Here is a 56,629-nt window from a genome sequence, read left to right as displayed (position 1 = left end):
GCTGGCGTCCGCTGCGTGGCTGCAGGTGACCGTGGATCCCGAGCGGGCAGGCTCGTCGTTGTTCAACGTTGCCGTCGAAGACATCGAGGTGTTCGTCGATGCCGCTCGTTCCCGCGGAATCGACTTCGGCAATATCGTCGATGCGAACAAAGGGGTCAGACTGTCCACGGCCTCCGATCCGGACGGCAACTCCATCACTGCGATCGGCGGCTTTCGCGAGCACTACTGATCGAGCGGTTGCCGTTCTCGCACGGGATGTAACGACGAACCCCGTCGATGCGACATGGTGAACGGAAATGCGACCGACCGGTTCGAATAGAACGAGACGGTTGCTTCCGGTCTCGCGGGTGACATCTCGGCCGCGACATCGACACCTCTCGTGACCCGAACGGACCCTCGACATGACCAGCGCCTACCCGCCACCCTTCCAGCGACCGGCACTCGAGCCAGAGACGCCTCGCCGACCCCTGTTCGGAAAGGTATTCGCCTGGGCCGCAATCGTTTTCGGCGCATTTTTTCTGATCGGGGCAGTGTTCTCGTTCGAGTTCGGAGCGCTACTCGTCGGAGCGTTGCTGGTCGGCAGCGGAGTCCTGTACCTGCGCTCGTCACCCGCGCGGGGCCGCAAGGTCTGGGCCGTACCTGCCATCGCCATCCTCCCCGCACTGTTCGTGATGGGGCTGACCACCACGACCGAGCCCGAGACCACGACCGCCATCGCACCGGTCGCGGCCGTGCCTGCGTTGCCGACCGTCACGACGACCACCGCGCCGCCGTCGACAACCACACCGGCCCCGACCACCACCACCGCAGCCCCGACGACCGAAACAGTGGCGGCCATCGTCGAGATACCGACGACGACGGAATACGTCCCGCTGCCCGAGCCCGCGTACATCCCGGAGCCCGTCTACACGCCGGAGCCGGTGTACACACCCGAGCCCGTCTACTCCGCCCCCGCGCCGTTGGCCGCAGTGCCGTCCGCTGTCTCGTACGCCAATTGCGATGCGGTCCGTGCGGCGGGTGCAGCCCCGATCTACGCCGGGGATCCGGGTTACAGCACCAAGCTGGACCGGGACAAGGATGGCGTCGGCTGCGAGAACTGACCAGTCACCCCACCAACCGCCGCGTCAGGTTCGCGGCTTCGCGGGAGTAGGCGACCAGCATGACGAGGTCGACCGACGGCCGGGCAGCTTCGACTGCCACGACCTGCTGGGTGACTGCATCGTGCATCGGCCATCCGTAGGAGCCACCGGAAATCAGGGGAAACGCGATGGATTTCAGGTTCATCGACGCTGCCAGCGCCAGACTTCGGGCATAGCAGAGTCGCAGCAGCTCCGATCTGTCCTCGTGCGGGGAGTAGCGCGGGCCGACGGTGTGGATGACATGGCCTGCTCGAAGTCGGCCCGCGGTCGTGGCGACGGCTGCACCGATGTCGAGGCCGTGGGGCAGGGTGGTGGCCCGCAGAGCCTTGCATTCTGCGAGGATCTCCGGCCCACCGGCTCGGTGGATGGCACCGTCCACTCCCCCGCCGCCGAGCAATCGCGTATTGGCGGCATTGACGATCGCATCTGCGGCCACGTCCGTGATGTCGCCCTGCACGACGTCGATGATCGTCATGAAAGCCCTTTCTTTGCAATGATGTTCGAGGTGATTCGGTCGAGATCGTCGGCGCGCAACTCTGGGTAGCCGTGGACGATGTCGCGCCATTCGCTCGGCACCGCCGATGCGCCCCAACGCGCTCCGAGAAGTCCTCCGGCTATGGCCGCCGTGGTGTCGGTATCACCGCCGGCGCGGACACACAGTTCGAGAGCGGCAGGCAGGGGCCGCTCCGCGTCGTCAGATCGATGGATTGCCCACCACGCCGTCTGCAGAGCGTGGACCACCCAGCCGTTGTTAGGGAAATCGGACGGCTGCCCCTCCTGCGCCTGACGAAGCAGGGGCTGCCAGAACTCGCGGACGTCGGCCTCGGCCTCGTCCAGAAATTCGCACACCCCGCCGTACGTACCGTGACGAACCGCGAATCGAATTGCGTGACTCCACATTCGGCACGCTTGACCGGCGCGGGGGTCGGAGTGGGTGAGGGCACTGATCCGCTCCGCTGCATCTCGGCATCCAGCCGGGTCGTCGAGGTAGGCCAAGGCAATCGGTGCCGTTCGCATCAATGATCCGTTGCCGCCGGTTCTCCCTGCCAACGACGCCGCCACCGCAGTCATGTCGGCACCACTGCGCGACCGCTGCGAGAGCACGAGCCGGGTCTGATTTCCCACATCCGGAGGGTCCTGGTCGAACCAGTCGCGAAACTGCTCGGCGACCTCGTCCACGTCACCGCCCTGCTCGAGTGCACGCGCGACGCAGAGCGCCATCGAGGTGTCGTCGGTCCATTCCCCCGGGGCCCAGTCGAATGCACCGCCGCCGATCATGGCGATGGCCGTTTCGTTCGAGGGATATCCGAATTCGTATCCTGCGCCCAACGCGTCGCCCACGGCAGTTCCGAGCAGAACGCCTCGCGCCCGATCCTGCTCGATGGCTGTCAGTTCCATGACTCCCCCTTAGATCGATGTTGCGCTAATCATAGATCAGATTCGCGCTAAGATACAAGACATGACGTGGCGAGACCGAGACGGCAACACTCTGACCGACTATCCACGCCCCTCCGTAGCAGTCGATGTCGCAGTACTGACCGTCCGCGAGCATCGACTGCAGGTAGTCGTCGTTCCGTCGGAGCGCGGCCCTGCGCTACCGGGCACGTTCCTTCGACCGTCGGAGACTCTCGCCGACGCGGCAGACCGCGCGTTGAGGACGAAGGCAGACCTGACCGATCTCACTTTCCATCAGTTGAGGATGTTCGACGGCCCCGACCGCGACGACCGCGGATGGGTACTGTCCATGGCGCACAGCGCTGCGATAGCGGCTCGATCGCTTTCTCCCACAACCATTTCGATGCCGATCGAGGACTCCAGGCCGGTGTCACCGATGGCCTTCGACCACGGCGACATGGTGTCCGAAGCAGTTCGCGACCTCCGTGATCGTTACGCGCACGAGGTCGATCCCGCACTGTTGACGGACGCGGAATTCACCCTCCTCGAACTTCGCGAGCTGTACGAGATCGTGTTCGACCGCCCTCTACCGAAAGACACGTTCCGACGCCACGTACTGGGGTCACTACAGGGGACAGGCACCACCTCGACCGCAGGCGGCGGCCGCCCCGCAGAGCTGTATCGCCGTGCATCGAATCCAGCCCTTCCTGCGTCTGCGGGCTCGTTCCTTCTTCGCTGAGGGCACGGATCGACGAAACCGGACATGCCAACAGATAAGCTGGGCGTCATGGGATCGAAGCGGCCTGCCAACCGCGGACAGAAACGTGCAGAAAAGACCAAGGCCCGGCAACGGCGTCACCAGCAATCCCGACCGGCCCCGACCGGTGCCGTCACCGAACGCATCGCCGATCTGATCGACGGTTTCGTCGAATGGCTCGACGAGAGCGAGATGTCGGAACAATCGGAAGCGATCTCCCGGCTCGTGTCGTCGACACTGACCCAACTTGCCGGTGCTCGTCAGGGCTTCTCCCCCAGCGCCTGGCTTCCCGCCGATGCACATCTGCTGGTCGATGCGGCCGAACGCATCCTGCAGGAGGAATCCGACACTGCGGAGGACACCGCGGTCAACCTCGTTCTCACCTCGCTGCAGTACCTGACATTCCTCGATGAAACCGACCTCTGGGACGGCAGCCCCGAGGACTACGCGCACTGCATGGAGGATCTCTCGGACTTCCTCGAGGGCGACGAGCCCGACATGCTCGACGCCGATGACATCGACCTGCCCGATGTTTCCCTGGCCCAGGAACTCGCCGCGATCTCGGCGCTGCCGCTGCTGCCTGCCCTCGACGACATCGTCGCGCGCGTCGCCGATGGATTGGCGGTGGGCGACAACGCGGATCTGCAGCGCGCCGTCGGCTCGGCCCCGCTCGATCCCGCCCGGCTCGATGCGGGTGCCGCGGCCGACTACTGGTCGACAGCCATCGCCACCGAATTGATTCGCATCGACGGAGACACCGCCAGGCCGGGAGACAATGCGCATTCGCTGGCCGGCCGTGGCGCCGAGACCGTGCACGAGCTGGTGGCCGAGCACGTGCGCGTGCAGCTGTCGGGAGATGCCGACGACCCCGATGTGTCACGGTCGCTGGCCAACACCTTCGCCGTGCAGACGCTCTTGGCCGCGATGACCGACGAGCTGCCGATCAACAACGAGGGTGAGGACTACGCCGAGCTCGAAGGTGAGGATCTGCGTACGGCGCAGCTGATCGACCACCGCGTTCGATCCCTCATCGAGCAGGGCATCCTCGTCAGGATCGAGGAGGTACTCGCCGTTCCGCACGCGTTGCGCCCGGCGGTGCTGGACGGTGTGGCCGAGGCGCAGCCGTTCGGTGTGATCGACGAGGAATCGCAGGACGACCCGCTCTACGGCTCGGTCGGGGATCCGGCGTCGTCGTGACAGCCCCCGCGAGCGCCGAGACCGTGTCGGTGGTCGCCGCTAGCGTCACCGACTGTGCGTTACGTCAACGCGATCTGGGTAAGGAGCCGACATGAGCGATTCACTCGAGTTCGACTTCGACGTCGACGCTGCCTGGATGCAGTTTCAGCGCAAGCTCGGCGACTACGTCAGCGCGATGCGCGACGGTGATGCGCTGGTGATCGAGTCGCGATACGACACCACCGACGGCGTGCCGGACACCGCCGCCTGCGTGCAGTTCTACGCCTGGGATCTCGACATGGTCCGCTGCGAAATTCCGGCGAACGAGCACCTGCACAGTAGCCGCGAGATCACCGATGAGCAGCGAGAAGCGCTGAGCCAGTTTGGATTTCGCACGGCAGTCGATTCCGAACCCACGGCACCGCACGTGGACCGCAATCGCTCGTGGTCCGATGATCTGGCGAAGAAGACCGTGGCGGTGTTCCGCGACATCTGGGGTCTGCCCCACCCGTCCTTCCTTGGCTCACGCGCCACCGGTCGGTACGACGTCCCGAGTTTCGACGCCTCCGCGCCCGAGGCCGATACGACCGTCGTCCCATTGTGTGTGCAACCGAAGGGCAAGGAACACCTACAGCAACTCGTCGATCGCGCCCTCGAACCATGGTTCGGTTTTCCGCCGGACCACGATCCGGACGGTGACATCCCCCTACGGTTCGTGAACGGCACCGCGTACGTGTCGGTCAAACCCACCGAACCTGTGGTCGAAATCAATTCGACGCTGGTGCACGCCGTGTCGGGGCGAACCCGCGCAGCCGAGTTGCTGGTCGATCTCAATCTGCAGCTCCCCGACGTGATGCTGCACCTGATTCAGGACTGCATCGTCGCGCAGGTGCGAGTGAGCGGGTCACCCTTCGTCGCGGATCACCTGCTGTGGGCAGTGCGAATGCTCAGTCACGTTTGGGAGCAGGTCGACGAGAAATTCGCCGAGGATTTCGGCGGCGCACTCGGGGAACCGACGCCGCCGCCGATCGACACGGACGACTTTCCGGACGGTCTGCTCGAATTGGTCGAGCTCGTCGATCGGTCCGAGGAATCCCTGGACCTCGACACCGTCCTCGGATGTTGCTCCTCCGATCGCGATGTCGTCGTCTCCTACCTGCGCATCAGCGCGGAGCAGGAGGCGTCGTGGCGCGGTATGGCGGTCGCTGCAGATCTCGGCGACGAGCACTGCGACGTCGACGAGGCAGATCGAGAGGCCGGCAAGTGGGGCCGCGCCGTGGCTGCTCTGCGAGAGGTACTGCGCAGCACACCCGACCAGGTCACGCCGGTGGTCGATCCGTCGGCGATCCAGTTGCAGCTGTTCGAGACCGACGAGGTGGCAGAGGTATCCGACGAGCGTTCGGACGAACAGTAGACGTCAGCCGAACAGGATTTTTCCCTCACGCTTCCCTTTCGTGTTAACTGGGGTTACATTAACTCTATGTTCGCACCTCGTTTGGAGAAGCCATGACACTGACGACAGGCACGACGTCCGTTTCGGTCGACACCGACGCCACGGACGAACAGCAGTACATCGAGACACTCACCCTGCTGTCCGAGGGTTCTGTGCACAAGCACTTCGATCCGTACGTCGACATCGACTGGGAGTCCGAGAAGTTCGCGGTGCCCGCGAACGATCCCCGCTGGGTACTCCCCGCCAAGACGGACCCGATCGGTGGCCACGCCTGGTACCGAGCACTTCCGCTCGACAAGCAGATCGAGATCGGCATGTGGCGTCAGGCCAATGTCGCCAAGGTCGGCCTTCAGTTCGAGAACATCCTGATCCGCGGCATGATGCAGTACGTGTTCTCGCTGCCCAATGGCTCCGCCGAGGCACGCTACTGCACCCACGAATCCATCGAAGAGTGCAACCACACCCTGATGTTCCAGGAGATGGTCAACCGCGTCGATTCCGATGCCCCAGGCATGAGCCGGCCCATGAAGATGCTTTCGCCGTTCATCCCCCTGTTTGCCACGCTCCTACCCGAGTTGTTCTTCGTCGGCGTTCTCGCAGGCGAGGAGCCGATCGATCACATTCAGAAGTCCGTCCTGCGGTCCGGTGAAGAAATCCACCCGATCATGCAGAGCGTCATGGCGATTCACGTAGCCGAGGAAGCGCGGCACATCTCCTTCGCGCATCAGTTGCTGCGTCGTCGCGTTCCCAAGATGTCCAAGGCCGGGCGCTTCCTGCTCTCGCTGGCCTTCCCGGTCACGATGCGCATCCTGTGCGACGTCATCGTCATTCCGCCGAAGAAGTTCTGGACGAAGTTCGACATCCCGAAGCAGGTGAAGAAGGACCTGTTCTGGGGCACCGAGGAATCCCAGCACGCGTTGCAGGATTACTTCGGAGATGTGCGCATGCTGGCCACCGACACCGGGATGATGAATCGCGCCGCTCGCCTGATGTGGAAGCTGTGCGGAATCGACGGCAAGGCCTCACGTTTCCGTAGCGAGCCCGACCGCAGCTCCAGCCAGTTCGCCGCATAGCTCTCTCGCCGCTCAGCCATTCTTGCCACTGCCGTCAGGAACCCCTCATGCCCCACGTCGTCACCCAATCATGTTGCAGCGACGCATCGTGCGTCTTCGCGTGTCCCGTCAACTGCATTCATCCCACTCCCGACGAGCCGGACTTCCTGACGGCGGAGATGTTGCACATCGACCCGCAATCGTGTGTCGACTGCGGCGCGTGCGTGTCGGCCTGCCCCGTCGATGCCATTGTGCCGCAGGCGAAACTGACCGAGGCGCAACTGCCGTTCCTGACGATCAATGCGGATTTCTACAAGCAGGAGCGCCCACCCCGGCCCATCTTGGCCCCGGTCACCCCGGCAGCCTCGGTGTCGAGGGATCGCCAGCCGCTCCGAGTCGCTATCGTCGGATCCGGCCCGTCGGCCATGTATGCGGCGGATGAACTGCTCACTCAGCCGGGCGTGAACGTTGATGTCTACGACCGGCTTCCGCAACCACATGGTCTCGCTCGACTCGGCGTCGCACCCGATCATCAGAAGACCCGTCAGGTATCCCGACTGTTCGAAACGATCTCCGCGCAAGAGGGATTCACCTACCACCTCGGCGTGGAGGTCGGCAAGGACGTCACCCACGACGAGTTGTTGGACACCCACCACGCCGTGATCTACGCAGTCGGTGCATCATCGGATCGCGAGCTCCGCATTCCGGGAGCCGAATTGCCTGGGCGCAGTTCGGCAACCGACTTCGTCGCCTGGTACAACGGCCACCCCGATCACGCGCACCGCACGTTCGACCTCTCGCACGAACGCGCCGTCATCGTCGGTAACGGCAACGTCGCCCTCGACGTCGCCCATATTCTGACGATGAATCCGGATGCGCTCGCCCAGACAGACATCGCGCCGTACGCGTTGGACGCCCTGCGCCACAGCGCAGTTCGCGAAGTGGTCATCGTCGGCCGACGCGGTGTGGCACAGTCCGCGTTCACCGTGCCCGAGTTCGCCGGATTGCTGACCGTCCCCGATATCGACCTGGCCATCGACCGCAGCGAACTCGCGCTCGATCCGGTCACCGTCCGACTCGCAGCGACCGACGACCTACCCCACGCCGTGGCTCAGAAACTGCAATTGCTTCGCCACGTCGACGAATCACCCGACCACAGCGACGGCCGCAAGAGAATCACTCTGCGCTACCTTCTCTCCCCCACCAGGATCCTCGGCACCGATCGCGTGACGGGTATCGAGTTCGACCGAATGGGCCTGTCCGCGGACGGCGACGACGTGGTCCGCAGCACCCCGACCGGTGACGTCGACAGCATCGAGGCCGGACTCGTCCTCACGTCCATCGGCTACCGCGGTGTCGCGCTCCCCGGAGTTCCGTTCGACGACCTGGCCGGCATCATTCCCAACACCGGCGGCCGCGTGTTGCAGGAATCCGGTGGGCAGACGTCGATCGGCAGCTACGTCACCGGTTGGATCAAGCGCGGCCCCTCGGGATTCATCGGCACGAACAAGTCCTGCGCCCAGGAAACCGTCGGCCATCTGGTCGACGACTTCAACGCCGGCCGCCTGACGGATCCGATCGAGCTGCCCAGCACCTGGCCGACCGGGGCGAACCGAGGCACGCTGCGACGCTCCAGGGAAATGCTTTCCGCGCTCCGCCGCTCCTGACCGATGGCTCACCCCCTGTTGGGATCACTACGCCTTTCGGTCGCCCTGAGTGCAATAACACTGCACTCGTCCGGAGGGTGTCAAGGTTGAAGCGTCTACTATCGGGGTAGCTACAGTCATCGGCCACCGATTCGCGGCGGGCCAACACCTCGAGGAGCACGAGATGCCGGCCCTGCGACGCATCTTCACCAGGACTGCTGTCCCAATTGTCGGTATCGCTGTGGCGTTGGTGTGCGCGGCACCTGCTCAGGCTCTGCCGACACCCGGCGACCTCTCCGATGTTCCGGCCCGAACCTCGTTGTCGTACGAACACATCCCGACGGGGACCTACGTGGGCAGCGCCGACGACAACTCCGCGCGCCCGGGATTGTCGACGGTCAAGCTCTACATGGCCGATTACGTCGTACGCTTCGGCGACGGTTCGCCCAGAGACCTCGACATGGCCGCCAGGATGGTCCAGGTCAGCGACGACGGTGCCGCGTCCACGCTCGACAACAAATACCCACAGGCCATCTCGGCGACCGCCGCAGAATATGGGCTCACCTCGACCTCGCGGGGCGGTTTCTGGGGCAACTCGTCCACGAGCACAGCCGACACCGTGCGATTCCTGGCGGCGAAGAAGCGCACCGATCCCGCCAGCCCCGTCCTCGCCTGGATGAACACCGCGGCTCCTGTGGCACGCGATGGAATGGTTCAGGACTGGGGCACCGAGCAGTTGCCCGGCGTGACCGGGACCAAGTGGGGATGGGCCGACGACCGATCGAGTGTGGTCGCGTCCGCGTCGATCGGCGATGACTTCGTCATTGCATCCAATACATACGGACCGACCCGATCCAACACCGACGACGTCATGGCGGGGCTCGGCGGCATCGAGCTGACGGCACCGCCCACCGCCATTGCTGTTCCGAATCTTCCCGTGATTCCCGGTCTGCCGTCGGTCGAAGAACTGCTGCAGATGCTCGCTCCTCGCTGACACGTTCGAATATCTGTCGGGCCCCTCCCCTACTCTGCGATTCACCGAACAGTTCGGTGACCACACCGGGGGACGTGGAGGGGGACGACGATGAGTCGTATCGATTTGGACAGTATTTTCAAGTACTCGCACGCGACACATGTGCGGCAGGATGCCGACCCGAGCGAATTGCTCGACAGCGGAATCGGTTTCGCCCAACTCGGATCAGTCGGGAAAGACAGGGTCCGGCTGGTTGCGGAACGCTTGGCCGCTGTCGACGAGCAACAGAGTCGGCCGGTTCACAATCGCGCAGCGCGAACACTCGACGAGGCTCTCGACACTGCTTTCGAGAATGGTTGGCAGCCGGCCGAACTGGTTCATGTCACACTTCAGTGTGCCGGAGGCGACGGCGCGGCGATCATGGGCGAGGCCATCGGCTCACACGCGGCGCGAAGTTCGGCGGAGCGCCTCGCTCCGGATTCCTGGCGAGATCAGTTGTCCGAGCTGCACGTCGAGTACGCAGGGGGCACGACCGCCGATCGCCTCGAGCGGTGGCGTTCGTACAACCGACGATCGTCGGCGCAGTCCTGGTACACCCTGCTGCTCGTACTCGGTTGTTCGACGTGGCTGTTGCCCCTAGAGAAGCTCCTGCCCCCTCCGGCTCGATGGACCTCACAGTCGGCAGCGACCGGCCCCGGACAAGCCACGGACTCGAAGATGCTCGGCAGAATACGAGGGCTGCTGGCCAAAGCCGAGTCGACGCAATTCCCCGCTGAGGCCGAGGCATTATCGGCCAAGGCCCAGGATCTGATGACCCGCTACGCGATCGACAGTGCGCTTCTCGACGCAGGGAACCCTCGCAGCCTGATCGACGATGTCGTCACCCGTCGCATCATGGTGAGCAATCCGTACTCCAAAGCCAAACTGCTTCTGCTGCACTGCGTATGTCATGCAAATGGTGCCAGGACACTGTGGAAGAAGAAGTACTTGCTCGCCAGCGTCATCGGCATGCCCGTCGATCTCGATCTGTGTGAACTTCTGTATACCTCGCTACTCGTGCAATCGGCGCGCGCGCTCGACGAGGTGGCCGATTCGCCAACGGCGAGGACCCGCAGTTTCCGCAACGCATTCTTGATTGCCTACGCTCACCGTATCGGCGAGCGATTGACCGAGGCACGCGACCGCGCCACTGCGTCCGCGACTCGACAACACGGTTCTGCACTGGTGCCCATCTTGGCGGAACGAACCGACGCCGTGGACCGGGCGTTCGCTGCCCGGCATCCGGCGACGAGAACGATCAGGTTCAGCAGCAACAATGCGGCGGGATCGTATGCCGGCCGTGCCGCCGCCGAACGCGCCGACCTTACCGGTGGGCGCGAACGTATCGACAAATCCGATCTGGCCTCCTAGTGCGCGCTACATTGGCTGACATGACAGGTCTGGATACTCCGCTGACGCCCCTTCGCTTTCTCGAACGCGCAGCGGAGGTCCACCCTCACAAGACCGCCGTGGTGGACGGGCCGAGGACTTTCACCTACGAGCAGTTCGCCCACGACGTCACCCGGCTCGCGCACGCGCTGCGCGCGTCGGGTGTCGGCCACGGAGATCGAGTGGCCTACATCGCGTCCAACACTGCTGAGCTGTTGTTCGCGCACTACGCGGTTCCACTGGCCGGTGCCGTTCTGGTCGCAATCAACACCAGACTGTCGCCCGCCGAGGTTCGCTACATCTGCGATCACTCCGGTTCGGTTCTGCTGGTGGGTGATTCGGACCTGCTGACCGGACTCGGAACAGATCCGATCGCTGATTCGGTCCGTGAGATCGTCGAGACACCCGCCGTCGACGGCAGTTACGCAAAGCTGCCGCACACCACTCGATACGACGCCTTCCTCGAGCGAGGCTCCGACGATTCGCTCGAGTGGGAGGTCGACGACGAGACCTCGACCATCACGATCAACTACACCTCGGGCACCACCGGTCGACCCAAGGGCGTGATGTACACCCACCGCGGCGCCTACCTCAATTCGCTCGGAGAACTGCACCACCAGGGATTCGGCATCGATACTCGCTATCTGTGGACGCTGCCGATGTTCCACTGCAACGGATGGTGCACCACCTGGGCGGTCACGGCCGCGTCGGGCACGCATGTCTGTCTTCGCGGCGTCCGCGGCGATGCGATCTGGTCGGCCATCGACGATGGCGTCGACCACCTCGCCGGTGCACCGACGGTGCTGACCACTCTTGCCACTGCAGCGCAGGCACATTCGCTGGATCGACCCCTGACCATCGTCACGGCCGGAGCTCCCCCGAGCCCGACGATCATCGGCAAGATTCGCGCACTGGGGGCAACGCTCGTGCACGTGTACGGACTCACCGAGACCTACGGCCCGTACTCGGTGTGCGAGGCGAAGCAGGAATGGCTCGAACTGGACGGCGACGAGCAGGCCCGACGCCTGGCTCGGCAGGGAGTCGGCATGCTCACGGCCGATCGCTTGCGCGTGGTACGCGAGAAGTCCGGCCCGGGTGGAGCACTGATCGACGTCGAACCCGACGGCGTCGAAATGGGTGAGATCGTCATGCGCGGCAACAACGTCATGAAGGGGTACTACGACGACGCCGCCGGTACGACACAGGCCTTCGCGGGCGGCTGGTTCCATTCCGGAGACCTCGGGGTCATGCATCCCGACGGCTATGTCCAACTACTGGATCGCGCCAAGGATGTCGTCATTTCCGGCGGCGAGAACATCTCGACGATCGAGGTCGAACAGGCACTTGCCAGCCATCCAGCAGTCGCCGATGTGGCGGTGATCGGGGTGCCGGACGACAAGTGGGGCGAGCGACCGAAGGCATTCGTGGTGCTGGTGCCGGGCGCGGAAGCGTCGGAGGCAGACCTCGTAGCGCACGTGAAATCTGCCATCGCCTCCTACAAGGCCCCGCGTGCCGTCGAGTTCATCGTCGAGTTGCCGAAGACATCCACCGGCAAGATCAGGAAGAAGGAGCTGCGCGACGCCGAGTGGGGCACATCCACGTCGAAGATCAACGGGTAGCCCACGGCGTCAGGCCATCTGGACGCCGGCGATTTCGGTGACCCCGCCCTTGCCGTCGAACGACAGCTGCCGAAAGGCCACCTTCTCCACGAAGAACCTGTCGTGGCTCACCAGAATCACCGCACCGGGAAACGCCATCAGGGCACGCTCGAGAACCTGGGTGCTCTGCAGGTCGAGGTGGTTGGTGGGCTCGTCGAGCACGATCACGCCTGCGCCGAACAGCAGACACTGCGCCAGAGCAACTCGTGCCTTCTGTCCTCCTGACAGAACGCCGATCTTCGATTTGAGATCCATCTCGGAGAACTGCAGCAGTGTCAGGAACCGATGGACTTCCTTCTTGGTCGCCGTCAGTGCGAGGCTGCCCGGCATCGCGTTGACCGAATGCGACACGGTGTCATCGAGATCGAGATCGGCCAGCACCTGGTTGTAGTAGATGAACGACGGTGCCTTGGTCTTCCACTTGATCTTGCCGCTGTCCGGTTGCTCGGCACCGACCAGGATGTCGACGAGGGTTGTCTTGCCGCATCCGTTCGGTCCGGTGATGGCGATGCGGTCACCGCGATGCACGGTGAACGAGATGTTCTCGAAGAGTCGTTGCTCGCCATAGCTTTTGGAGATTCCGGTGATCTCGGCCAGGTTGTCGTGCACGTGCAGTCCGCCGTAGATCGCGGTGACCACCGTGTCGACCGGACGCGGACTCTTGCTCTTCTTGATGTTCGCGAGCCGACGCTTGAGCACCCCGCTGGGATTCTTCACTGCTTCCTTGCGATCGCTGATCGCTTCTTGCTCGTAGGCCAGCAGCTGTTGTTCGTTGCTGAACTCACGTTCGAGGTTCTTGAGTCGAAACTGCTTCTGCTGAACGTATTCCGAGTAGCTACCGTCGTACGTCTGCAGGTGATGGTTCTCGATTTCGACGATGCTGGTGACGACCTGCTCGAGGAATGCGCGGTCGTGCGAGACAACGAGAAGCGCACCGCGGAAATCTCGTAGCCAACGTTCGAGCCACGCGATTCCGGCAACATCGAGGAAGTTCGTCGGCTCGTCGAGGAGCAGGACGTCCGGGGCCTCGATGAGGATTTTGGCCAACGCTGCGCGGTTGCGCCAACCACCGGACAGTCGATCGACGGGGAGCTCACGTCGTTCGGCGTTGAACCCGAGCATCGACAGCACAGTGTCGATCTGTTGGTGATAGGTCCAGCCGCCACTGTTCTCCATGGCGTCGAGTAGCTCGGCTTGGCGATCGACGAGCTTGTACATCTGCTTCTCGTCCAGGTCGCCCCCGAGTGCGGCTTCGACCTCGGCCAATTCGACCTCGACCGCGTGGACAGCGACGAAGAGAGATTCGAGCTCCGCTTGGATGCTGCGATCGCCGTCGAGTTCCGAGAACTGCGAGAAGTACCCGATTCGTGCGCCCTCGGTGACATCGACCGTTCCCGTATCGGGAGTCTCACGTCCGAGAAGAAGCTGAAGCAGGGTGGTCTTGCCCGTGCCGTTGCGTCCGATCAGACCGATGCGATCACCGTCGGCGAGACGAAAGAACACCTCGCGCAACATCACCTTCTGGTCGTAGCCCTTGGCAACGTCGTTCAAGCGGATCCAGCTCAAGTGTTCACTTCTCCTGAAAACACGGGTCCGCAGAGTCGTCGAACCGGGCCAGCTCACTGTAGCCGGGCTGGGGCGGCGACTCCGAGCCACAGATCAGGTCGACTCCCACAACCACAGGTAGTAGTCCAGACGCTCACGGTCGAGGTCGATGCCGTGCGCGTCCAAGAATGCCTCGCAATAGTCGCGGCCGTAGTTGTATTCGGTGCTCCAGATCGCTGGTGCCAGGTCTGCCCACCGATCGGCGACGCCCATCGTGCCCATATCGACGTGAGCTGCCCAGGATCCCTCATCGGCGATCAGGGTGTTCGGCATGCAGGCGTCGCCATGGCACACGACGAGCCTGTCGATCGACGGCGATTCGACTGGCAACTCGCGATCGCCGACCCGTGAGACCACCGACCAATCGAACGGGCACTGCCCGACGGGGACGGAATCGTGGAATGCCCGAAGGCCGGTTGCCGCCGCTCGAACTGCGACAGCCGGATCGGCCATCCAGCGATCCGCCACCGCGTTCTCCCAGGGCAGAGCAGCGGTCACCAACCACGAACCCGAATCGTCCGAACCGACCGCGAGGACCTTCGGCACCGGGCTGTACCGAATCGCCCACTTCAGACGTCGTGCCTCCTCCTCCAGATCTATCGAGGTTTCGGCCGGCGTCCATTTGACGTACCGCGCCTCGCCGAGACGAAACGTCAACCCGCCCAATTCATTCGACCACACCGGCTCGACGTCTTCGGGTCCCGCCAACTCTCGCACCACGGTCGGGATCAGGACGTCACCATCGGGCACACTCATCGGTTCGTGATGTTCGCGAGAGAATCGACGGGCGGCGACACCACCACGGGATCGCGACCCGACCACAGATCCAGCACCGCCTTGGGTCGCGCCAGCAACTCTCGCGCGTAGTTGCGCACTACCGCAAGGGTATTGCAGTCGACGCACTCCGCCGTGACTCCGTCGACGTCGAGGTCCATGTCCTCACACAACGCAACTGCTCGCGACACATGGAGGGGTTGGCTGATGATCAGTCCTCGTTCGACCCCGAAGGTCTCCTTCGCCCGCGCGCAGGTGTCGTAGGTATCGATGCCGTGATCGTCTCCGATGATCACGGCAGGATCGATTCCGTGCTCGATCAGGTAATCGGTCATCGCTTGAATCTCGTTGCCGGAGTTGCCGTCTGCGTCACCGGACACCAGAATCGCCTTGATCTTTCCCGCCGCCATCAACGCGATCGCAGTGTCGAGACGTCCGGAGAGAAACCGCATGGGCTTGCCGTCGCGCACCTGTGCACCGAGAACGATGGCCACGGGCGCGTCCGGTGCATCGTCGACGTCGTACACCTTCCCCGCCGTCGCGTATGCCACCCAACCGGCCGAGCCCAGAACGACGGCAACCAGGGCGGCGACCACCGCACAGACGGCACGAACGAGTCGTCCGGCCATTGCTCGGGGCTTCGATTCGGTACTCATGATCTCGTTTCGTCGACGACAAGAACCTCAAACTAACCCACGAAGGTGGAGTCGGATCGACGCCGCAGCGGACCCATACCGATTCCACAGTGAACCCTCATAGCCGCCCTGCTCTGCTGCACGGTTCCACGGCGGAGTAGCGTTCGGTCAGTGAATCCGCTGCTGACCTCTCGACGGTATGTCGACTTGCGTCTGCAAGCCAGCGCTACCTGTTGACGGTTCTTTAGACCGCATCCCCTCCGCTCGGCCGATCGGCCGGCGAGTATTTCTGTCGTCCATCCCTGGCGACACCTCTCCATTTCGAAAGGCATATCCATGTCTGCGCCCAGCGCTACCCGAACGCGCCGTGTCCCTACCTGGGCAACCGCTTTCGGTCCACAAATCGTTGCCGGACTCGTCCTCGGAGTCGTATTCGGACTCATCGCGCGATCCATGCCCGACGCCGCCGACGGCAACGACAACTGGTTGGTCGGCACCCTGTCGACCATCGGTTCGAGCTACGTCAAACTTCTCACCGTCGCGGTGATCCCGCTGGTGTTCACGGCGATCGTCAGTTCCATCGCCAACCTGCGCGAGGTCACGAATGCTGCCCGTCTGGCGATCCAGACCCTGTGGTGGTTCGCCATCACGGCATTCATCGCCGTCATCATCGGCATCGTGATCGGGTTGGTGGCTCAGCCCGGCTCCCGTACCAGCGCAGGTGCCGATTCGGCGGGCGATCCGTCGAGCGTCGGGTCGTGGTGGTCGTTCCTCACCGGACTGGTACCGAACAACTTCTTGGCACTCGGCGCGAAAACCACGGTCGCCGAGAGCGGTACCGCAACCACCTCACTGAGCTTCAACATCTTGCAGTTGCTGGTCATTGCCGCTGCCATCGGCATCGCTGCGCTCAAGGTCGGCAAGAAGGCCGAACCGTTCCTCGCGTTCAACGCGTCGCTGTTGGCCATCGTTCAGAAGGTGTTGTGGTGGATCATTCGCCTGGCACCGATCGGCACCGCCGCACTCATCGGCAACGCGGTGGCGACCTACGGCTGGGACGCGATCGGCTCGCTCGGCGTGTTCACGGTGTCGATCTATGTCGGTCTGGCCGTGGTGTTCTTCGTGGTGTACCCGGTGATCGTTCGCGCCCATGGACTTTCGGTGCGCAACTTCTATTCGGGAGTGTGGCCTGCCACCCAGCTGGGCTTCGTCTCGCGTTCGTCGATCGGAACCCTGCCCCTCACCGAGCGCGTCACCGAACGCAACCTCGGAGTCCCTCGCGAGTACGCGTCGTTCGCGGTACCCCTCGGGGCGACGACCAAGATGGATGGTTGCGCGGCAATCTATCCCGCGATCGCGGCACTCTTCGTGGCTCAGTTCTACGGCATCGATCTCACCATCACCGACTACCTGCTGATCATCGTGGTGTCCGTGATCGGTTCTGCCGCAACGGCAGGAACAACGGGTGCGACGGTGATGCTGACCCTCACGCTGTCCACCCTCGGATTGCCGTTGGCCGGCGTCGGTCTGCTGCTTGCGGTGGAGCCCATCGTCGACATGGGTCGCACCGCAGTCAATGTCACCGGTCAGGCATTGGTGCCGACCATCGTCGCCAAGCGCGAAGGAATCCTCGACCTCGAGCGCTACAACGCTCCGCGGAACGGCGACCCCTTCGTCGACGAGGAAGCGGAAGTGGAACTGGCTCGCTAGCAGCGTGTTTCGAACGATCGATCCCGACGACCGAGCAACTGGGTCGTCGGGATCTGTCGTCTATTTCGGCGGGGACAGCTCCTCTACGGTGACCGCAGTCGCGGTATCCGTCGCCTCGACACTGGCGAAATAGTGTCGAAAGAACTCCCGCATCGTCTTGATGATCTCGATCTGCTGCTTGATCGCAAAGCTCGCGGAGCCTTCTTCACCGATAGCGAGACGGTGGAATTTCGCGCCCAGCATCTGAGCTGAGGGCAGCTCACCGAACCCTTCGGGCGACGACAGTCCGACAGTCATCTCGAACATTTTGTCCAGTTCTTCGAGATAGTCTGAGAACGCTCTATCGCAGGCCACCGCCACATCTGCTTCGACGTGAAGTTCGCCAGCGTTGGCCTGATCGCGCAACGATCGCCAATACGTGAGGTTGTCGGCTAGACCTGAAGTCGTGTCTGTCACTGCAGAGTGCCTTTCATTTCGGCAAGTACGACTGAAGGTCCTCGGCATGCTTGGCGACTTCGATGCAGGGGTCGCCCAGCAAGTCCTTCGAGCCAATTTTGTGGAGGATGAGAATGATCAGATTGCCGCCTGCGTCGAACGCGATGCTGCAACCCTCCGGTGGCACACCGTCCCCAGGGATGTTGTGCTGCACGGCCGCGCGAGGGCCTATTTGGACTGGAACCTGCCCTACGTTCTGCGGACTGCTCAAGTACTGATCGAGCGAATTGATCGATGACTGGACGAGGAAGAAGTACCACGGGTTATCGGACGGCCCATCCCATGCACAGTTCTTCCAGCCGGGATACGTCGTGATTCCCGCGAAGTCCGGTCGCTCGGTGCTGACGTCCAACCCACTTGCAGTCACTGCAGATTTGGGGATGGTACAGGGGTCGAATGGCTCCGGGCCGGCTGTCACCGTCGTCGATTCCAGCGAGGAGGCTTCTCCGGCGGCGGGTGTTCCCTGCGTCGAGTTCGCACAACCCGTCAGCACCAGCGCCGAAGCACAGACCGCCGCGAAGCGACGCCCAACCACTACCCGCATTCGTTCGCCCTCTCGACTCGACGTCACTGAGAGGTTGGACGCGACGCGAGCGCGATCGGTTCCCTATACGGGCTGCGAGGCCTTGATCTCCTGAGACTCGAGCGAGGCGACACTCCTACGTTCTGCTGCCCACACCCACAGAGCGAGTGAAATCAGCGCGACCACTTCGGCGACGACGAGCACCCGCTCCACGTACCCGAGTGTGACGACGCGATACCAAGGACGCGAGCCGGTTACTCCCACAGCCAACGCGTACACGATGGGCATCAGCGTCACGACCGACAGCATGCTCAGGCCCAGCGTGATTCGTGCGCGAACCGCCCACACGCCGTCGCGAATCCACGGGCGAGAGAACGCAAAGACGGCTATCGGGATGCTGACGAACGCCACCGCTGCCCCGAGCCGGTGAATTGTTCCTCCGAGGCTCAGCGACGCGTCGTTCGACCAATCCTGCTTCGGCACAGCAACGACGGCGACCAGTCCGACGGTCCAGAGCATCAGGCAGATCGAGGCGACAGAAGCAGGCCGGGTCAGGCGATGCCGAATCGCAGACGCAAGCGTGAGCGCCGAACCGAATGCGAGCAGAAGCACGCCGATGGTGAACACCCACTGCTGCGCGCCGAGTCCGTACTCGCTGATCGTTCGTCGCAGATGGGAGGGCGTCTGCCATGCGGTGTGCAGATCGAGAACCAGCACCACGAGTGCGCCCACAACGATCGACAGCGCGCCGATCATGGCCGATCGAATCTGCACCCTGGCACTCCTCTCGGACGACGTCGTTCGCCTTCCGCACTCCATATTGCCTGAAAGACCGATTTGTCCCTTGACGGAAGACCGAGCGACCAATAACGTACAACCAAATGGTTGTAGATGAGATGAGTGACGCCGAGGTCGATCGCCTGTTCCAGGCCTTCGCCGACAAGACGCGGCGCGACATCGTCGCGAAGGTCACTGTCGGTGAACAGTCGGTATCGGAGTTGGCGGCTCACTACGCCATGAGTTTCGCCGCTGTGCAGAAGCACGTCGCCGTTCTCGAACGCGCTGACGTGATCACCAAACACAAGCGTGGCAGGGAGCAGATCGTGCGAGTTCGGCTGGAGACCATCGCACACGCTCGCGCCCTGCTCGATACCTACGAGGAGATCTGGCGACAACGCGTCGACCGGATCGACGACCTTCTGTCCGAGGACCGGAAAGGCTGAATCATGCCGTTCATCAGCTCACACAAGGATGCAGAGAACCTGACCATGACCGTGGTCGCGGAGTTCGACGCGAACGTCGAACGGGTGTGGCAGATCTGGGAGAACCCGCGCCAACTCGAACAGTGGTGGGGTCCGCCCACATGGCCTGCGACGTTCGTGTCCCACGACTTCGTTGCCGGCGGCAGAGCGTCGTACTACATGTCGGGGCCGGACGGCGAAAAGGCCGCCGGATGGTGGCTTTTCACCGAGATTTCCGCACCGACCACGCTGTCCTTCGACGACGGGTTCGCCGACGACTCGGGCAATCCGTCGTCGACGATGCCCGTCACCCACGCCACCGTGACTCTCGAAGACGTCGGCGGCGCAACGCGAATGACCATCCGTTCGCGTTTCGACAGCCTCAGCCAGCTCGAAGAACTCGTGGCGATGGGCATGGACGAGGGCATGGCGTCGGCAATCGGCCAGATCGACGCCATCGTTGCCGACTGATCGTCGTGCATGGAACTTCGACCACTGCTACGAACTTCCGCGCACACGCGGCGCAGCCGCTCTACTCCGGAACAGAGCTGACAGTGAACGGCTCGACGGGTTCTCCCCCGCGCTTGTCGAACTGACTGTTCACCACGAGCAATCGATCATCTACTGCTGCAACGGTTGTGGGGTAGGCGAACGATGCGTCGGTGATCTCACCCGTGACCGATCCGCTGCGGCCGTCGTCATTCAGGTCGACCTTGGAGATCAACCCGTCACGATTACGGACGACGTACAACGTGTCGTCGTCCATCTCCATCCCGTCGCCGTTCGTGAGCGTTGCTCCGCCGAGGTCGACCTGCGTGACCTCCTTGGAAGTCTTGTCGATGCGATACAGGTTGCCGGTACTGGACTGCACGACGATCAAGGCAGATTCGTCGTCGTTCTCGACGATGCCGTTGGCGTTGAATCCCTCTCCGTACGCGAACGGTGTGCCGTCGAAGCTCACGAATGTCTCCAACGGAGCGTCCTGCGTCCCGGCCGTCATCTGCTCGACGGGAATGCGGAACAACGCCGGGCTACGCGAGTCCGTGACGTAGGCATCGCCGTTGTCGGCAATCGCGACGTCGTTGAGGAAGGTCGCGTCGGCACCGAGCCCGTTGGTGAACGTAGCAACCAGATCACCGGAGTCGGCGTCGTACACCCACACCTTGCCGGTGGCCCCACCGGCGATCACCAGATAGTCGGGGCGATCGTCGTCGTCGGTCACGTCGATTCCGGCGGCACCGGTGCGTCCGTCGGCACCGCCGGGCAAGAACACAGAGACATCCGGGGATCCGACGGTTCCGCGGAACACCGCGCCGTCGGATGTCGACGTCACATAGAAGGTGTCGTCCGCGGCGGTGATGCCCTCGGGGAACACTCCGGTTCCGGGTAGGTCGTAGACCGTTGCAGAGCTCGAACTCGCTGATGTCGAGGCCGGCGCGGACGAATTGCTCGTGGTGGTGGGTGCTGGATCGGCCGAGTCCGAGGACCCGCAGGCACTGAGCAGCAGTGTGGTGGCGGCAACAGCAGGGACTATCCGGGAGACTCGGTTCACACTCCCGAGTGTTCCATATGTCTCAATTTCCGGGCATTTCGCCTGGTGAGCAGATTTTCGGCCCATCGGTTTCGTACAGTCGTTGTCATGAGCGACCTCTCCTCCCTTGCCGCAGCCGACAGCGACCTCGGAGGGATCGCCGGATGGGCAGTGAGTCTGATGGAAGCCATCGGCGGCCCAGGTGCAGGAATCGCCGTCGCAGCGGAGAACTTCTTCCCGCCCCTTCCCAGCGAGATCATTCTGCCTCTCGCCGGGTTCACCGCCTCCCAAGGCGGCATGACATTGCTGAGTGCGTTGTTCTGGACGACGGCAGGTTCGGTGATCGGCGCACTCGTCCTGTACTGGCTCGGCGTCAAGCTCGGCCGCGATCGGATGTATGCCATCGTCGAGAAGATGCCGTTCGTCGGGACGGAGGATCTGACGAAGGCCGAGGACTGGTTTACTCGCCACGGCCGGTCTGCCGTGTTCTTCGGCCGCATGATTCCGATGGTCCGATCGGGCATCTCGATCCCGGCCGGTGTATCCCGGATGCCGGTTCTGCAATTCACCCTGTACACCACCCTCGGCAGCCTGATCTGGAACTCCATCTTCGTGCTCGCCGGCTACTTCCTCGGGGAGAACTGGCACTACGTGGAGAACTACGCCTCGGTGTTCCAATATGTCGTTATCGGCATCGTCGTCGCGCTGATCAGCTGGTTCGTGGTCAGGAAGGTGCGGTCCAGTCGCGTCGAGGTGCGGTAGCTAATCACAGATCGTCGATGTCGATGAACCCGTCCTGCAGTGCACGCACCAGCAACGTCGCTTTGGTCGGTGCCGTTCGTCCCACTGCCGTGTACTTCGCTCTGATGCGAGTCAGGTGTGTGTTGACGGTTCCCATCGAGAGATAGAGCGAGCGCGATGCCTCCGCTTTGGAATCAGAGATGAGCCACGCGGTGAGTACCTCGATTTCACGAGCGCTGAGTCGTGGGTCGGGTGCGTCTCCGACGCGGATATCGAGCACTGTCATGGAGATCCTTGATTTCGGGCACCGCCGCTGTCCCGGTGGCGCGAACACGGCCAATGACACCCCACTCACTCCGCTGCGTCACTCCGAGGAATGACCGAGGTTGCTCTCACCCGAGAGTGAATGCTGTCACCTGCACCCTCACGGTCGGCCCCACCTCGGTAAAGTCCGCTCCTATGACCGAGCTCGACGCGACCACTGCCCTCTTCGTCGAGGCGGGTGTCGCATTGTTGATCGCGCATCCACAGAGGATTCTCGAACGCGGATTACGTATCGAGGACGTCGTCCACGAGGCCGACTCGTCGACAGCGACGTTCTTCCGCAAGTTCGACACCAAGTCCGACTTCCTCGCCACGGTCGTCGAGCATCTGTCACGAACTCCTCTACCCACCGACGTTCACGGCACCGTTCGCAACCAGATGACGAACAGTGGCGCATCGATTCGAACGGCGGTGTCGGCGCTCGTCGCGCACTACTTCCCGGCAATCGTCGACCGGAAGAGCACCACCGCCACTCTTCTCGATCATGTTTTCCGCGGACCTACTTCCGCAGCACTCGCCGGGAGCTACCGCGTTCGAGACGACGCCGTACTGGACGCATTCGAGGCACTGTTCGATCCCGACGGTGGAGCCTTTCGCCGTCCCTTCACCGCTCGATCGTTCGCTGTGACGATCAATGCCGTCGTCGACGGATTTCGCATCCGCAGTCAGGTGGACGCCGCTTCCGTATCGGCCGATGTGATGTCCGACGCGGTCCTCGCCTTCATCGGGGCCGTCGTCGACACGTCGGGACATCATCAGCACCTCGATGATGTCGTGGGAGAAATCGGCGCAGCGGTGGAAGAACGGCCACTTCCTCGCGATCCGCGTGCTGCGATCGTCACCGCTGCGCGCGACGAGTTCGGAAAGCGTGGCTACTTCATGACGCGGATGGACGACGTCGCCGATATCGCCGGAGTGCCGAGAACCGCGTGCAAGACACTGTTTCCTACCAAGCCGTCCGTCATCGTTGCAGCACTGCAGAGCCGAGTCGATCGCCTTCGTGAGTCGGTGGCCGACGACCACCTGCTCGGCCTCGACGAGCTCACGATTCTGCAGAATCACATGTTGCGGTGCGCGCAACTCGCCGCGGACGAACTCGAATTCATGGACGCTCTACTCGTCGCTGTCGCACACGACACCTACGGCGAGCCGGAGGGACTGATCTCCATCAAGGAGAAGCTCAACCTGCCGTCGATCATCGCACCGGTCATCGCACGAGGGCAGGACACCGGCATCTTCCGAAAGAGCTCCAGTCCAGTCGATCTCGCGGCAGGGATCACCAACACGCTGCTGATGCGCTGTTTCACCCGTCGACAGAACAGCCCGCAGGACAACGCGACTTTCGTCGGTGAACTTCTCCTCGACGGACTCACTGCGCACTGAGCATCGACCAACTGCGTGAGGCAGAAATGCCGCTGACGAATGGAGCGAGGGCCACACCGGCGATGCTGCAACCACTCCCCTGAATCAGTCGTTCGGAATGCGGTACCGGCCACCTTTGACGACGAACACCACGTATCCCAGAATCGCCAGCACGTAGAGCGCCGTCGGGACGGCGAGAACCCAGACGCTGACCGAGTCGCCCACCGTAGTACCGGCCACCCCGACGATCCACGCGAGCAGCAGGGCGGTTGCCGCACCCATCCAGTCGAGATCCTCTGCCATCTTGCGATCGAGCGTGGGCCTGTTCTCGGGCAAAGTCCAGTAGTCGTGCATTCGCCGAGTCGGTAAGTTCACGAGCTGGGCCGGAAGTCTGGGGAGCCACCACCCGACACTCGCGAAGAAGCCGATCAGTACGAACCCGATGCCACCCGTGGTGAGCAGAAACGATGACTTGGGCTCCACGCGGTCGACCCTTCCGGAGCCGGTGAAGTGCGCAGGTAACACGTCACCTGCAGTCACGGCGACCCACATGAGGGCACCGACGAATACGAGAGCTGTGAACGACAGTGCAACGCGCGAAAGCCTCATCCCAGTTCACTTTAGTGCCTTCGGCAGTGGTGTGGTGCTGACCTTCTGGTCGCTCCGCAGGCTACGCTCCTATGCCACCGAAGGAACCTGTCCGCACCACTGCCGGAGGCATCGATGCCCAACAACGAGTTCGGGGACTTTCAGACCCCGATCGAGTTGGCACGTGCGTTGGTCGACACCCTGCCCCGACGACAGTGGACTCGCGTCCTCGAACCCACGTGCGGTGTCGGGAACTTCCTGTCGGTCGTCGGTGAGAGCCACCCCGATGCAGAACGCGTCGGAATCGAAGTGCAGCCCGAGTACGCCGCAGCCGCATCGACATTCGGCAGAATCGTCACCGCCTCGATTTTCGATTTCGACCTGGTACGCGACATCGCATGGACGTCCGATCCGGGCCCGACTCTCGTCGTCGGCAACCCACCGTGGGTGACCAACTCTCAGCTCTCGGTTCTGGGTTCCAGCAACAGACCGACTCGTGTGAACACCGGGAACGCGCGCGGAATCGATGCGATCACCGGAAGCTCCAATTTCGACATCGCGGAATTCATTTGGATCAAGTTGCTCACCGAGTTCGCAGATCGCCCGGTCACCGTTGCAATGATCTGCAAGACCCAGGTAGCGCGAAACATCCTGTTGCACTGCGCTCGGCACGGCCTTCCGATCACCGGTTCGAGTCTGCGCCCCATCGACGCCAAGAAGTGGTTCGACGCCGGAGTGGATGCCTGTTGGTTCGTGGTCGAACTCGGAACCGGCGCAACCGACCACACCGCGCAGGTGTATCCGAGCATGGATGCACTGCACCCCGGCACCAGAATCGGAGTGGTCGACGGACAGCTCGTCGCGGATGTCGACGCCTACGAGCGAAGCAATCAGTTCGATGGCATCAGTCCGCTGATGTGGCGTCAGGGCATCAAGCACGACGCGTCTGCCGTCATGGAACTGGCCGAGAACGACGGCCCGCGAACAAAACTCGGAGCCTCGGTCGACGTCGAGAAGGACTTCCTGTTTCCCCTGTTCAAATGTACCGATGTCTATCGCGACAAGCTGAGGGTGGTGTCGCGGTGGATGATCGTGCCGCAGTCGCATACCGGTGACGACACCGCGCAGTTGGCGGACAGCGCGCCGAAGCTGTGGAAGTACCTGACCGACAACGCGACCGCTCTCGACGGCCGAAAGTCGTCGATCTACCGAAGTCGCGCCCGGTTCTGCATCTTCGGTGTGGGGCCGTACACGTTTGCGCCGTACAAGATCGCGATCTCCGGATTCCACAAGGTTCCGCAGTTCAGGATGGTCGGCCCCTACGACGGCAGACCTGCGGTGTTCGACGACGCCACCTATCTCCTGCCGTTCGAGGACCCAGCGGCATGCGCCGTCGCCCAGGCACTGTTGACCGGCCAGGAGGCCACCGATCTCATTGCTGCACTGGCATTCTGGGACAGCAAACGACCGGTGACGAAGAAGCTGTTGCAGCGCATCGACCTGAGCGCAATCGCACGTGCAACCGACCGGCGCGCCCTGCGGGACCGAGCACGAGCGGTGCACCAGGACAGCAGCTCGATCGATCAGGCCATCGACAACTTCACAATTCGGTCCTGATCGTCTCTGCCAATCGGTCGAGGAATTCGTCGTTGCGTTTGTAGTGAACCCAGGGCCCGATTTTTGTACTCGTCACCAGGTGGGCACGTTGAAGTACCGCCATGTACTGCGAGGCCGTGGATTGGGAGACACCCGCCCTCGACTGAATGTGCTTGAGGCACACCCCCACCTGTTCGGCCGGTTCGAGCTGCGGCGGAAAGTCGCTCGGGTCCTTGAGCCACCGCATGATCGCCAATCTCGCGGGGTTGCCCAGCGCACCGAACACTGCTGCCAGCTCTGCGGGGTCCAGTTCGTCAGCCACCCTCCAAGCCTACTCCGATATCGCGATATCCCGATATGTGGTCTACTGGAGGCATCGCAATATCGCGATATCCAGATAGGAGTAGTTCATGACACGCGTAGCAGTAGTAGTGGGAGCCAACGGAGTGATCGGCGGCAACTTGGTCGATCACCTGCAACGAAGCGGTGATTGGGAGATCGTCGGGCTCTCACGCCGCGGCGGTACCGACGCTGGACGCGTCCGGCACATCGCGGTGGATCTGCTCGACGGCGACGAGACCCACCGTCGACTGGTGGAGCTGACCGACGTCACACACATCTTCTACGCCGCCTACCAGGAGAGACCGAGCTGGGCCGAACTCGTCGCCCCCAATCTCGCGATGCTCGTCAACGTGGTCACGGCCATCGAGGAGAACTCACCGGACCTGGAGCACGTGAGCCTGATGCAGGGATACAAGGTGTACGGCGCGCACTTGGGTCCCTTCAAAACCCCGGCGCGAGAATCCGATCCGCCCCACATGCCGCCCGAGTTCAACGTCGATCAGCAGCAGTTTCTCGAGGCGCGGCAATTCGGCAAGCGGTGGACCTGGTCGGCCATCCGGCCATCGGTGGTGTGCGGTGTCGCTCTGGGGAACCCGATGAACCTGGCCACCGTCATCGCCGTGTACGCCACCATGTGCGCGAAACTGGGCGTCCCCATGCGGTTTCCGGGAAAGCCCGGTGCCTTCGGCGCGCTGCTCGAGATGACGGATGCATCGTTGCTCGCAGAGGCGACGGTATGGGCGGCCACCACGCCGACCTGCGCCAATCAGGCGTTCAACATCACCAACGGCGACCTATTTCGCTGGAGCGAGATGTGGCCGCGCATCGCGGGTCTGTTCGACCTCGACACCGCAACTCCGTTACCGATGTCCCTGGCGGACGTCATGGCAGACAAGGAGCCGCTGTGGGATTCCATCGTCGCCGAGCACGGACTGCAGTCGACTCCGTATTCCGACGTCTCTTCCTGGGCATTCGGTGACTTCGTGTTCTCCTGGGATTACGACGTCATCGCCGACGGTTCCAAGGCCCGTCGCATGGGATTTCACCGCTTCGTCGACACCGAGGCCATGTTCGCCGGGATCTTCGCCGAGCTACGCAGCCGGCGAATCATTCCGCGAGGAGCCACCCTGCGTGGCGTGTAGGTGAGCCGGATAGTTTGAATCGGCACCAAAGCCGATCGAGACCTACGGGAGAACAATGCATCCGTTCGACACAGCAGTGGCACTCGAGACCGTCGCCGACGGCACTTACCGCGGTAGGACGTCGGCACCGTACAACAACATGGTCGGCCCGTTCGGTGGTCTCACCGCCGCAACGTTCGTCCATGCCATCGAGCTGCATCCCGATTGTCTGGGTTCACCGGTCTCGCTGACGGTCAACTTTGCCGGCCCGGTGGCCGAGGGCGAATTCGAGATCTCGGCGCGCGCCGTGCGCACCAACCGCAGCAATCAGCACTGGTACCTCGAACTCGTACAGGACGGTGCCGTCGCCACCACAGCTACAGCAGTGTTCGGAACCAGGCGTGAGACGTGGGACAACACCGAGGCCGTGGCACCGGCCGTCACCTCCCCCGCCGACACGCCCCGAGGCAACTTTCCCGACGCGATCGCCTGGGCGCAGAACTACGAGATGCGTTTCGTTGCAGGCGCTCTGAACGACCAGGAGTCACCGGACTCGACCGAGACCCTCTGGATCCGCGACACGCCTGCGCGCCCGCTGGACTTCGCTGCGCTGACCTCGCTCAGCGATGTGTTCTACCCCAGAATCTTTCAGCGCCTCGGTCGCTATGTGCCGGCCGGCACCATCTCGCTGACGACCCACTACTTCGCGACGCCCGACGATCTCGAGCAACACTCCGACGGGTACATCCTCGGCACAGCACGAGCCCGCCGCTTCCATCAGGGCTACTTCGATCAGACGGCCGAACTGTGGACCGAAGCCGGGACGTTGCTGGCCACGAGCCACCAGGTGGTGTACTACAAGGGCTGACCCACTCCGACCGACTGTTCCAGCACGCGCCGTACTGCTCCGCGGGCACCGCTGTCCTGAAGCGAGCGCTTGGCCCGTTGGTACGCCCCGCGTAGCCGCGGACTTGTCGACAGATCGCCGAAGACAGCAGGATTCGCCAGGAATGCGCCGGGATTGTCGTGGTCCTCCCACGACAATCGTTGCAGATTTTCGGCATTCCCGTCGACCATCGGAATGTCCCCGCGCTCGTGCACTCCGCACCACGCGGCGAGCACCAGCGCTCCGTGGTCGACCGATCGGTCCTGTGCGAGCCGGTCGCGGATCACCGGCAGCACGAACTTCGGAATGCGCGCGGACGCGTCGACGATCTGACGTTCGAGCGTGTCTCGCACGGCGAGGCTCGAAAAACGGTGCAGCAGTTGCTCGATATAGGTGTCGATGTCGATTCCGTCGACCGGGGCGAGCGTCGGGGCGGCCTCGGCTCGCATGTACGACGCGACGAACTCGTACAGGTCGGGGCTGGCCATCACCTCGTGCACGTGGGTGTATCCGGCGAGGATACCGAGATAGCTCAGTGCTTGGTGAGATCCGTTGAGCAGCCGCAGTTTCATGTGTTCGTACGGCGCGACGTCGGCGACGAGTTGCACTCCGACCTCGCCGAAGGGAGGTCGCCCGAACGAGAAGGTGTCTTCGACCACCCACTGCGAGAACGATTCCGACCGCACCGGCCAGCCATCGTCGATTCCGAAGTCGCTGCGCACGTCCTCGATGACGGCGGCCGTCGTAGCAGGGGTGATGCGGTCGACCATCGAGTTGGGAAACGCCACCGTTGCGTCGATCCAGTCCGCCAGGTCGGCGTCGTGCCGACGTGCGAAGGAGGTCAACGCCGTTCGGGTCACCGACCCGTTGTGGACGATGTTGTCGCACGACATCACGGTGAACGGCGGAATTCCGTGATACCGGCGGGTGGCGAGCGCAACGGTCAGGAAGCCGAAGACACTCGACGGTACCGAGAGGTCACCGAGGTCGTCGAGCACCGCGGGATCGGTGGGCTCGAATGCACCGGTGACGTCGTCGATGCCGTAGCCCGCCTCGGTGATCGTCAGTGACACGATCATCGTGGCGGGTGAGCTGAGCACATCGATCACGCCCTGCGGATCGTCCGGCGCGAAGACGAAATCCGCGACCGATCCGATCACCCGAGCGTCGCGTCGACCGTCCGGATCCACCGTGACCAGGGTGTAGAGATGATCCTGTGAGTCGAGGACGTCGCCGATCTTCCTGTCTCCCGGCAACACTCCCACTCCGCACAGTGCCCAGTCGAGATGTCCCGCCGCGAGCAGCCGATCGAAGTACACCGCCTGATGTGCGCGATGAAAAGCGCCGACTCCGAAATGCACCACACCGCAGTGCAGTTCGTCCAAGTCGTAGTCCGGCTTCGCGACGGTCGCGGGCAGGTGTTCCAACGTCGCGCGGCGAAGCTCGGTCATGACAGGTCCTCGGGGTCGGACGAACGTGGTGAGCGGTGGCGCTCCCGGGCATGTTCTGCCACCAGGAGCACCACCGCAGCTGAAGGGGTTACACGTCAGGAATCAGCAGGACGACTTGTAGACGTACTGCGCGCCCTCGCCGTCGATGTTGTCGGCGGTGATGACATGGAAGCCGGTCGAGATCTCGGCGGTGACCGGCTGGTCGTTGATGGCGGCCATGGCCTGCGCGACGCCGTCGGTGCCGATGGTGTCGGGCTGCTGCGCGATCAGAGCCTGCACTGTTCCCTCACGAAGCTGCTTCACCTGTGCCGGGCCTGCGTCGAATCCGATGATCTTGACCTGATCCTGCTTGCCCGCCTGCCGAACTCCGGTCGCGGTGCCCTCGGCTGCGAACGTGTTCGCGGCGAAGATGCCGGTGATGTCGGGGTCTTTGGCGAGGGCGGCCGAGACCAGACGAGCAGCTTCGGCCGGGTCGTTGTGGCTGTACTGCACGCCGAGGTAGTCGAAGGCAGGGTTGGCATCGACGGCTTCCTCGAAGCCCTCCACTCGGGCGTCGGCAGTGGAGATCCCGGGATCGGTGGAGATGACGAGCACCTTGCCGCCGGCCGGGTTGAGCCGCTCGATCGCGTTGAACGCTTCTGCCCCGCCGCCCTTGTTGTCGGACGAGATCGAGGAGACCGCGATGGACGGGTCTTCCAGGGTGGTGTCGACGAGGACGACCTTGATACCTGCTCTGGAGGCTGCCTCGAGGGGTGCCTGCATGGCGGCCACGTCGGTGGGCGCGATGAGGATCGCCGACGGCCGCGATGCGACAACCGAATCCACGATCGGCTTCTGCAGGGTGGGATCGAACTTGACCGGGCCCTGGGTGTCGACGGTGACGCCTGCATCCTTCGCCGCAGCTTCGATTCCGCACTGCATGCTGATGTAGAACTCGTCGCCACTGACGCCCTGGATGAAGGCGATGTTGCCACTGCCGCCACCGCTTCCGGAGTCGGACGAACAACCCGCCAGGAACATGGCGGAGACCGAAGCGACACTCAGTGCAACGACGGCGGTGCGTGATGTGATCATGGTCGACTTTCTTGTAAGGGGTGTGCGATAGAGGGAGTTTCGAGACCGGCCGAGGTTAGGGACTTCGGGACCAGAGTTTCTTGAGGGAGCTGGGCGATTGACCTCGGCTCGCTGCGTCGCGTCGACGCTGATCGAAGTAGACCGCTGCGATGAGGACAGCACCGACGGCGACCTGTTGCCAGAACGGCTGGACTCCGACGATGACGAAGCCGTTCTGCAGCACGGCAGGGATGAACAGTCCGACAACGGTGCCGAACATGGTTCCGATGCCGCCGAAGAGGCTCGTTCCACCGATGACCACTGCCGCAATGACATTGAGGTTGGTCTGCGACTGGCCGGCGATGGCGGTGGTGCCGTACTGCGACAGAGACAGGATGCCCGCCAGTCCGGCGAGGGTGCCGGAGAGTGCGTAGACCTTGACCAGGTGCATGTCCACCTTGATGCCGACGCGTCGAGCAGACTGCTCCTTGGAGCCGACGGCAAAGGTGTAGAGGCCGAACTTTGTGCGATGCAGCACGATTCCGAAGATCACCACGAGCACCAACGCGATGCTCGAAATCAGGGGAATGGTGGTGGCCGGGAAGTTTCCGTAGCCGATGGTATCGACCAGGACCGGTGGGACGTCGCGGATGTCGACACCCCCGGTGATGACCTGCGAGAGCCCGAGAGCTCCGCCCAGGGTCCCGAGAGTCACGATCAGCGGAGGCACGTTGGCCTTACCGATCAGGAAACCGTTGAGCAATCCCCAGCAGAGTCCACACCCCAGTGCCACCACGATTCCGATCGCGGCAACTCCCCATCCGTCGCCGCCGATCGCGGCCATGGTCTTGGCCGAGACGACTCCGGAGAAAACGAGAACGGAGCCGACCGAGAGATCGATGCCACTGGTGACGATGACGAACGTCATGCCGATCCCGAGAACGGCCAGGATGGATACGTTCTGGATGATCTGGCGGATGTTGCCCCACTCGGGGAAGCTGCCGGGAGCCATGATCGAGAACACGAGGCAGATCGCAGCCAAGACCAGCACGATCTGGAACACCTGAACCCGGGCCAACTTACCGAGCGCTTCGACGAGATCGAAGGAGTGCCGAGACGGCTTGTCGCCGGGCGGCATCGGCTCGAGGGAGGGGCTGATGGTCTGGTTGGTCATCGTGTGGCTCCGGTGGTTGCGCCGGTCATCGCGCCGACGAGTTCTTCCATGGTCGTGTTCTTGGCGTCGAGAGTGGCGACGCGCTTGCCCATCCGCAGTACCTGAACGCGGTCGGCGACCTCGATCACGTGCGGCATCGAGTGACTGATGAACACCACTGCCACTCCCCTGTCCGCCACGCGGCGAATGGTGTCGAGAACGTTTCGGGTCTGCACCACACCGAGCGCCGCGGTCGGTTCGTCCAGGAACACAACCCCTTTGGCCCAAGCGACCGCGCGAGCGATCGCAATGGCCTGCTGCTGGCCACCCGACATGGCTCCGACAGGAACGGTGAGGCTACGCACGGTGGCTCCGAGTTCGTTCAACGCGTCCTGCGACTGCTTGCGCATCGTGGAGACGTCGAGAAAACCGAGACGGCCGAGCAGCCCTTTCGCGGGAAGTTCCCGACCCAGGAACATGTTCTGCTGCGCGTTCAGGTGCGGCGCGAGAGCGAGATCCTGGAACACCGTCTCGATGCCCAGTTCGGCTGCCACGGTGGGACTGTCGAGATCGACCGCGGTACCGTCGAACAGGATTTCGCCGGTGTCGACCGCGAGACTGCCCGAGAGCGCCTTGACCAACGTCGACTTGCCTGCACCGTTGTCGCCGATGAGGGCGACGACCTCGCCGGGGTAGATGTCGAAATCGGCGTCGTCGAGGGCGCGCACGTTTCCGAAGCTCCTCGACAATCCCCTCGCCTCGAGGATCGGTGTCGCAACAGGTGCAACGCTGGCCATGGATACTCCTTGGTCGAATCGAAAACCGTCGGATGCGGGATGGATACCCCCACCGGTGCCTGTGCAGCACGGTCGGTGATCGTGGTCTGCGAGGCAGGTCGAGCTCCCTGCGGGGCTCGTTGTGTAAACGAGTGTGACCCACGCAACCCGCATTGTCACGTGTTTCGTGAAAATTCATGTCACCGGTGACATGACACAACGCCTGCACACGGACGGAGCCGCACCGTCGCCCCGCTATCGGACCGAGCGGTACCGTCTCTGAACTGGGAATATTCGCGATCTGCTCAATTTTCGACCCGATGGAACGGCGCTGAGGTACCGTCCATGACACCGATGACATCCAGGACGCACCTACGGCAAATGACATCGATGACATGACCGATTCGGAAACAGTGAAGGTTGACGCACATGGCGAAGTTCGACGGCCGGAAGATCTTGGTGACCGGTGCCAGCGGCGGTATCGGCTCGGCCACGGTGAGAAGGCTGGTGGCCGACGGTGCCGACGTCGTCGCAGCCGGTCAGTCGGTGGACGCACTGGACAAGCTCGCCGACGAGACCGGCGCGCAGCCTCTGGCGTTCGACCTGACCTCCGAGGACAGCGTGCGCGAGGCCGTCGAGGGGCTCGAGCTCTACGGAGTGGTGAACTGCGCCGGCTTCGGCGGCGAGATCGCCACGCCACAGGACACCGACATCTCCATCTTCGACAAGGTCATCGCCATCAACGCGCGCGGCGCTCTCCTCGTCATCAAGTACACCGTCCCCGCGATGATCGCCGCCGGTGCGGGGGCAATCGTGAACGTGTCGAGCCAGGCCAGTCTCGTCGCCCTGACGGGTCACATCTCGTACGGCTCCTCGAAAGCTGCCCTGGACAACATCACTCGGGTTTCGGCCCTCGAACTCGGTCGCCACGGAATCCGGATCAACGGAGTCAATCCGACCGTCGTGATGACGGAGATGTCCGCGTTCTACTGGGGCCGTCCGGAGATCGAGCAGCCGTTCCTGGCACAGATGCCGCTGGGTCGCTGGGCCACCGAGGACGAGATTGCCGCGCCGATTGCCTTCCTGTTGAGCGATGATGCTTCCATGGTGACCGGGGTGTCGCTGCCGGTGGACGGCGGCTACACGAGTCGATGACGAGCAGACGACGAGCAGACGGGGGTAGGTCATGACCACCATGCAGGATGTCGCGGCACTGGCCGGAGTCAGCGCCAAGACCGTCTCACGGGTGTACAACAACGATCCGCACGTCGACCCCGACACGCGCGCTCGCGTCACCGATGCCCTCGAGTCACTGAACTACGTTCCGAACACGATGGCGACGTCGTTTCGCAACGGTCAAGCGGCGGCAATCGGTGTGGCCGTACCCGATATCGACGATCCGTTCTTCTCCTCCATCGCCCGAGCCATCGAGGAACGCGCCCGCGAGGACGACATGGCCGTGCTGGTCACGAGCCTGGGGCACGACGGTGGCCAGGAGCAGGCTCTGGTCGAGTCGTTGCTGCGTAGACAGTTGAGCGGCTTGATCATTGCGCCGACGGGTTCCGATCACGGCTATCTGGAGCGTTGGATCGACAAGACGCCGACGGTCTTCGTCGATCGGGGACCCGACGGCCTCAAGGCCGACAGCTTCGTCGACGACGATCACGGCGGGGCGGTGTTGGCCACCGATCATCTGCTTCGACTGGGACACACTCGGATCGCGGTCATCGGCGACAGTGCTAATATTCCCACCAGCCGGAATCGACTCGAGGGGTATCGAGAGTCGTTGCAGGCCCGAGGAATCGAGTTCGACGCTTCTCTCGTTGCGCTCGGCGTCATGGGCCGCGACGATGCCCGCAGCGCCCTGACCGCGCTGACCGCGCTCGACGATCCACCGACTGCGCTGTTTCTGTCCAATGCCCGCGTGGCCATGGCATGTGTGCCGGTTCTGCAGCAGATGGAATTGCTGCATCTGGCGTTCGTCGGATTCGGCGACTTCCCGCTGGCCGATGCAGTGATGCCCCCGGTGACGGTGATCGATCAGAATCCCGCTCGGCTCGGCCGTTTGGCCATCGAGCGACTACTGGGGCGGATCGAGAATCCGAGCAAGCGCTACAAGCGCCGCAACATCCTCGGGGTCGAGCTGATCGAACGGCAATCCTGCACGCCTGGAAGCAATCACCGCTGCGACTGATCCTGGAGCGCATGCGCAACCAGATCGACCTGCAGTGGTGTCGACAATTCGGCATCGATCCGCAGATGCGGAACACGCGGCTTCTCCACCGGGGAATCCGTCGGCCGATGGGCGTCGCGCTCTGCCCCGCGGGCCGCCCGTCGACGCGCCAGCAACTCCGGCGAGCCGTCGACGTGGACGACCATCGTTGCTGCGGGAGCCACCTGCGAGACCAGTCGTTCCCATTCCGTGCCCGCGGTCAATTCGCGGGTGAAAGGCGCGACCAGAACGGGGCGCTGACCGATCTTCACGAGATCCCTCGCCGCAGCGAGCAGTACTGCATACCGGCCGGCACGAACGCGTTCTGCATGCGGCCCCGCACTGTTCCAGTGTGGGCCACCCAACAGCGAATCCAGTTCGTCGAGTAGTGGATTGGTGAGTGTGTCGAGGTCGAGCAATGCCGTGCCGAAGCGGCGCGCCAGCTCGCGTCCGAGGGTGGTCTTTCCACTTCCTGCAGCACCCGCGACGACGAGAACCGGCAGTTGATCCCGATCGATCCCTGAAACGTCTTGACAGACATGAGGCATGACGTGAATCATACAAGACAACGTTGTCTCGCACCGTTGCTACAGCGAACACAATTCCTCCGATCGAGAGTTCACGTGACCGAGCGCGCAAGCATCAAAGACGTAGCCGCATTGGCAGGCGTCAGCTTCAAGACCGTCTCCCGTGTCGTCAACGGCGTGGACACGGTCTTGCCCGAGCTGCGCGAACGCGTCGAGGCCGCGGTGCAGACGCTCAACTACGTCCCCAATTCCGCTGCACGCTCGCTGAAATCGGGATCCGGCAACACCATCGGGATCATCGTCGATTCCATCGACGACGTGTTCTTCGCATCCTTGGTCAGTGCCGTCGAGGATCGCGCTCTCGAACACGGACTGGCTGTCATCGTCGGCAGCACCGGGTTCGACGCCCAGCGCGAACGTGATCAGCTGGCGTTGCTGGCCGGTCAACACGTCCGCGGCATCATCCTGGCGCCGGTCGGCGACCACAGCGATTTCCTCGTGCCGCGTCGCCGAACACTTCCCACGGTGACCATCGACCGCTCGATCGCGGGATTCGATTCGGTCATCATCGACGATTACGGTGCTGCCAAACAGGCCGTCGAGAAACTGGTCGAGGGCGGCCACACCCGAATTGCGTTGCTCGGCTTCGACGATCGACTGCAGACCGCACAGTTGCGCCGTGAGGCGTACTTCGATGTTCTCGCGAACCTCGGCCAGAAGCCCGAGGCCGCTCTCGCTCCCCCGGTGTCCCATGCCGCGGACTCGGTACGGCCGGTGGTGAAGAAGCTTCTGGCTCTGCGTAATCCGCCGACCGCCTTCTTCGTCGCCAACGCGCGGCATGCGACGGCCGTGGTATCGGTGCTGCACGAGATCGATCGCACCGACGTTGCCATGGTCTCGTTCGGCAACTTCTCGCTCGCCGATGCCGTCAGCCCATCGGTGACCTGCATCGACCAGGATCCATACCGGATCGGCACCCTCGCGTTCGATCGCCTGGTGCAGCGCTTCGACGATCCCTATCTCGAAGTCGAGCAACAGATTGCGCCGACCACCCTGGTCGAACGACTCTCACATGCACTCCCGTTACCTGCACAGAAATGAGAACATCCCCGTGAATCCCAGACTCGTTGCGGGACTCGACCTCGGTAGCACCGGCATCAAGGTGCTCGTGATCGACGAGGCCGGAACCGAACTGCTCATCGAGCAGAGTCCGACGCCGTGGCATCACGGCCCGGGCGGAACCACCGACCTCGAGGCGGAGGACCTGCTCGCCACCATCGCGAGTCTGCTCGACGCCGTCGCGCGTCGTCTACCGGAGGTGACCGGCGATCCCGCGTCGCGCATCGATGCGATCGCCGTGTCCGGAATGGGTGAGACGGGCTTTCTTCTCGATGAAGACAACGTTGTCCGAGCCCCGGCGTTCGCGTGGTTCGATCCCCGAGGGCAGCAGCAGGTCGACTCACTACCCCAGGATCTCCGTGACCGGTTCGCCGGCACGACCGGGCTCCCCGTCGGCGTGCAGGTCTCGGTCGTCAAGATCGCGCACCTTCGCGACAACGGACTGAACCTGGCCGGACTGCGATGGTTCAATCTGCCCGAGTTCGTCGTACTGTCCCTCGGTGGCCGTGCGGTGGCCGACTACTCGTTGAGTTCCAGGACGGGACTGCTCGATCAGGACTCCGGCGAGCCGTGGACGGAGATGTTGACGCACTTGGGCGTCGGGGCCGAGTTCCTCCCGCCTCTCGTCGACGCCGGTACCGATCTCGGGGCCGCAACCGGACCCGCCCTTCCCGACGCCATCGTGGGGGCACGGTTGACCGTGGCCGGTCACGACCACCTCGTCTCCGCCGTATCGGGTGGGGCAATCCCCAACGACAGATATCACGTGTCGATGGGCACCGCCGAGGTTCTGCTGCGAGTGCTCGACGCTCCCCTGACTCCCGCGGCTCGAAGCCGTCTGGCCGATCATCTGATCAATTCGGTGCGGCATGTGGTTCCGGGCCAACACGTACTCGTCGCCGGGGTCAAGACCGGACTGTTGATGCGACGGGCGTTGCAGTTGTGCGACATCACCGACCGCGCCGGGCGTGACCTGCTCGATCAGCGAGTGTGCGCATTGCCTGCAGGCGGACCGTCCACCGACGGTGGGATAGAGATCGCCGGGGCCCGCAACGACGACGGCGTGCTGTCCATCACCGTCCGTACGGACGGGGTGAACGCGGCGGAGCTGTTCCGTTCGATCCTGTTGCACGGCAACGACGAGATCGCCCGCCTCATCGCTGCCCTCGACGCCGAGGTTGCCCCCGCTCGGACCACGCTGCTCACGGGCGGCTGGGCGGGTATGACCAGCGTTCGGGATGCCCGCGCGCAGGTGCTACCCGACGTCTCGGTCTCGACTCGCGCCCAGGACACCGCCTACGGCGCAGCACTGTTCGCTGCGCGACTACTGACGCTCATAGAAATCTGAGCCCACATTTCTGCAGTGAGACAACGTTGTCTCACTTGCTCACAGCCCCAATCACCACCACCACCAGGAGAAAACAATGAACGAACTCACCACCCTCGAACGTCGCGGAATGGCTGCCATCTCCACCGCCGACGGCAACATGCTCATCGTCGCCGGAGATCAGCGCAACGGCATGAAGGCGGTCATGACGGACGCTCCCGACGGACCCGGCTCTGTCACGTTCGAGCAGCTCGCCGACGCCAAGGCCGATCTGGTTCGCTACCTCGGCAATCACGCGCCGGCGATCCTGCTGGACCCGGAGGTCGCACTGCCGAAGATCGTCGACGAGGGCGTGCTCTCGCGCAACACCGCGTTGGTGGTCGGCATGGATGCCTCGGGCTTCGAGGAGACCGACGGCTTGCGCTACACCCGCTTCGTCGACGGCGTCACCCCGCGCGTCGTCCGCGATCTGGGCGGCGATGTCGCCAAGATGCTGTTCTACATGCGCCCCGAACGGCAGGGCGTCGATTCCCGTGTCGCCGAGGAGATCCGTGACCTCGTGAAGGCATGCTCCGCCGAGGGACTGCTGCTCATCGTCGAAATCCTGACCTACAAGCTCGAAGGCGAATCGGATGAGGACTACAAGGCCGGCTTCGGCAAGATCATCGCCGACTCCACCCGCATCTCGGTCGAATGCGGCGCCAAGGTGCTCAAGCTCCCCTACCCCGGTTCCGCCGAGGCATGTGCAGCCGTTACCGAAGCGGCACAGGGTGTTCCGTGGGCAGTGCTGTCGGCGGGCGTCGACCACGAGACGTTCATCGAGCAGGTACGCATCGCAGTCGCCAACGGCGCGCGGGGCGCGATGGCCGGCCGCTCACTGTGGAAGGACAGCATGGCCGTCTCCGCCGAGACCCGCGAGGACCTGCTCACCAACCGTGCACTCCCCCGTCTGCGCGAACTGAACGAGGCCGTCGACAACTGACATCGTCCTTCGACCGAGTCCGGACACCCCGTCTCGGGCTCGGTCGACGCCGTTCTGGGTAGCGTGAACCCATGACGCACCCCTCGACGCACCTCGACATCGTCGCCGCTCCCGGCGTGTTCGCCGACCTCGCGACGGCGCAGGAATTGGCCGCCAGGGCGCTGTCGGCCCGAGGACTGACGGGCGGAATCGTCTACACCGCAACCGGTTCCGGCGAGATGATCGTCATTCCCGGTGACGGGATCCCGATCGACACGGCGTCGTACGGCGGTGTCGTTCGGGTCGATCTGGGCCAGTGCACACCGGACAGATCACCGGGCATCCGTACTCACATTCGCGGCCGCGGACTCGACGGTCTGCGATTCGCGATCGACAGCGTGTACTTCCACCGCTTCCACCCCGGAACGATCCTGCACTACGGGGATCACCCCGAGCAACGCGTCGAGCAGCGGTTACCCGAGGGCGACGGTCCGTTTCCTGTTGCCGTGCTGATCCACGGTGGATATTGGCGGTCGCGGTGGGAATTCGACCTGATGGACGCGATGGCCGTCGATCTGACCGCGCGGGGCTACGCCACGTGGAACGTCGAATATCGTCGCCCCGACGAACACGGGTGGGATGTGATGACCGGCGATGTCGCGTCCGCGATCGCAGCGTTGGAGACGGCACCCGGCGATCTGGATCTGTCCCGGGTAGTTTTGTTCGGCCATTCGGCGGGCGGTCAACTCGCACTGCGAGCCGCGGCCGATTCCGTTGGAACACCGGTCGTTCCTGCCCTCGCGGTCGGCCTGGCCGGCGTGCTCGATCTCCGGGTCGGCGATGAGCGCTGGCTCGGCGAGGGTGCGGTGTCGAATGCGATCGGTGCGCGATTCGCCGGTGCGCAGGAGACGTACGAGGCATCGTCGCCGATCTCGAGGCTTCCGCTCGGCGTTCCGCAGCTGGTGGTGTGCGCGGTATCGGACGATCCCAACCTGCTCGAGATCAGTCGGGCGTACTACGCCGCGGCGTCGGCGGGCTCGGATTCGGTCGTCTCGGTCGAAGGACCCGGGGGCCACTTCGCGGTCGTCGATCCCGCGTCGCAGATCTATCAGGACATGGTTCGCGAGGTCGACGGCCGAATCCGAGGTACCCGAGACCACGCGTCCGAGTAAGTCCGTATCGTGCATGGTGTGACGCGCAGCACAACGACGTGCATGCCGAGACTTCAGGAGCGAGATCGATGAAGAGCACCATGCAGGACACCCCACTGTCCATCGGCCAGCTGGTTCGATTCGGGACGTCCATTCACTCCTCGGCCGAGATCACCACCTGGACGGACACCGGTCCGACCACGGTGACCTTCGGGGAATTGGGCAGGCGGGCAGCGCAACTGGCACACGGCCTGCGGTCGATCGGCATCGACGACGATCAGCGCGTCGGAACGTTCATGTGGAACAACGCCCCGCACATGGAGGCCTACATGGCGATTCCTGCGATGGGCGCGGTGCTGCACACGCTGAACATTCGGCTCTTTCCCGAGCAGCTCACGTACATCGTCAATCACGCCGAGGACCAGGTGATCATCGCCGACGCGAGTCTGCTCCCTCTGCTGACGCCCCTGCTGCCGACGTTCGAGACCGTGCGGCACCTCATCGTCGTCGGCGTCGACCCGGCGCAGGTCACCGCACCCGACGGCATCGAAGTACTGGGCTACGAGGACCTGCTGGCGGGTCAGCCCGAGGAGTTCGACTGGCCCGAGCTCGACGAACGATCCGCTGCCGCAATGTGTTACACCTCGGGCACCACCGGTGACCCCAAGGGGGTCGTGTATTCGCATCGCTCGATCTACCTGCATTCGATGCAGGCCTGCATGACCGACGCGATGGCGATTGCGCAGTCCGACAAGGTCTTGGCCATCGTGCCGATGTTCCACGCGATGTCGTGGGGCTTGCCCTATGCCGCGCTGATGGTCGGTGCGTCGCTGATCATGCCCGACAGGTTTTTGCAGCCGGCTCCGTTGTCGGAGATGATGTCGACACTGCGGCCGACGGCGGCGGCCGCGGTTCCGACGATCTGGCAGGCCCTGCTCGCTCACCTCGACGAGCACCCGGCGGATCTGTCGAGTCTGCGTGACGTGGTGGTCGGCGGTGCGGCGTGTCCACCGAGTTTGATGCGGGCGTTCCACGAGAAGTACGGCGTGCACATCTCCCAGGCGTGGGGCATGACCGAGACCTCGCCTCTCGGCACGTCCGGCAAGCCCGATGCCGGCCTGTCCCCGGAGGACGAGTTCGACTTGCGCTGCACGCAAGGACGGTTCGTTGCCGGAGTGCGAGCACGACTCGTCGGCGATGCCGGTGAGGTGTTGCCGTGGGACGGCAAGACCGTCGGCGAACTCGAGGTGCGTGGCCCATGGATCACCGGCAGCTACTACCGCGCCGATGCGGACGACAAGTTCGACGACGGCTGGCTGCGGACGGGTGACGTGGGCACCATCTCCGAGGGCGGCTACCTACGACTGACCGATCGCTCCAAGGACATCATCAAGTCCGGTGGCGAATGGATCTCCTCGGTCGAGCTCGAGAACCAGGTGATGGGACATCCGGCCGTTCGCGAGGCCGCGGTGATCGGTGTGCCCGATCCGAAGTGGGACGAGCGGCCTCTGGTGGCCGTTGTCGTCCGCGAGGGTGCATCGGTGACAGCCGAAGAACTGAAGGAGTTCCTCGACAGCCGCGTGGCGCATTGGCAGCTGCCGGAGCGATGGACGTTCATCGACGAGGTCCCGAAAACCAGCGTCGGCAAATACGACAAGAAGCGACTGCGGAGTTCGCATGCCGACGGTGCTTTGGAGGTCATCGAGCTGGTCTGATCCGTTCGGTGAGTTACACGTTCCTCACGCGACCTGCGAATACCAGTAATGGTCTACCCCTAGCGTCGTAACGGACAGCGACGGCAGGAAGTGGCGAACTGTGTTGATCAACCGTTGTGCATCGGCACTCGCGGTGATATCGGCCGTTCTGCATCTGAGAATGGGCGTCGGCGGCGCGTCGGGCATGTTGGTGACCGCCATGGCGGTGGTGTGCGTTGTGTGCGCCGCCGATCTGTGGCGGTCGACGAACAATCGTGCGTGGGTAGTGATGGCGGCATCGAGTGCCGTCATGCTGCTTGCGCATGCCTCCGGTCCGGCAGGCCACCATCAGCCTGTCGTGACCGACGCTGTCAGCGGTGCCTCGGCGGCCTCGATTCTCGCGGCGGTCGAACTCACGCTTGCCGCCGTCGTGGTTTTCGTTCGCACGCGCGCCATTCCGCCGGAACTTCTCCATCACCGACTGCAGGAGCCTCGATGACCGATACCTTTGCGCCCGTTGTAGTTCATCCCCTCGAACCGCTGACCCCGCAGGAGATTTCGAGGACGTCGGCGATAGTCGTTCGCGAGCGGAATCTGACCTCTACTGCACGCTTCGTCTATATCGAGCTGCTGGAGCCGACGAAAATTGATCTGCAGCAGTCGGATACGGACCGTCGAGCGTTCGTCGTCCTGCGTGACCGTGACGCCCATGCCACGTTCGAGGCAGTTGTCTCGCTCACCCACGACGCCCTGATCAGCTACACCGAGATCGTCGACGCCCAGCCACCCATCACATTGGAAGAGTTCCTTCGCTGCGAGGACGTCATCAAGGCCGATCAACGGTGGCAGGAAGCGATGGTCAAGCGTGGTGTCACCGACTTCTCGCTGGCGATGGTGGACAAGTGGGCCAGCGGCCACACCATGGATGGCGACAACCCCGGTGGTCGACGCCTCGCCCGGCCCCTGACGTTCGTACGCAGCGAAGCGCAGGAGAACGGATATGCGCGACCCGTCGAGAATCTGGTCGTCACAGTCGATATGGACACGATGGAGGTGGTCGACGTCGCAGACACCGGAGTGGTTCCCATCCCACAGACTCCTGGCAACTACCTACCCGGATTCTACGAACGCCCCGGGAATGTCCCGGAGTTCTCCCACCAACGCGCACCGATGAAGAAGATCGACATCACCCAGCCCGACGGTCCGTCGTTCACTGTGGACGGCCACTACGTGGAGTGGGCAAACTGGCGCTTGCGCGTCGGCTTCACACCCCGTGAGGGGTTGGTGCTGCACGATGTCGGCTACGTCGATCGCGGAACTCTACGCCCGGTCATCCATCGGGCGTCGCTGTCGGAAATGTACGTACCGTACGGCGATCCCGGGGACAGCCAGTGGAACAAGAACGTGTTCGACGAGGGCGAGTACGGTTTGGGCGTTCTCGCCAATTCGCTTCAGCTGGGCTGTGATTGCCTCGGGGAGATTCACTACTTCGACGCGTACGTCAACGATCAGGACGGTCAGCCGATCGAACTTCCGAACGCGATCTGCATGCACGAGGAGGACTACAGCATCGGTTGGAAGCACACCGACTTTCGCGACAACGTGGGACAGGTCCGACGCAACCGTCGTCTCGTGGTGTCGTTCTTCGCCACCGTGGGCAACTACGACTACGGCTTCTATTGGCATCTGTATCTTGACGGGTCCATCGAGTTCGAGATCAAACTGACCGGCATCATCTCCACCGGTGCCATCGAGCCGGGCCAGTTCCCCGAGTTCGGCACCCTCGTCGCGCCCGGTCTCTACGGGCCTCATCACCAGCACTTCTTCAGTGTTCGTTTGGACATGAAGGTCGACGGCGAACGCAACAACTTGTACGAGCTCGAAGCCGAGGCAGTGCCCACAGGCCCCGAGAACCCGCACGGGAACGCGTGGCGTCAGACCAAGCGCCACCTCGTCACCGAGTCGGAGGCGCAGCGCGTCGCCGATCCACTCCGGGCTCGTTCCTGGTTGATTGCCAACGCGGACAAGAAGAACAAGCTCGGTGGGCACATCGGGTACAAGATCGAGCCGTCCGGTGCGGTCGCTTTGCCTCTGGCACAGCCCGGTTCGCAGCAGGCTCGCCGAGGCGGGTTCGCCACCAAGCACCTGTGGGCGACACCGTACGCAGAACGGGAGCGCTATGCGGCCGGTGAGTACGTGGCCCAGAATCCGGGACCCGACGGGCTGGTGAAGTATACGAGCGGTGACCGTTCCATCGAGAGCGCCGACCTGGTCATCTGGCCCACGATCGCCGCACACCACGTGGTGCGCCCCGAGGATTGGCCGGTCATGCCGGTCAGCCATGTGAGCCTGCACCTCAAGCCCACCGGATTCTTCGACGGCAATCCGATGCTGGATCTGGCACCCGAGACGCCGAAATCCACCGGGTACTGCTGCACCGAGTAGCCATCCGCGTCCAGGCCCGGGGACCACGGTCTCCGGGCCTGCTTTTACGTCGACGCCTCGGTGACCGACGCACTCACCAGCGACGAGGTGCGCACACTCAATCGCGTTCGGTCGGCTCGGAACAGGTCCACCGAATACTCGACGGGCCGTTCGGACTGGTCGTATCCGATGCGTTCGAGCTTCAGGATGGGCGTTCCCTCGGGTTGCCGGAGCAGCGAGCCCGCGGGCGCACTGATCGTCGCCAATTCGATGGATTCGTCTGCCATACAGACCGATACGCCGAGCCGGGTACGCAGAGCCTCGTACACCGAGTCCAACGGGGTCTCCAGAACTCGGCCACAGATGCTGTCGCTGAGGTACATCTGCTCCAGCGACAGCGTGTCGCCGTCGGCGAAGCGCAGCCGCAGCAGCGATACCACCGGTCCGTCTCCCAACACCTGTGCCGCCTCCGGGCTCGGCTCGGCGATACGCGCCGAGATCACCTTGGTGCCGTCTCGAAATCCCTGTTCGTGCAGCATCTGCGGGACGCCCTTGACGGTGTTGAGGCTCCGCAGCAGTCGCCGGCTCTGACAGAGGGACTGCGCACTTTCCGGCGACGACGAACCTGGCGTCACCGAGGTCAGGAACGCACCGCCGGCTCTCCCCTTCGTCCGTCGGATGACATCGTCGCGTTCGAGGAGATCCAGCGCTTTGCGCAGCGTCGTCCGTGACGTGCCGAGTCGCTCGGCCAGTTCGCGTTCGGGAGGCAACCGGGCAACGGACCGCGATTCGAGCTCGGCCACCAACCGAAGAAGCGCCGCGTGCGTCTGCTCCATCAACAGCACCGAAACACCTCGATTTCCTTCGTCACAACTGCAGAAGCCCATTCAATCTTCAATCAGGCCCGCGCAACACCCCTCGACCTGGGCATTAACGCACGATTAACACGGCGGGTGTCCTATGACCCGCAACCAGGTCACGCGTTACACGACGTTCACGTATCGACGAGAAAACCAGAAATGGTCTACGCCCATCGTTGCACCTACCCGAGAACGCAACATCTACCGAAGGGTGCAACACCGTGGAGGATTCCAGGTCGGCACGCGCCGCTCTCGGCGTGGAGCTCGCCCGCTCGGCGGGCGAGATCGCTCGTCGCTGGTTCGACACCTCAGCCCTCACCGTCGAGCAGAAACAGGACGGTTCCCCTGTTACGCAAGCGGATCGAGACATCGAAACCCACATTCGGGCCGCCGTGGCCGAGCACTTTCCCGCCGACGGCTTCCTCGGGGAGGAATACGGCGAAACCAGCGGCACGTCCGACTACCGCTGGATCGTCGACCCGATCGACGGCACCAAGTCGTTCGTGCACGGAGTTCCGCTGTACGCCAACCTGATTGCACTCGAGGAAGACGACGATGTCGTCTTCGGCGTCATCAATCTCCCCAGCGCCGACATCCTGATGCACGCCGAGCGCGGCAAGGGATGCTGGAAAAACGGAGAACGGGTGCATGTTTCGGACAGGACCGATCTCGACGGGGCCTACGTCATGGCAACCTGGCTCGAAGACTGGCACTCGGACACCATCGTCGACCTGCATGCCGCAGGCGCAGTGTTGCGTACCTGGGGCGATGCCTACGGCTACATGATGGTCGCGAGCGGCCAGGCCGACGCGGTGGTCGATTACACCACCCAGATCTACGACCTCGCACCCATGCCGGTGATCATCGAAGAAGCCGGCGGCACCTTCACCTCGCTCGATGGAGCGCGAGACTACAACAGCGGCAACGGCATTGCGACCAACGGCGCATTGCACGACTCGGTTCTCAAAATAGTCAACCAAGGATGACGCACATGAAAGAGTACATTCGCGGCCTGAGCCGAAAGAACATCATGACGTTCTTCGGCAGCATCTACGCTCTCGCCCTGCTCTTCGCACTGTTCCCGCCGCTGTACATGTGGGGCAGTGGCATTCGCTACGAGATCCTCGGCATTCCGTTCGCCATCATGTACTGGCTGATCGACGGAGTCGTTCTCGGGCTGACTCTCTGGGGTCTCTACATCGTCGAGGACATCCGCGGCGAACTCGACGAGGATCTCCTCCCCGCTACCGCACCGCTGACTGGAGAATGACATGTTGATCATGCTGGGAATGCTCGGCGTCTTCTACGCCGTCGTCATCTTCATCCTCTACACCACCCAACAGAAGACCTCCCCCACCTTCGACGAGTACTCGGTGGGCGGCCGCAGCTACGGCCCCTGGTACGTCGCGATGAGCTACGTCAACTCGTGGTGGCCGGGCTCGGTGTTCATCGCATTCTTCGGACTTGCCAGCGGCGCAGGCGTATTCGGACTGTACGGCCTCGCGTACTCCAGCCTCGGCGTCGCGATGATGTACTTCATGGCCACCCGTGCCTGGCGCTGGGGAGCGAAGTACAACCTGCGATCGCAGCCCGATCTGCTCGGCCTGCGCTTCAACTCGCGCGGCACCAAGATCGTCGCCAGCGTCATCGGCATCGTCTCGCTCTTCCCGTGGGTCGTGCTCGGCATGCAGGCACTCGGTGAGGTGTTCCAGATCGCCAGTGCCGGAGCATGGTCCGTCACCACCTGCCTGTTCGTCGGCCTGGCCGTCATCGTCATCCGCCAGTACTGGACCGTCAAGATGGGCATGCGCGGCCTGATCATGACCGACATGTTCCAAGGTCTGGTCGCCTACGTCTTCTCTGCGGCACTGTGCCTGATTTTGCTCTCCGGTGTCGCCGGCGGCCCGATCAGCTTCGCCACACTCGGCGATGTCGCCGACGAGTACCTTCGCGTTCCCGGAGACGGCGACTCGTACGGCCCGTTCTACCTCTTCGCCCTCATCTTCACCGGAGTCGTCGGATCGCTGTGCTGGCCGACGAGCTTCCAACGGATCTACACCGCATCGAGTGTCCGGGCCGTCAAGTCCGGCACCATCCGCACCGTCCTGATCTCCGGAGTCTTCTACTCCCTGCTCATGCTCGTCGGCATCGCAGCCACGGTCATGCCCGCCGTCGCCGATTCACCGCAGACCGGCTGGTTCACCATCGCCGAGAGCTACGGCGGAACATGGCTTCTCGGCCTCGCGGCCACCATGGTGTTCGCCGCATCCATGGGCCACATCGACGGCAGCGTGCAGGTCTGCGGACTGCAGATCGCCAACGACATCGTCAACTCCGACAAGCGCAAGCTCACCGACAGTCAGCTGACCAAGGTGGCCAAGACGAGCATGCTCGCGTTCATGGCAGCGGCAGCAATCGTCGCCTACGCCACGTTCAACATGACCCGTCTGCAACTCCTCGCACAGATCTCGTATCAAGGCGTTGTGCAGCTTGCCATCCCGCTGTTCCTCGGGGTCTTCTGGCGAGGCGGTAACGGCAAGGGCGCAGTCGCCGGGATGATCTCCGGATTCACCGTCGCGCTCGTCCTCACCGCGATCTACCCGGACGACATCGCCGGACTCGGCAGCCTCACCGGCGGCGTCGTGGGCATGGCCGTCAACCTGGCCGTCTTCCTCATCGTGTCCAAGGCCACCGGCACCACGGCCGAGGAGAAGGCGCGCGTCGACGAGATGTTCGAGGTCGGCAAGCGTCCTACCCGCACCGCGCCGGTCGACCTGTCCTTCGAGAACCAGGTCGAAGAACTGGCCGCCAACCCCGCCCCGGAGAAGATCTAGTGCCCTTCCTCGACGACTTTCAGGCGATGTCCTCGTTCGGTGCCACCGCCGCCGGTGGCCTGCACCGCGAAGCAGCGACTGCGGACGACGGTCGAACCAGGCGGTTCCTCGCCGACTGGTTCGACCGGCACGGCTTCACCACCACCGTCGACGCGGTGGGAAACATGTACGGCACCGTCGAGTTGGTTCCCGGTGCTCCGTACGTGCTCGTCGGCTCGCATCTCGACAGCCAGCCGACGGCCGGAAAGTACGACGGCGCATACGGTGTTCTCGCTGCGGCCCACGCCGCGTACGAGGTAGCCGAATGTGTCGAACGTGGTTCGGTGACTCCGCAATTCAATCTTGCGGTGGTCAACTGGTTCAACGAGGAAGGCTCCCGTTTCTCGCCCAGCCTGATGGGAAGCGGGGTCTTCATCGGCAAGTTCGACGCCGACGACATCCTGAAGGTCACCGACCGCGGTGGCATCAGCGTGCGGGATGCCCTGTCCGATATCGGCTTTCACGGCAACGACGACGCGCCCGAGGCCGTCTCCTACGCCGAAATTCACATCGAACAGGGTCCCATCCTCGAGAACACCGGCACGACGATCGGCATCGTCACCGCCAACTGGGCCGCACGGAAGTACTCGATCACCGTGCACGGCGAGCAGTCGCACACCGGCGCAACTCATATGGCCCTGCGTCACGACGCGTTGGTCGGTGCCTCGCGCATCGTGCTCGCCGCCCGCGAACTGACGACCCACTTTCCGGAACAGGCGCTGCTGGCCTCGGTCGGAGAGTTCGATGTCGAACCCAACTCCCCCATCGTCGTGCCGTCGAAGGTCACCATGGCCATCGACATCCGGTCCTCCGATCCCGAGGTCCTCGACCAGGCCCACGACAAGCTGCTTACAGCAATCGATTCCGTCAACACCGACGGGGAGGTGCGGGTCAGCATCGACACCTCGGCGCTGCGGCCGTCCACGAGCTACCAGATCGAGGGCGTCGAACTCGCCGAGGAAGCCGCCGAGTCCCTCGGATTGTCCTGTCGACGGATGCTCACCATGGCCGGCCACGACTCGGTGAATCTCAAGGACGTCGTTCCGACGGTGATGCTGTTCGTCCCCAGCGTCGACGGAATCTCGCACAGCGAGAAAGAACTGACCCACGACAGCGACCTGCTCGACGGCGTGAAAATGCTGGCCGAGACGGTCGCGCGCATGGTGCGCGGCGATATAGGGGTCGGCCGATCTTCCGCACTCGCCGCCACCAGCCGCACTCGAGCATAGAAAGCAGAGCCAGATGATCGATTTGAGCGGCAAGACTGCACTGGTCACAGGCGGGTCCCGCGGCATCGGACGAGCAGTCGCGACCACTTTGGCGGCGGCCGGCGCGCACGTGGTGATCGCCGACCGCAGCGACGCACTCCGCACCGACGGCGCATCGACATCGAACCTGATCTGCGCTGCGGGAGGCACCGCCGAGTCCGTCTTGCTGGACATCTCCGATTCCGAGCAGGTCGACGCGGTCTTCGCGGACGTCGCAGGCCGATCGGGCATCGACATACTCGTCAACAACGCCGGAGTGCTCAGTGCCGGAACGGTCCTCGACACGACCGACGACGCGTGGCGGTCACTGTTCGCAGTGAACGTGGACGGAACGTTCTTCTGCACCCGAGCGGCTATACGGCACATGGTCGACGCCGGGCGGGGCGGCAAGGTCGTCAACGTCGCGTCGATCAGCGGACTGCGGGCCAATCCAGGATTTGCCGGGTACTGCGCAGCAAAGGGAGCGATGGTCAACTTCACTCGGCAGGTCGGCATCGACTACGCACCGATGGGAATCAACGTCAACGGCGTTGCGCCCGGCTTCGTCGAGACCGACATGACCGCGATCTACGACGCGTCCATCCGCGGTGCTCTGGAGGCGCAGACCCCCAACGGCAAATGGGCAGATCCGCAGCACATTGCCGACACCGTGTTGTTCCTGGCCTCGTCGCTCTCGGACCACATCTGCGGAGAGATCGTGGCCGTGGACGGCGGCTGGCTTGTCGGCACTCCCGTGGTTCCAGTGATACCGGTGGCAACCGCGGTATCAGCATGAAAGGCACGCGATGAATCCCCTGTTGACAAAAACCGTCGACGAGATACGTGCGGCATTCGGCACCGGTGAGCTCACTCCCGTGCAGTTGCTCGATGCCACGCTGGAGCATCTCGAGGCCATCGACCCCGTGATCAATGCGATTGCGTACGTGGACGAATCCGGTGCCCGTGCGGCAGCTCAGGCCGCCACCGACCGCCTCGATTCCGGCCGTGCGCGAGGCGACATGGACGGCATTCCGGTGACCATCAAGGACAGCGTCCATGCGATCGGGATGCCGTGGCGACACGGCGTCGCCGCGAATGCAGACCTGCCGATGTCGACCGTCGACGCACCACCGGCTGCGCGGCTCAAAGAAGCCGGTGCAGTCATCGTCGGGAAGACGACCATGCCCGACATGGGGATGATGGCAGCGGGCGTCAGCTCGCTGTACGGAATCACCCGCAATCCCTGGGACCTGTCCCGTAACACCGGCGGGTCCAGTGCCGGCGCGGGGGCGTCGCTGGCGTCGGGCATCGGGTTCGGTTCTGTCGGTTCCGATATTGCCGGGTCGGTGCGGTTGCCTGCGGGACACTGCGGGCTCGTTGCGTTGAAGCCGACGCAGGGCCGCATACCGCATACCGCTCCGTCGACCATGCGATCGGCCGGTCCGATGGCACGCACCGTCGACGATCTCATCGATCTCTACCGCGTCATCTCCGGGCCGGACACTCGCGATACCTGGAGCCTGCCCTACGAGGACACAACCGACATACGCGCGGGCCTGGCTCCTGCCGGACTTCGCATCGGCGTCATGCTCGACATGGGCTACGGTCCCACCGTTTCCGACGACGTACAGGCCGTGGTTCGTTCTGCAGCAACGCAACTCAGTGCAGCGGGTGCCGTGGTCACCGAGATGCCGCCGATCTTCGGCGCAGATCCGTACCCGGCGTTGGATCGCCTGTTCCAGGTTCGCGCGCGCACGGAGCGGGAGGCCATTCCCGAGGATCGTCGATCGCAGGTACTGCCCGCGGTCGCCGACTGGGCCTCGGCCGCGGCAGAGTATTCGGCGGCTCAGTTCTCGCGCGACACCGATGCGGTGATGCGATCGCAGGAGATGATTCGGGCGCAGACGGCCGAGTTCGACTTCGTCATCTCCCCGGTCATTCCCACGGTGGGCTTCGGAGCCGAAGAGGTCGGGCTCGACCCGGCGCAACCGTTGGGCCACTGCAGTTTCACCGCGTGGTTCAACCAGACCGCACAGCCTGCCTCCGCACTCTGCTTCGGCTTCAGCGCACACATGCCCGTCGGGATCCAGGTCGTCGGACCGCGGTTCGCAGACCAGGCGGTGCTACGGCTGACGAAGTGGCTCGAGGGTGCACGTGAGATCGAGATGAATTGGCCGACGGCTGTGGCCGCTGACAAGATCGGAGCACCGGGATGACCGTGCGAGAGACATTGAGCGAGTTGGGTATCTGGACCTCGGGCGAATTGACGCTGGAGCCCGGAACCACCATGGCGAGCCCCAGTTGGTGGGGCGCTGACTCCGAGCGTTATTCGGCGCGAGCCGAGGTAGCGGACTCCGGTGCGGGCTCGGCCGCGTACGTGAAGGTGATGGAACCGCATGCCCGCGACTACATCGATGTCGCAGCAACGTTCTCGGCTGCGACCGCGGCCGGTGACGCGGGCATCGGCCCCACTGTCTTCTTCTCCGACGCAGCGTCCGGCGTCTTGGTGATGGAGGACTTCACCGGACGGTGTTCGACTGCAACGCTCGATCTGTTCGACGAGGATGCGAACGTCGAGAAACTCGTGGCGCTGCGGGCTTCCGTTCACCGGCTCAGCGGAATCACCAGACGTGCGTCGGTGTTCGAGGATCTGGCGCGTGTGCGGGGCTTGGTCGAGCGGGTCGGCGGCGCATTGCCGGCCGACTTCGACTGGATGCTGCGCACTCTCGGGCCCGCCGAAGCGCGAATCGAGAGCGCCGGCGTCGACGCGGTTCCCTGCCACGGCGACGGCAATGTCTCCAACGTCCTGATGCTCGAGGACGGCGGAATGCGGCTCGTCGACTGGGACGTTGCGGCGCTGATGGATCCGTTGCAGGACATCGGTGCGTTGCTCGCAGAGATCCGCCCGTTCGACACCGACGCACGTGAGGTGTTCGAGATGATGTGGGGATCGTTCGACAGTGCGCTGTTCGATCGAGCCCGCATCTACGGCATCGCCGACTCCCTGCGGTGGGCCCTCATCGGCTCGTATGCCGACGCGATGAGGCCAGGCACGCACGAATATTCGAAGTTCTCCGACTGGCAGTTCCTGAGGGCGCGCGCCGGATTGCGTGACCCGCATTTCGACGACCGAGTACGGAATATCTGAGGTGGCCATGAACGAGATCGCACTGGGATCTGCCCACACCGAGCCCGAACGGCAGGTGGAGAAAGCCCTCGCCGCCGTTGCGGAGTGGGAGGGACTGAACATCACCTATGCCCCGGTACCCGGAGGGTTGATGAACAGCAATTGGCGCATCACCGTCGAAGGGAAGCCCAAGCGCTACTTCATGAAGCTCCCCGGTGCCGGAACGGATTCGTTCATCGACCGGTCGCTGGCCAACGAGGCTGCACGTCGCGCAGGCGCTTTGGACATCGGACCCGAGGTGGTGCTGTTCGATCCGGTGACCGGCGTGGAGGTGATCGAGTTCCTCGAAGGCTATCGGGCGTGCACCAACGGTGACCTCAAGCGCCCCGAGATTCCCCTCGGCATGATCGATCTGTATCGCGTGCTGCACTCGGGAAGCAAGCTCAGCATCACGAAGACTATTTTCGACATGATCGACGAACACCTCGATCAGGTTGCCGAACTCGGCGTTCGGTTGCCGCGCGACGCCGAAGTGATCCTCGCCGAATACGGGCAGGCGAAGAACGCGATGCTTGCGTCCGGACTGGATCTGGTTGCGTGTCACAACGACCCGATGCCCGGAAACATCCTCATCGGCGACGGTCTGCCGATGAAGTTGGTGGACTACGAGTTCGCGTCGAACAACGATCGCGCATACGAGCTGGCCGTGATGATCACCGAGATGTTCTACGGCGAGCAGCAGACGATGGAATTGATCGAGGAGTTCTACGGCAAAGCTGAGTGGTCGATGATCTCCCGGGTACAGGTATGCAGCGCACTCGCCGACGTCAAATGGGGATTGTGGGGTTGCATGAACCACAAGCTCAGCACCGCATGGGATTTCGACTACCACAAGTACGGGACCTGGAAGCTTGCTCGCGCACGGATGAAGATGGCGGATCCGCGTTGGGCGTTCTGGCTGCAGGGGTTGTGAGGTGACCACACTCGATCGCGTCGGAGCCCTGAGCGTCAACGGTTTCGATGCATCCTCGGCCGTGGGGCTCAGCACTCGCACGCTCGATCTCGTCGAGCGCCGGAGGCGGGTACTCGGGCCCGCCTATCACCTTATGTACGAGACCCCGCTCGAGTTGGTACGAGGCGAGGGTGTGTACGTCTACGACGCCGATGGCACGCGGTACCTGGACATGTACAACAACGTTGCCAGCGTGGGGCATTGCCATCCCCGGGTGGTCGAGGCCGTCACCCGGCAGATGTCGTTGATCAACACGCACACGCGGTACCTGCACGACGCGGTGATCGGATACGCCGAGGATCTGGTCGGCACCTTCCCCGACCGGTTGGACACCGCGATGTTCACGTGCACCGGGTCCGAGGCCAACGACCTCGCTCTCCGAATAGCGCGGCACGCGACCGGCCGCCAGGGCATCATCGTCACCGAAAGTGCCTATCACGGTGGGACTGTGGATGTGGCGGCATGTTCGCCATCGATGGGTCCGGCGTCCGTTCGCGACGCTCCGTGGTTGCGGACGGTTCCGGCACCGGATGCATACCGGGTCGAGGGCGATCTGGGGACGTGGTTCGCCGAACAGGTGCAGGCGCAGATCGACGACCTGGCCGCGTCCGGGATCGGTATCGCGGCTCTGATGATCGACTCGATCTTCGCCTCCGATGGGATCTTGCCGGAGCCCACACCCTTCCTGAAGCCCGCGGCAGATGTCGTTCACGCCGCGGGTGGAATGTTGATCGCCGACGAGGTGCAGCCGGGATTCGGCCGGCTGGGCGCATCGATGTGGGGCTTCGAGCGGCACGGGTTGCTGCCCGACATCGTGACGATGGGCAAACCGATGGGCAACGGCGTGCCCATCGCCGGACTGGTCATGCAGAGTTCACTGGCCGAGCAGTTCGGACGAGACCTGCGCTATTTCAACACCTTCGGTGGCAATCCGGTGACCGTCGCTGCGGCGCAAGCCGTGCTGGACGTGATCCGAGACGAGGATTTGGTGGCCAATTCGGCCGCGATGGGTGAGCGCATGCTGGCAGGCCTTCGCACGGTCGCTGATCGCGTCGATTCCATCGGGGACGTCCGGGGTGCGGGATTGTTCGTCGGAGTCGAATTCATCGGCCCTGCAGGTCAACCAGATCCGGCCGAGGCGCTGCGACTGGTCAACGCCATGAAGAAACGCGGGGTGCTGATCTCGGCCACCGGCCTGTACGGAAATACCCTGAAAATCAGACCGCCGTTGACCATCGAGGCGGCGGACGTCGACCTGTTCCTCGAACAGTTCGCAAGGGTCGTGGCCTGACGGTTCCGCTATCCGCTCCAGCCCCAGTTGTAGGGGTTCACCACGATTCGATACCAGACATCGGTGTCCGCAACGTTGGTGCAGGGCACCAGGATGTAGGACTGCGACGCCTGCTCGAGCGACAACGCCTTGTTGCAGAAGTACTGTGCGCCTTCGCCGGATTGCTCCGCGCGATAGACGGGGCCGTAGTGCCATTCGTCGGCACTGGCTGTCCCGACTCCTATCGTGGCTCCGGCTGTGAGCGGTAGCGCCAGGAGTCCGGTCAGAACAGCTATGCGTCGGCTGGAGTGGGTCATCGGAGGACCTTTCGTAGGTGGCACAGTCGTCGCCGGCCCCCGTCAGGCCACCGACTCGATCCCTTCCCCTGTGAAGTCGCACGAGAACCGAGTCGCGTTACCCGCCGTCATCGCGCTATTGACTTGGGAACCGGCCCCAACGAAGCAAGCGTCATCTCTGCCACCTGTTCGAGTTGACGCCGCGTTGCCCCGTCCCGGGCGCGCTGGGACATGCCCTGAATTATCACGCCGATGAATTCCGCGACGTCGACCGGCTCCCATGACGGAGGCAGGATGCCGGCGGCGACGTTCTCGGAAATACGATCCGCCAGCAGGGACACGTTGGCATTGCGCATGTCGCGCAATCGATCTGCGATGGTGCGGTTGGCGTCGGTCACGCCGACGGCCGAGCTGATGATCAGGCAGCCTCCCGGACATGATGAATCGGTGTAGTGCGCGGCCGCGTCGTACAGCAGTCTCGAGATCAGCGTGAACACATGGGGCTCCTCGGCGAACGCTCGCTCCATGAAGTCGCCTCGGGTGGCGAGATAGCGATCGATCGTTGCGAAGAAAAGCCCCTCCTTGCCACCGAACGCACTGTAGAGACTCGGCGGGTTGATGCCCATCGCACTGGTGAGCATCGAGACCGAGGTGCCCTCGTAGCCGTGTTCCCAGAAGGCGAACATCGCCTGATCCAGCGCTGAGTCGACATCGAACTTTCGGCCCTGTCCTCGTACGCCGGCCATCAGCCCTCCACATCTCGATCCGTTCTCGCAACTGGGATTCATCGTACTCCTGTAGCGATCATTAAACGAATCGCCTAGCCTTCGACAGGAGGTTCAGTTCTTCATGGAACGAAGGGGCAGACAATGGTCACCGAAACACGCAACGACTCGCCCGCGGTGAACGCGAACGTCGCCATTTTCTGGATGCTGCTCGCAGTGTTCGGAGTGGGAACCGTCGAATACCTCGTGGCGGGGGTTCTTCGAGACATTTCCTCCGATGTAGGCGTGGGTAATTCGACTGCGGGCCTGCTGGTCACGATCTACGCCGTCACGGTCGTGATCGGCGGGCCGCTGCTCACCATCGCGACCACCAGGGTTCCCCGGACCCCACTCATCGCAGCGTTGATGGCCTTGTTCATCGTCGGCAACATCGGAACCGCGCTGGCCCCGAACTTCGCGACCCTCGTGGTGTTCCGCGTCATCACCGCACTCCCCCACGCCACGTTCTTCGCCCTGTGCCTGGTGTTGGCAACGTCATTGGTGGAGCCGGAGTTTCAGGGCCGAGTGATCGCCCGCGTGACGCTCGGCCTCAACCTCGCGACCGTGCTCGGAGTTCCGCTGGGCACACTGATCGGTTCACAGCTCGGGTGGCGCTGGTCCTTCGCCATCGTCGCACTCTTCCAGTTGTTCGTCACCGCCGCCCTCATCGCCTCGACCCGACGCGCAGCACCGTCACACCACACCGGCAGTGCCACTTCGGAACTGAGCGTCTTCACCCGAGGTCCGGTGTTGTGGGCCATCGGGCTCACTGCGCTGAGCCAGGCCGCGCTGTTCGTGGTGTTCACCTACATCGCGCCGTACCTCACCGATCACGCCGGCATCTCCGCGTCCACCGTCACCATCGTGCTGTTCGTCTTCGGCGTCGGCTCCGTCGTCGGCAACCAGCTCGGCGGGCACTTCGCAGACAAGGCACTGGACACGACGCTCTACACAGCGTTGACGGCACTCGCCGGCGCACTCGCTGTCCTGTTCCTCTTCGGCGGCACAGCGTGGTTCGCCTTCGCGTGGATGTTCGTTCTCGGTGCAGCGGGCTTTTCCATCATTCCGCCGCTGGCCTCGAAATTGATCGGCGCGGCCAGTGAAGCACCCCACCTCGCGGCCACGGTCAACATTGCCGGGTTCCAACTCGCGAACGCAGCGGGTGCCTGGATCGGTTCGAT

At 63.6% G+C, this 56,629-nt stretch carries 57 protein-coding genes (2 of these 57 running past the window's edge); 37 read left to right on the top strand and 20 right to left on the bottom strand.

What is annotated here, in order from left to right:
• Together CH295_RS18490 and CH295_RS18485 are read left to right on the top strand one after the other, a co-directional pair.
• On the top strand, positions 1-229 hold the 3' portion of the coding sequence (locus CH295_RS18490; protein WP_094741567.1) for a VOC family protein. 122 nt of this gene lie to the left of the window's left edge; the window shows 229 of its 351 coding nt (coding positions 123-351); its start codon lies beyond the left edge, outside the window; its stop codon occupies positions 227-229.
• Positions 230-401: 172 nt separating this feature from the next.
• Positions 402-1,100, top strand: a complete 699-nt coding sequence (locus tag CH295_RS18485; protein WP_094741566.1) for an excalibur calcium-binding domain-containing protein — start codon at positions 402-404, stop codon at positions 1,098-1,100.
• A gap of 4 nt (positions 1,101-1,104) precedes the next feature.
• Here the strand turns inward: CH295_RS18485 and CH295_RS18480 are convergent, their stop codons facing one another.
• Positions 1,105-1,614: an O-acetyl-ADP-ribose deacetylase gene (locus CH295_RS18480; protein WP_094741565.1), complete on the bottom strand. Its 510-nt coding sequence runs from the start codon at positions 1,612-1,614 to the stop codon at positions 1,105-1,107.
• Positions 1,611-2,537: an ADP-ribosylglycohydrolase family protein gene (locus tag CH295_RS18475; RefSeq protein ID WP_094741564.1), complete on the bottom strand. Its 927-nt coding sequence runs from the start codon at positions 2,535-2,537 to the stop codon at positions 1,611-1,613. Before CH295_RS18475 ends, CH295_RS18480 begins: the two co-directional genes overlap by 4 nt.
• A gap of 61 nt (positions 2,538-2,598) precedes the next feature.
• Between CH295_RS18475 and CH295_RS18470 the strand changes: the two genes are divergently transcribed.
• The 8 genes from CH295_RS18470 to CH295_RS18435 all read left to right on the top strand — a co-directional run bounded on the left by CH295_RS18470 (position 2,599) and on the right by CH295_RS18435 (position 12,638).
• Positions 2,599-3,273, top strand: coding sequence for an NUDIX hydrolase (locus CH295_RS18470; protein ID WP_094741563.1), 675 nt, complete (start codon positions 2,599-2,601; stop codon positions 3,271-3,273).
• A 24-nt stretch (positions 3,274-3,297) separates the two neighbouring features.
• Entirely contained in the window at positions 3,298-4,488 is a 1,191-nt protein-coding gene (locus tag CH295_RS18465; protein WP_141217055.1) for a hypothetical protein, read from the top strand.
• 91 nt (positions 4,489-4,579) lie between these two features.
• Positions 4,580-5,881 carry a T3SS (YopN, CesT) and YbjN peptide-binding chaperone 1 gene (locus CH295_RS18460; RefSeq protein ID WP_094741562.1) on the top strand — a complete coding sequence of 434 codons (1,302 nt, stop codon included), beginning with the start codon at positions 4,580-4,582 and terminating at the stop codon, positions 5,879-5,881.
• A gap of 92 nt (positions 5,882-5,973) precedes the next feature.
• Positions 5,974-6,993 carry an AurF N-oxygenase family protein gene (locus tag CH295_RS18455; protein ID WP_094634886.1) on the top strand — a complete coding sequence of 340 codons (1,020 nt, stop codon included), beginning with the start codon at positions 5,974-5,976 and terminating at the stop codon, positions 6,991-6,993.
• Positions 6,994-7,040: 47 nt separating this feature from the next.
• Complete coding sequence (locus CH295_RS18450; protein WP_094741561.1) at positions 7,041-8,639, top strand: FAD-dependent oxidoreductase; 1,599 nt, start codon at positions 7,041-7,043, stop codon at positions 8,637-8,639.
• Between the two features lie 163 nt (positions 8,640-8,802).
• A complete protein-coding gene (locus CH295_RS18445; RefSeq protein ID WP_094741560.1) occupies positions 8,803-9,612 on the top strand; it encodes a hypothetical protein in 810 nt (269 codons plus the stop codon).
• Between the two features lie 90 nt (positions 9,613-9,702).
• Positions 9,703-11,001 carry a DUF2786 domain-containing protein gene (locus tag CH295_RS18440; protein WP_094741559.1) on the top strand — a complete coding sequence of 433 codons (1,299 nt, stop codon included), beginning with the start codon at positions 9,703-9,705 and terminating at the stop codon, positions 10,999-11,001.
• Positions 11,002-11,021: 20 nt separating this feature from the next.
• Positions 11,022-12,638 carry an AMP-binding protein gene (locus CH295_RS18435; RefSeq protein WP_094741558.1) on the top strand — a complete coding sequence of 539 codons (1,617 nt, stop codon included), beginning with the start codon at positions 11,022-11,024 and terminating at the stop codon, positions 12,636-12,638.
• A 9-nt stretch (positions 12,639-12,647) separates the two neighbouring features.
• Here the strand turns inward: CH295_RS18435 and CH295_RS18430 are convergent, their stop codons facing one another.
• From CH295_RS18430 to CH295_RS18420, 3 genes are all read right to left on the bottom strand, one after another.
• Complete coding sequence (locus CH295_RS18430) at positions 12,648-14,243, bottom strand: ABC-F family ATP-binding cassette domain-containing protein (protein ID WP_170945964.1); 1,596 nt, start codon at positions 14,241-14,243, stop codon at positions 12,648-12,650.
• A gap of 93 nt (positions 14,244-14,336) precedes the next feature.
• On the bottom strand, positions 14,337-15,038 hold the full coding sequence (locus tag CH295_RS18425) for an aminoglycoside 3'-phosphotransferase (protein ID WP_094741557.1): 702 nt from the start codon (positions 15,036-15,038) through the stop codon (positions 14,337-14,339).
• Positions 15,035-15,712, bottom strand: a complete 678-nt coding sequence (locus CH295_RS18420) for a SanA/YdcF family protein (RefSeq protein WP_094634881.1) — start codon at positions 15,710-15,712, stop codon at positions 15,035-15,037. The genes CH295_RS18425 and CH295_RS18420 overlap by 4 nt, the downstream gene beginning before the upstream one ends.
• 315 nt (positions 15,713-16,027) lie before the next feature.
• On the opposite strand from CH295_RS18420, the gene CH295_RS18415 reads away from it, so the two are divergent.
• Complete coding sequence (locus tag CH295_RS18415; protein ID WP_037190994.1) at positions 16,028-17,401, top strand: dicarboxylate/amino acid:cation symporter; 1,374 nt, start codon at positions 16,028-16,030, stop codon at positions 17,399-17,401.
• Between the two features lie 60 nt (positions 17,402-17,461).
• Here the strand turns inward: CH295_RS18415 and CH295_RS18410 are convergent, their stop codons facing one another.
• The 3 genes from CH295_RS18410 to CH295_RS18400 form a co-directional block, all read right to left on the bottom strand.
• Positions 17,462-17,857 (bottom strand): hypothetical protein, encoded by a 396-nt coding sequence (locus CH295_RS18410; RefSeq protein ID WP_094741556.1) that lies wholly within the window; start codon positions 17,855-17,857, stop codon positions 17,462-17,464.
• A gap of 13 nt (positions 17,858-17,870) precedes the next feature.
• The gene (locus CH295_RS18405; RefSeq protein WP_094741555.1) at positions 17,871-18,440 is read right to left on the bottom strand and encodes a DUF3558 domain-containing protein; all 570 of its coding nucleotides are present in this window, start codon (positions 18,438-18,440) and stop codon (positions 17,871-17,873) included.
• A gap of 63 nt (positions 18,441-18,503) precedes the next feature.
• Positions 18,504-19,193: a DUF998 domain-containing protein gene (locus CH295_RS18400; RefSeq protein ID WP_252342099.1), complete on the bottom strand. Its 690-nt coding sequence runs from the start codon at positions 19,191-19,193 to the stop codon at positions 18,504-18,506.
• A 122-nt stretch (positions 19,194-19,315) separates the two neighbouring features.
• Between CH295_RS18400 and CH295_RS18395 the strand changes: the two genes are divergently transcribed.
• Positions 19,316-19,642, top strand: a complete 327-nt coding sequence (locus CH295_RS18395) for an ArsR/SmtB family transcription factor (protein WP_252342098.1) — start codon at positions 19,316-19,318, stop codon at positions 19,640-19,642.
• Between the two features lie 3 nt (positions 19,643-19,645).
• Positions 19,646-20,131, top strand: coding sequence for an SRPBCC family protein (locus CH295_RS18390; protein WP_094741554.1), 486 nt, complete (start codon positions 19,646-19,648; stop codon positions 20,129-20,131).
• 61 nt (positions 20,132-20,192) lie between these two features.
• Here CH295_RS18390 and CH295_RS18385 read toward each other — a convergent pair whose 3' ends face one another.
• On the bottom strand, positions 20,193-21,212 hold the full coding sequence (locus CH295_RS18385; RefSeq protein WP_094634874.1) for an SMP-30/gluconolactonase/LRE family protein: 1,020 nt from the start codon (positions 21,210-21,212) through the stop codon (positions 20,193-20,195).
• Positions 21,213-21,299: 87 nt separating this feature from the next.
• Between CH295_RS18385 and CH295_RS18380 the strand changes: the two genes are divergently transcribed.
• Positions 21,300-21,953: a DedA family protein gene (locus CH295_RS18380; protein ID WP_037190978.1), complete on the top strand. Its 654-nt coding sequence runs from the start codon at positions 21,300-21,302 to the stop codon at positions 21,951-21,953.
• A 4-nt stretch (positions 21,954-21,957) separates the two neighbouring features.
• Here the strand turns inward: CH295_RS18380 and CH295_RS18375 are convergent, their stop codons facing one another.
• Positions 21,958-22,218 (bottom strand): LuxR C-terminal-related transcriptional regulator, encoded by a 261-nt coding sequence (locus CH295_RS18375; protein WP_032395056.1) that lies wholly within the window; start codon positions 22,216-22,218, stop codon positions 21,958-21,960.
• Positions 22,219-22,391: 173 nt separating this feature from the next.
• On the opposite strand from CH295_RS18375, the gene CH295_RS18370 reads away from it, so the two are divergent.
• Positions 22,392-23,639 (top strand): TetR family transcriptional regulator C-terminal domain-containing protein, encoded by a 1,248-nt coding sequence (locus CH295_RS18370; protein WP_094741553.1) that lies wholly within the window; start codon positions 22,392-22,394, stop codon positions 23,637-23,639.
• A gap of 84 nt (positions 23,640-23,723) precedes the next feature.
• Here the strand turns inward: CH295_RS18370 and CH295_RS18365 are convergent, their stop codons facing one another.
• Positions 23,724-24,227, bottom strand: coding sequence for a hypothetical protein (locus CH295_RS18365; protein ID WP_094741552.1), 504 nt, complete (start codon positions 24,225-24,227; stop codon positions 23,724-23,726).
• A 114-nt stretch (positions 24,228-24,341) separates the two neighbouring features.
• Between CH295_RS18365 and CH295_RS18360 the strand changes: the two genes are divergently transcribed.
• Positions 24,342-25,823: an SAM-dependent methyltransferase gene (locus CH295_RS18360; RefSeq protein WP_094741551.1), complete on the top strand. Its 1,482-nt coding sequence runs from the start codon at positions 24,342-24,344 to the stop codon at positions 25,821-25,823.
• Here CH295_RS18360 and CH295_RS18355 read toward each other — a convergent pair.
• Positions 25,807-26,049 carry an ArsR/SmtB family transcription factor gene (locus CH295_RS18355; RefSeq protein ID WP_502694513.1) on the bottom strand — a complete coding sequence of 81 codons (243 nt, stop codon included), beginning with the start codon at positions 26,047-26,049 and terminating at the stop codon, positions 25,807-25,809. The two genes, CH295_RS18360 and CH295_RS18355, sit on opposite strands and share 17 nt — an antisense overlap.
• Positions 26,050-26,212: 163 nt before the next feature.
• Here CH295_RS18355 and CH295_RS18350 point away from each other — a divergent pair, with 163 nt between their 5' ends.
• Together CH295_RS18350 and CH295_RS18345 are read left to right on the top strand one after the other, a co-directional pair.
• On the top strand, positions 26,213-27,286 hold the full coding sequence (locus tag CH295_RS18350; RefSeq protein ID WP_094741549.1) for an SDR family oxidoreductase: 1,074 nt from the start codon (positions 26,213-26,215) through the stop codon (positions 27,284-27,286).
• A 55-nt stretch (positions 27,287-27,341) separates the two neighbouring features.
• Positions 27,342-28,133: an acyl-CoA thioesterase gene (locus CH295_RS18345; protein ID WP_094741548.1), complete on the top strand. Its 792-nt coding sequence runs from the start codon at positions 27,342-27,344 to the stop codon at positions 28,131-28,133.
• On the opposite strand, the gene CH295_RS18340 is transcribed toward CH295_RS18345, so the two are convergent.
• The 4 genes from CH295_RS18340 to CH295_RS18325 form a co-directional block, all read right to left on the bottom strand.
• Complete coding sequence (locus tag CH295_RS18340; RefSeq protein ID WP_094741547.1) at positions 28,121-29,602, bottom strand: mannitol dehydrogenase family protein; 1,482 nt, start codon at positions 29,600-29,602, stop codon at positions 28,121-28,123. The two genes, CH295_RS18345 and CH295_RS18340, sit on opposite strands and share 13 nt — an antisense overlap.
• Positions 29,603-29,704: 102 nt before the next feature.
• Positions 29,705-30,676, bottom strand: coding sequence for an ABC transporter substrate-binding protein (locus tag CH295_RS18335; RefSeq protein WP_037190964.1), 972 nt, complete (start codon positions 30,674-30,676; stop codon positions 29,705-29,707).
• Between the two features lie 55 nt (positions 30,677-30,731).
• Positions 30,732-31,829, bottom strand: coding sequence for an ABC transporter permease (locus CH295_RS18330; protein ID WP_212556190.1), 1,098 nt, complete (start codon positions 31,827-31,829; stop codon positions 30,732-30,734).
• Positions 31,826-32,605, bottom strand: a complete 780-nt coding sequence (locus CH295_RS18325) for an ATP-binding cassette domain-containing protein (protein WP_037190962.1) — start codon at positions 32,603-32,605, stop codon at positions 31,826-31,828. The genes CH295_RS18330 and CH295_RS18325 overlap by 4 nt, the downstream gene beginning before the upstream one ends.
• A gap of 408 nt (positions 32,606-33,013) precedes the next feature.
• Between CH295_RS18325 and CH295_RS18320 the strand changes: the two genes are divergently transcribed.
• Both CH295_RS18320 and CH295_RS18315 read left to right on the top strand, forming a co-directional pair.
• A complete protein-coding gene (locus CH295_RS18320) occupies positions 33,014-33,739 on the top strand; it encodes an SDR family oxidoreductase (RefSeq protein WP_094741546.1) in 726 nt (241 codons plus the stop codon).
• A gap of 31 nt (positions 33,740-33,770) precedes the next feature.
• Positions 33,771-34,778 (top strand): LacI family DNA-binding transcriptional regulator, encoded by a 1,008-nt coding sequence (locus CH295_RS18315; RefSeq protein WP_094741545.1) that lies wholly within the window; start codon positions 33,771-33,773, stop codon positions 34,776-34,778.
• Here CH295_RS18315 and CH295_RS18310 read toward each other — a convergent pair.
• Entirely contained in the window at positions 34,763-35,344 is a 582-nt protein-coding gene (locus CH295_RS18310) for a P-loop nucleotide/nucleoside kinase family protein (RefSeq protein ID WP_170945963.1), read from the bottom strand. The genes CH295_RS18315 and CH295_RS18310 overlap by 16 nt on opposite strands.
• 75 nt (positions 35,345-35,419) lie before the next feature.
• On the opposite strand from CH295_RS18310, the gene CH295_RS18305 reads away from it, so the two are divergent.
• The 7 genes from CH295_RS18305 (at position 35,420) to CH295_RS18275 (ending at position 44,020) form a co-directional block, all read left to right on the top strand.
• Positions 35,420-36,424 (top strand): LacI family DNA-binding transcriptional regulator, encoded by a 1,005-nt coding sequence (locus CH295_RS18305; RefSeq protein ID WP_170945962.1) that lies wholly within the window; start codon positions 35,420-35,422, stop codon positions 36,422-36,424.
• 10 nt (positions 36,425-36,434) lie between these two features.
• Positions 36,435-37,790, top strand: a complete 1,356-nt coding sequence (locus CH295_RS18300) for an FGGY-family carbohydrate kinase (RefSeq protein ID WP_212556189.1) — start codon at positions 36,435-36,437, stop codon at positions 37,788-37,790.
• A 76-nt stretch (positions 37,791-37,866) separates the two neighbouring features.
• A complete protein-coding gene (locus CH295_RS18295; protein ID WP_094741541.1) occupies positions 37,867-38,751 on the top strand; it encodes a tagatose-bisphosphate aldolase in 885 nt (294 codons plus the stop codon).
• 71 nt (positions 38,752-38,822) lie between these two features.
• Entirely contained in the window at positions 38,823-39,902 is a 1,080-nt protein-coding gene (locus tag CH295_RS18290) for an alpha/beta hydrolase (protein WP_094741540.1), read from the top strand.
• A gap of 68 nt (positions 39,903-39,970) precedes the next feature.
• Positions 39,971-41,596 carry a long-chain fatty acid--CoA ligase gene (locus tag CH295_RS18285; protein ID WP_094741539.1) on the top strand — a complete coding sequence of 542 codons (1,626 nt, stop codon included), beginning with the start codon at positions 39,971-39,973 and terminating at the stop codon, positions 41,594-41,596.
• Positions 41,597-41,696: 100 nt separating this feature from the next.
• Positions 41,697-42,074 carry a hypothetical protein gene (locus CH295_RS18280; RefSeq protein ID WP_094613416.1) on the top strand — a complete coding sequence of 126 codons (378 nt, stop codon included), beginning with the start codon at positions 41,697-41,699 and terminating at the stop codon, positions 42,072-42,074.
• Entirely contained in the window at positions 42,071-44,020 is a 1,950-nt protein-coding gene (locus CH295_RS18275; RefSeq protein WP_094741538.1) for a primary-amine oxidase, read from the top strand. Before CH295_RS18280 ends, CH295_RS18275 begins: the two co-directional genes overlap by 4 nt.
• 44 nt (positions 44,021-44,064) lie before the next feature.
• Here CH295_RS18275 and CH295_RS18270 read toward each other — a convergent pair whose 3' ends face one another.
• A complete protein-coding gene (locus CH295_RS18270; RefSeq protein ID WP_252342102.1) occupies positions 44,065-44,835 on the bottom strand; it encodes a GntR family transcriptional regulator in 771 nt (256 codons plus the stop codon).
• A gap of 245 nt (positions 44,836-45,080) precedes the next feature.
• On the opposite strand from CH295_RS18270, the gene CH295_RS18265 reads away from it, so the two are divergent.
• The 9 genes from CH295_RS18265 to CH295_RS18225 are packed head-to-tail and all read left to right on the top strand — an operon-like array spanning position 45,081 to position 54,409.
• Positions 45,081-45,845: an inositol monophosphatase family protein gene (locus CH295_RS18265; protein WP_170945960.1), complete on the top strand. Its 765-nt coding sequence runs from the start codon at positions 45,081-45,083 to the stop codon at positions 45,843-45,845.
• Positions 45,846-45,850: 5 nt separating this feature from the next.
• Positions 45,851-46,129: a hypothetical protein gene (locus CH295_RS18260; protein WP_094619741.1), complete on the top strand. Its 279-nt coding sequence runs from the start codon at positions 45,851-45,853 to the stop codon at positions 46,127-46,129.
• Position 46,130: 1 nt separating this feature from the next.
• Positions 46,131-47,693 (top strand): sodium:solute symporter family protein, encoded by a 1,563-nt coding sequence (locus CH295_RS18255; protein WP_094741535.1) that lies wholly within the window; start codon positions 46,131-46,133, stop codon positions 47,691-47,693.
• Positions 47,693-48,961: a M20 family metallo-hydrolase gene (locus tag CH295_RS18250; RefSeq protein WP_252342097.1), complete on the top strand. Its 1,269-nt coding sequence runs from the start codon at positions 47,693-47,695 to the stop codon at positions 48,959-48,961. Before CH295_RS18255 ends, CH295_RS18250 begins: the two co-directional genes overlap by 1 nt.
• Before the next feature lie 13 nt (positions 48,962-48,974).
• A complete protein-coding gene (locus CH295_RS18245) occupies positions 48,975-49,775 on the top strand; it encodes an SDR family NAD(P)-dependent oxidoreductase (protein WP_094741533.1) in 801 nt (266 codons plus the stop codon).
• A gap of 10 nt (positions 49,776-49,785) precedes the next feature.
• Positions 49,786-51,195, top strand: a complete 1,410-nt coding sequence (locus CH295_RS18240; RefSeq protein WP_094741532.1) for an amidase — start codon at positions 49,786-49,788, stop codon at positions 51,193-51,195.
• The gene (locus tag CH295_RS18235) at positions 51,192-52,127 is read left to right on the top strand and encodes a phosphotransferase family protein (RefSeq protein WP_094741531.1); all 936 of its coding nucleotides are present in this window, start codon (positions 51,192-51,194) and stop codon (positions 52,125-52,127) included. Before CH295_RS18240 ends, CH295_RS18235 begins: the two co-directional genes overlap by 4 nt.
• A 7-nt stretch (positions 52,128-52,134) precedes the next feature.
• Positions 52,135-53,079: a choline kinase family protein gene (locus tag CH295_RS18230; protein WP_094741599.1), complete on the top strand. Its 945-nt coding sequence runs from the start codon at positions 52,135-52,137 to the stop codon at positions 53,077-53,079.
• Position 53,080: 1 nt separating this feature from the next.
• Positions 53,081-54,409, top strand: coding sequence for an aspartate aminotransferase family protein (locus tag CH295_RS18225; protein ID WP_252342096.1), 1,329 nt, complete (start codon positions 53,081-53,083; stop codon positions 54,407-54,409).
• Between the two features lie 8 nt (positions 54,410-54,417).
• On the opposite strand, the gene CH295_RS18220 is transcribed toward CH295_RS18225, so the two are convergent.
• Positions 54,418-54,705, bottom strand: coding sequence for a hypothetical protein (locus CH295_RS18220; RefSeq protein WP_094741530.1), 288 nt, complete (start codon positions 54,703-54,705; stop codon positions 54,418-54,420).
• Positions 54,706-54,812: 107 nt separating this feature from the next.
• The gene (locus tag CH295_RS18215; protein WP_094741529.1) at positions 54,813-55,430 is read right to left on the bottom strand and encodes a TetR/AcrR family transcriptional regulator; all 618 of its coding nucleotides are present in this window, start codon (positions 55,428-55,430) and stop codon (positions 54,813-54,815) included.
• 123 nt (positions 55,431-55,553) lie between these two features.
• On the opposite strand from CH295_RS18215, the gene CH295_RS18210 reads away from it, so the two are divergent.
• A protein-coding gene (locus tag CH295_RS18210) for an MFS transporter (RefSeq protein ID WP_094741528.1) crosses the window boundary here: on the top strand, positions 55,554-56,629 show its 5' portion. The gene runs 115 nt beyond the window's last position; only the first 1,076 of its 1,191 coding nucleotides appear in the window; the start codon lies at positions 55,554-55,556; the stop codon falls past the right edge of the window.

Origin of the sequence: Rhodococcus sp. 14-2483-1-2 (assembly GCF_002259405.1) — a bacterium.
Taxonomy (GTDB): domain Bacteria; phylum Actinomycetota; class Actinomycetes; order Mycobacteriales; family Mycobacteriaceae; genus Rhodococcoides.
Note: the sequence above shows the minus strand (reverse complement) of the source record. Positions and strands in the feature narration are given on the sequence as shown.

What these genes read in the sequence shown, in the direction of transcription:
- CH295_RS18275 (WP_094741538.1), top strand. Translation starts at nt 42,071, where the DNA reads ATGACCGATACCTTTGCGCCCGTTGTAGTTCATCCCCTCGAACCGCTG.
- CH295_RS18370 (WP_094741553.1), top strand. Translation starts at nt 22,392, where the DNA reads ATGACCGAGCTCGACGCGACCACTGCCCTCTTCGTCGAGGCGGGTGTC.
- CH295_RS18485 (WP_094741566.1), top strand. Translation starts at nt 402, where the DNA reads ATGACCAGCGCCTACCCGCCACCCTTCCAGCGACCGGCACTCGAGCCA.
- CH295_RS18340 (WP_094741547.1), bottom strand. Translation starts at nt 29,602, where the DNA reads ATGACCGAGCTTCGCCGCGCGACGTTGGAACACCTGCCCGCGACCGTC.
- CH295_RS18235 (WP_094741531.1), top strand. Translation starts at nt 51,192, where the DNA reads ATGACCGTGCGAGAGACATTGAGCGAGTTGGGTATCTGGACCTCGGGC.
- CH295_RS18365 (WP_094741552.1), bottom strand. Translation starts at nt 24,227, where the DNA reads ATGAGGCTTTCGCGCGTTGCACTGTCGTTCACAGCTCTCGTATTCGTC.
- CH295_RS18325 (WP_037190962.1), bottom strand. Translation starts at nt 32,605, where the DNA reads ATGGCCAGCGTTGCACCTGTTGCGACACCGATCCTCGAGGCGAGGGGA.
- CH295_RS18460 (WP_094741562.1), top strand. Translation starts at nt 4,580, where the DNA reads ATGAGCGATTCACTCGAGTTCGACTTCGACGTCGACGCTGCCTGGATG.
- CH295_RS18415 (WP_037190994.1), top strand. Translation starts at nt 16,028, where the DNA reads ATGTCTGCGCCCAGCGCTACCCGAACGCGCCGTGTCCCTACCTGGGCA.
- CH295_RS18290 (WP_094741540.1), top strand. Translation starts at nt 38,823, where the DNA reads ATGACGCACCCCTCGACGCACCTCGACATCGTCGCCGCTCCCGGCGTG.
- CH295_RS18360 (WP_094741551.1), top strand. Translation starts at nt 24,342, where the DNA reads ATGCCCAACAACGAGTTCGGGGACTTTCAGACCCCGATCGAGTTGGCA.
- CH295_RS18260 (WP_094619741.1), top strand. Translation starts at nt 45,851, where the DNA reads ATGAAAGAGTACATTCGCGGCCTGAGCCGAAAGAACATCATGACGTTC.
- CH295_RS18465 (WP_141217055.1), top strand. Translation starts at nt 3,298, where the DNA reads ATGCCAACAGATAAGCTGGGCGTCATGGGATCGAAGCGGCCTGCCAAC.
- CH295_RS18375 (WP_032395056.1), bottom strand. Translation starts at nt 22,218, where the DNA reads ATGACAGTGCTCGATATCCGCGTCGGAGACGCACCCGACCCACGACTC.
- CH295_RS18395 (WP_252342098.1), top strand. Translation starts at nt 19,316, where the DNA reads ATGAGTGACGCCGAGGTCGATCGCCTGTTCCAGGCCTTCGCCGACAAG.
- CH295_RS18380 (WP_037190978.1), top strand. Translation starts at nt 21,300, where the DNA reads ATGAGCGACCTCTCCTCCCTTGCCGCAGCCGACAGCGACCTCGGAGGG.
- CH295_RS18285 (WP_094741539.1), top strand. Translation starts at nt 39,971, where the DNA reads ATGAAGAGCACCATGCAGGACACCCCACTGTCCATCGGCCAGCTGGTT.
- CH295_RS18405 (WP_094741555.1), bottom strand. Translation starts at nt 18,440, where the DNA reads ATGCGGGTAGTGGTTGGGCGTCGCTTCGCGGCGGTCTGTGCTTCGGCG.
- CH295_RS18230 (WP_094741599.1), top strand. Translation starts at nt 52,135, where the DNA reads ATGAACGAGATCGCACTGGGATCTGCCCACACCGAGCCCGAACGGCAG.
- CH295_RS18350 (WP_094741549.1), top strand. Translation starts at nt 26,213, where the DNA reads ATGACACGCGTAGCAGTAGTAGTGGGAGCCAACGGAGTGATCGGCGGC.
- CH295_RS18310 (WP_170945963.1), bottom strand. Translation starts at nt 35,344, where the DNA reads ATGCCTCATGTCTGTCAAGACGTTTCAGGGATCGATCGGGATCAACTG.
- CH295_RS18455 (WP_094634886.1), top strand. Translation starts at nt 5,974, where the DNA reads ATGACACTGACGACAGGCACGACGTCCGTTTCGGTCGACACCGACGCC.
- CH295_RS18215 (WP_094741529.1), bottom strand. Translation starts at nt 55,430, where the DNA reads ATGGCCGGCGTACGAGGACAGGGCCGAAAGTTCGATGTCGACTCAGCG.
- CH295_RS18220 (WP_094741530.1), bottom strand. Translation starts at nt 54,705, where the DNA reads ATGACCCACTCCAGCCGACGCATAGCTGTTCTGACCGGACTCCTGGCG.
- CH295_RS18470 (WP_094741563.1), top strand. Translation starts at nt 2,599, where the DNA reads ATGACGTGGCGAGACCGAGACGGCAACACTCTGACCGACTATCCACGC.
- CH295_RS18450 (WP_094741561.1), top strand. Translation starts at nt 7,041, where the DNA reads ATGCCCCACGTCGTCACCCAATCATGTTGCAGCGACGCATCGTGCGTC.
- CH295_RS18245 (WP_094741533.1), top strand. Translation starts at nt 48,975, where the DNA reads ATGATCGATTTGAGCGGCAAGACTGCACTGGTCACAGGCGGGTCCCGC.
- CH295_RS18295 (WP_094741541.1), top strand. Translation starts at nt 37,867, where the DNA reads ATGAACGAACTCACCACCCTCGAACGTCGCGGAATGGCTGCCATCTCC.
- CH295_RS18440 (WP_094741559.1), top strand. Translation starts at nt 9,703, where the DNA reads ATGAGTCGTATCGATTTGGACAGTATTTTCAAGTACTCGCACGCGACA.
- CH295_RS18445 (WP_094741560.1), top strand. Translation starts at nt 8,803, where the DNA reads ATGCCGGCCCTGCGACGCATCTTCACCAGGACTGCTGTCCCAATTGTC.
- CH295_RS18335 (WP_037190964.1), bottom strand. Translation starts at nt 30,676, where the DNA reads ATGATCACATCACGCACCGCCGTCGTTGCACTGAGTGTCGCTTCGGTC.
- CH295_RS18355 (WP_502694513.1), bottom strand. Translation starts at nt 26,049, where the DNA reads ATGCGGTGGCTCAAGGACCCGAGCGACTTTCCGCCGCAGCTCGAACCG.
- CH295_RS18240 (WP_094741532.1), top strand. Translation starts at nt 49,786, where the DNA reads ATGAATCCCCTGTTGACAAAAACCGTCGACGAGATACGTGCGGCATTC.
- CH295_RS18420 (WP_094634881.1), bottom strand. Translation starts at nt 15,712, where the DNA reads ATGAGTACCGAATCGAAGCCCCGAGCAATGGCCGGACGACTCGTTCGT.
- CH295_RS18480 (WP_094741565.1), bottom strand. Translation starts at nt 1,614, where the DNA reads ATGACGATCATCGACGTCGTGCAGGGCGACATCACGGACGTGGCCGCA.
- CH295_RS18315 (WP_094741545.1), top strand. Translation starts at nt 33,771, where the DNA reads ATGACCACCATGCAGGATGTCGCGGCACTGGCCGGAGTCAGCGCCAAG.
- CH295_RS18330 (WP_212556190.1), bottom strand. Translation starts at nt 31,829, where the DNA reads ATGACCAACCAGACCATCAGCCCCTCCCTCGAGCCGATGCCGCCCGGC.
- CH295_RS18475 (WP_094741564.1), bottom strand. Translation starts at nt 2,537, where the DNA reads ATGGAACTGACAGCCATCGAGCAGGATCGGGCGCGAGGCGTTCTGCTC.
- CH295_RS18425 (WP_094741557.1), bottom strand. Translation starts at nt 15,038, where the DNA reads ATGAGTGTGCCCGATGGTGACGTCCTGATCCCGACCGTGGTGCGAGAG.
- CH295_RS18255 (WP_094741535.1), top strand. Translation starts at nt 46,131, where the DNA reads ATGTTGATCATGCTGGGAATGCTCGGCGTCTTCTACGCCGTCGTCATC.
- CH295_RS18435 (WP_094741558.1), top strand. Translation starts at nt 11,022, where the DNA reads ATGACAGGTCTGGATACTCCGCTGACGCCCCTTCGCTTTCTCGAACGC.
- CH295_RS18390 (WP_094741554.1), top strand. Translation starts at nt 19,646, where the DNA reads ATGCCGTTCATCAGCTCACACAAGGATGCAGAGAACCTGACCATGACC.
- CH295_RS18320 (WP_094741546.1), top strand. Translation starts at nt 33,014, where the DNA reads ATGGCGAAGTTCGACGGCCGGAAGATCTTGGTGACCGGTGCCAGCGGC.
- CH295_RS18345 (WP_094741548.1), top strand. Translation starts at nt 27,342, where the DNA reads ATGCATCCGTTCGACACAGCAGTGGCACTCGAGACCGTCGCCGACGGC.
- CH295_RS18270 (WP_252342102.1), bottom strand. Translation starts at nt 44,835, where the DNA reads ATGGAGCAGACGCACGCGGCGCTTCTTCGGTTGGTGGCCGAGCTCGAA.